Origin of the sequence: Microbacterium laevaniformans (assembly GCF_016907555.1) — a bacterium.
Taxonomy (GTDB): Bacteria; Actinomycetota; Actinomycetes; order Actinomycetales; family Microbacteriaceae; genus Microbacterium; species Microbacterium laevaniformans.
In genome coordinates this window covers 1,769,764-1,826,307 of sequence record NZ_JAFBCE010000001.1, presented here as the reverse complement: position 1 = coordinate 1,826,307, position 56,544 = coordinate 1,769,764, and the positions used below count along the sequence as shown (strand labels likewise).

Annotated in this window: 54 protein-coding genes and 1 tRNA gene (2 of these 55 cut by a window edge); 39 read left to right on the top strand and 16 right to left on the bottom strand. The window is 70.4% G+C overall.

Translation table 11 applies throughout. The annotated features are described in order from the left end of the window. On the top strand, window positions 1–587 hold the 3' portion of the coding sequence (locus JOE53_RS08630) for an aldo/keto reductase (protein WP_204947426.1). Its footprint begins 241 nt before the window's first position; only the last 587 of its 828 coding nucleotides appear in the window; the start codon falls outside the window, past its left edge; its stop codon occupies window positions 585–587. A gap of 54 nt (window positions 588–641) precedes the next feature. On the opposite strand, the gene JOE53_RS08625 is transcribed toward JOE53_RS08630, so the two are convergent. After that, window positions 642–2,240: a dolichyl-phosphate-mannose--protein mannosyltransferase gene (locus JOE53_RS08625; protein WP_204947425.1), complete on the bottom strand. Its 1,599-nt coding sequence runs from the start codon at window positions 2,238–2,240 to the stop codon at window positions 642–644. A gap of 23 nt (window positions 2,241–2,263) precedes the next feature. On the opposite strand from JOE53_RS08625, the gene rsmI reads away from it, so the two are divergent. After that, window positions 2,264–3,079, top strand: coding sequence for a 16S rRNA (cytidine(1402)-2'-O)-methyltransferase (gene rsmI / locus JOE53_RS08620; protein WP_204947424.1), 816 nt, complete (start codon window positions 2,264–2,266; stop codon window positions 3,077–3,079). Between the two features lie 7 nt (window positions 3,080–3,086). Here the strand turns inward: rsmI and JOE53_RS08615 are convergent, their stop codons facing one another. The 4 genes from JOE53_RS08615 to JOE53_RS08600 all read right to left on the bottom strand — a co-directional run bounded on the left by JOE53_RS08615 (window position 3,087) and on the right by JOE53_RS08600 (window position 9,042). Beyond that, window positions 3,087–5,039: a glycoside hydrolase family 13 protein gene (locus JOE53_RS08615; protein WP_204947423.1), complete on the bottom strand. Its 1,953-nt coding sequence runs from the start codon at window positions 5,037–5,039 to the stop codon at window positions 3,087–3,089. A gap of 113 nt (window positions 5,040–5,152) precedes the next feature. Next, window positions 5,153–6,085: a sugar ABC transporter permease gene (locus tag JOE53_RS08610; protein ID WP_036284674.1), complete on the bottom strand. Its 933-nt coding sequence runs from the start codon at window positions 6,083–6,085 to the stop codon at window positions 5,153–5,155. 1 nt (window position 6,086) lies between these two features. Further along, window positions 6,087–7,715 carry an ABC transporter permease subunit gene (locus tag JOE53_RS08605; RefSeq protein ID WP_204947422.1) on the bottom strand — a complete coding sequence of 543 codons (1,629 nt, stop codon included), beginning with the start codon at window positions 7,713–7,715 and terminating at the stop codon, window positions 6,087–6,089. A 73-nt stretch (window positions 7,716–7,788) separates the two neighbouring features. Further along, window positions 7,789–9,042 (bottom strand): sugar ABC transporter substrate-binding protein, encoded by a 1,254-nt coding sequence (locus JOE53_RS08600; protein WP_204947421.1) that lies wholly within the window; start codon window positions 9,040–9,042, stop codon window positions 7,789–7,791. A 232-nt stretch (window positions 9,043–9,274) separates the two neighbouring features. Here JOE53_RS08600 and JOE53_RS08595 point away from each other — a divergent pair, with 232 nt between their 5' ends. The 4 genes from JOE53_RS08595 (at window position 9,275) to JOE53_RS08580 (ending at window position 13,500) form a co-directional block, all read left to right on the top strand. Continuing rightward, window positions 9,275–10,288 (top strand): LacI family DNA-binding transcriptional regulator, encoded by a 1,014-nt coding sequence (locus tag JOE53_RS08595; protein ID WP_204947420.1) that lies wholly within the window; start codon window positions 9,275–9,277, stop codon window positions 10,286–10,288. Window positions 10,289–10,362: 74 nt separating this feature from the next. Beyond that, window positions 10,363–11,928, top strand: a complete 1,566-nt coding sequence (gene metG, locus JOE53_RS08590; protein WP_204947419.1) for a methionine--tRNA ligase — start codon at window positions 10,363–10,365, stop codon at window positions 11,926–11,928. 142 nt (window positions 11,929–12,070) lie between these two features. Beyond that, complete coding sequence (locus JOE53_RS08585; RefSeq protein ID WP_036284688.1) at window positions 12,071–12,964, top strand: TatD family hydrolase; 894 nt, start codon at window positions 12,071–12,073, stop codon at window positions 12,962–12,964. Window positions 12,965–12,966: 2 nt separating this feature from the next. After that, on the top strand, window positions 12,967–13,500 hold the full coding sequence (locus JOE53_RS08580) for an NUDIX hydrolase (protein WP_051498709.1): 534 nt from the start codon (window positions 12,967–12,969) through the stop codon (window positions 13,498–13,500). A gap of 87 nt (window positions 13,501–13,587) precedes the next feature. Here JOE53_RS08580 and JOE53_RS08575 read toward each other — a convergent pair whose 3' ends face one another. Genes JOE53_RS08575 through JOE53_RS08565 form a run of 3 tightly spaced genes read right to left on the bottom strand, consistent with a single transcriptional unit; the run spans window position 13,588 to window position 17,147 of the window. Then, complete coding sequence (locus tag JOE53_RS08575; RefSeq protein WP_061682955.1) at window positions 13,588–14,877, bottom strand: MFS transporter; 1,290 nt, start codon at window positions 14,875–14,877, stop codon at window positions 13,588–13,590. A gap of 51 nt (window positions 14,878–14,928) precedes the next feature. Then, entirely contained in the window at window positions 14,929–15,885 is a 957-nt protein-coding gene (locus tag JOE53_RS08570) for a LacI family DNA-binding transcriptional regulator (protein WP_061682954.1), read from the bottom strand. Then, window positions 15,882–17,147, bottom strand: coding sequence for a glutamyl-tRNA reductase (locus JOE53_RS08565; RefSeq protein WP_051498710.1), 1,266 nt, complete (start codon window positions 17,145–17,147; stop codon window positions 15,882–15,884). Before JOE53_RS08565 ends, JOE53_RS08570 begins: the two co-directional genes overlap by 4 nt. Before the next feature lie 12 nt (window positions 17,148–17,159). Here JOE53_RS08565 and hemE point away from each other — a divergent pair, with 12 nt between their 5' ends. The 11 genes from hemE (at window position 17,160) to JOE53_RS08510 (ending at window position 28,377) form a co-directional block, all read left to right on the top strand. Beyond that, window positions 17,160–18,371 carry a uroporphyrinogen decarboxylase gene (hemE, locus tag JOE53_RS08560; RefSeq protein WP_373876951.1) on the top strand — a complete coding sequence of 404 codons (1,212 nt, stop codon included), beginning with the start codon at window positions 17,160–17,162 and terminating at the stop codon, window positions 18,369–18,371. Next, a complete protein-coding gene (locus tag JOE53_RS08555) occupies window positions 18,368–19,771 on the top strand; it encodes an FAD-dependent oxidoreductase (RefSeq protein ID WP_204947418.1) in 1,404 nt (467 codons plus the stop codon). Before hemE ends, JOE53_RS08555 begins: the two co-directional genes overlap by 4 nt. A 9-nt stretch (window positions 19,772–19,780) precedes the next feature. Further along, a complete protein-coding gene (gene hemQ / locus JOE53_RS08550) occupies window positions 19,781–20,467 on the top strand; it encodes a hydrogen peroxide-dependent heme synthase (RefSeq protein ID WP_204947417.1) in 687 nt (228 codons plus the stop codon). Beyond that, a complete protein-coding gene (locus JOE53_RS08545) occupies window positions 20,467–21,699 on the top strand; it encodes a ferrochelatase (RefSeq protein WP_204947416.1) in 1,233 nt (410 codons plus the stop codon). Before hemQ ends, JOE53_RS08545 begins: the two co-directional genes overlap by 1 nt. Further along, complete coding sequence (hemC, locus tag JOE53_RS08540) at window positions 21,696–22,667, top strand: hydroxymethylbilane synthase (RefSeq protein WP_204947415.1); 972 nt, start codon at window positions 21,696–21,698, stop codon at window positions 22,665–22,667. Before JOE53_RS08545 ends, hemC begins: the two co-directional genes overlap by 4 nt. Further along, on the top strand, window positions 22,664–23,446 hold the full coding sequence (locus JOE53_RS08535) for a uroporphyrinogen-III synthase (protein ID WP_204947414.1): 783 nt from the start codon (window positions 22,664–22,666) through the stop codon (window positions 23,444–23,446). Before hemC ends, JOE53_RS08535 begins: the two co-directional genes overlap by 4 nt. After that, window positions 23,443–24,438, top strand: coding sequence for a porphobilinogen synthase (gene hemB / locus JOE53_RS08530; RefSeq protein ID WP_204947413.1), 996 nt, complete (start codon window positions 23,443–23,445; stop codon window positions 24,436–24,438). The genes JOE53_RS08535 and hemB overlap by 4 nt, the downstream gene beginning before the upstream one ends. After that, the gene (hemL, locus tag JOE53_RS08525; RefSeq protein ID WP_204947412.1) at window positions 24,435–25,745 is read left to right on the top strand and encodes a glutamate-1-semialdehyde 2,1-aminomutase; all 1,311 of its coding nucleotides are present in this window, start codon (window positions 24,435–24,437) and stop codon (window positions 25,743–25,745) included. The genes hemB and hemL overlap by 4 nt, the downstream gene beginning before the upstream one ends. Before the next feature lie 118 nt (window positions 25,746–25,863). Continuing rightward, window positions 25,864–26,442, top strand: a complete 579-nt coding sequence (locus JOE53_RS08520; RefSeq protein WP_005052414.1) for a DinB family protein — start codon at window positions 25,864–25,866, stop codon at window positions 26,440–26,442. Between the two features lie 54 nt (window positions 26,443–26,496). Beyond that, the gene (gene rsmA / locus JOE53_RS08515) at window positions 26,497–27,342 is read left to right on the top strand and encodes a 16S rRNA (adenine(1518)-N(6)/adenine(1519)-N(6))-dimethyltransferase RsmA (RefSeq protein WP_005052416.1); all 846 of its coding nucleotides are present in this window, start codon (window positions 26,497–26,499) and stop codon (window positions 27,340–27,342) included. Between the two features lie 111 nt (window positions 27,343–27,453). Next, complete coding sequence (locus JOE53_RS08510) at window positions 27,454–28,377, top strand: phosphodiesterase (protein WP_005052418.1); 924 nt, start codon at window positions 27,454–27,456, stop codon at window positions 28,375–28,377. Here the strand turns inward: JOE53_RS08510 and JOE53_RS08505 are convergent. Next, a complete protein-coding gene (locus JOE53_RS08505; protein ID WP_204947411.1) occupies window positions 28,313–29,911 on the bottom strand; it encodes a stealth conserved region 3 domain-containing protein in 1,599 nt (532 codons plus the stop codon). The genes JOE53_RS08510 and JOE53_RS08505 overlap by 65 nt on opposite strands. A gap of 111 nt (window positions 29,912–30,022) precedes the next feature. On the opposite strand from JOE53_RS08505, the gene JOE53_RS08500 reads away from it, so the two are divergent. The 3 genes from JOE53_RS08500 (at window position 30,023) to JOE53_RS08490 (ending at window position 33,400) form a co-directional block, all read left to right on the top strand. Next, window positions 30,023–31,087: an aldo/keto reductase gene (locus JOE53_RS08500; protein ID WP_005052424.1), complete on the top strand. Its 1,065-nt coding sequence runs from the start codon at window positions 30,023–30,025 to the stop codon at window positions 31,085–31,087. Further along, complete coding sequence (locus JOE53_RS08495) at window positions 31,084–32,025, top strand: 4-(cytidine 5'-diphospho)-2-C-methyl-D-erythritol kinase (protein ID WP_204947410.1); 942 nt, start codon at window positions 31,084–31,086, stop codon at window positions 32,023–32,025. The genes JOE53_RS08500 and JOE53_RS08495 overlap by 4 nt, the downstream gene beginning before the upstream one ends. A 64-nt stretch (window positions 32,026–32,089) precedes the next feature. After that, window positions 32,090–33,400, top strand: coding sequence for a GNAT family N-acetyltransferase (locus JOE53_RS08490; protein ID WP_204947409.1), 1,311 nt, complete (start codon window positions 32,090–32,092; stop codon window positions 33,398–33,400). Window positions 33,401–33,461: 61 nt separating this feature from the next. On the opposite strand, the gene JOE53_RS08485 is transcribed toward JOE53_RS08490, so the two are convergent. After that, window positions 33,462–33,620, bottom strand: a complete 159-nt coding sequence (locus JOE53_RS08485) for a hypothetical protein (RefSeq protein WP_204947408.1) — start codon at window positions 33,618–33,620, stop codon at window positions 33,462–33,464. A gap of 104 nt (window positions 33,621–33,724) precedes the next feature. Between JOE53_RS08485 and JOE53_RS08480 the strand changes: the two genes are divergently transcribed. Next, window positions 33,725–35,521 (top strand): ABC-F family ATP-binding cassette domain-containing protein, encoded by a 1,797-nt coding sequence (locus JOE53_RS08480; protein ID WP_204947407.1) that lies wholly within the window; start codon window positions 33,725–33,727, stop codon window positions 35,519–35,521. Between the two features lie 8 nt (window positions 35,522–35,529). On the opposite strand, the gene JOE53_RS08475 is transcribed toward JOE53_RS08480, so the two are convergent. Continuing rightward, complete coding sequence (locus tag JOE53_RS08475) at window positions 35,530–36,027, bottom strand: MarR family winged helix-turn-helix transcriptional regulator (protein ID WP_016464639.1); 498 nt, start codon at window positions 36,025–36,027, stop codon at window positions 35,530–35,532. Window positions 36,028–36,115: 88 nt separating this feature from the next. On the opposite strand from JOE53_RS08475, the gene JOE53_RS08470 reads away from it, so the two are divergent. The 10 genes from JOE53_RS08470 to JOE53_RS08425 all read left to right on the top strand — a co-directional run bounded on the left by JOE53_RS08470 (window position 36,116) and on the right by JOE53_RS08425 (window position 44,331). Next, the gene (locus tag JOE53_RS08470) at window positions 36,116–37,801 is read left to right on the top strand and encodes an FAD-dependent oxidoreductase (RefSeq protein WP_204947406.1); all 1,686 of its coding nucleotides are present in this window, start codon (window positions 36,116–36,118) and stop codon (window positions 37,799–37,801) included. A gap of 59 nt (window positions 37,802–37,860) precedes the next feature. Beyond that, window positions 37,861–38,022, top strand: coding sequence for a hypothetical protein (locus JOE53_RS08465; protein ID WP_005052456.1), 162 nt, complete (start codon window positions 37,861–37,863; stop codon window positions 38,020–38,022). Beyond that, entirely contained in the window at window positions 38,019–38,324 is a 306-nt protein-coding gene (locus tag JOE53_RS14985) for a metal-sensitive transcriptional regulator (RefSeq protein WP_016464641.1), read from the top strand. Before JOE53_RS08465 ends, JOE53_RS14985 begins: the two co-directional genes overlap by 4 nt. 73 nt (window positions 38,325–38,397) lie before the next feature. After that, a tRNA-Gln gene (locus JOE53_RS08455) sits at window positions 38,398–38,469 on the top strand. A 1-nt stretch (window position 38,470) separates the two neighbouring features. Next, window positions 38,471–39,943, top strand: a complete 1,473-nt coding sequence (gene glmU / locus JOE53_RS08450; RefSeq protein ID WP_204947405.1) for a bifunctional UDP-N-acetylglucosamine diphosphorylase/glucosamine-1-phosphate N-acetyltransferase GlmU — start codon at window positions 38,471–38,473, stop codon at window positions 39,941–39,943. Continuing rightward, window positions 39,918–40,952: a ribose-phosphate diphosphokinase gene (locus JOE53_RS08445; protein ID WP_204947404.1), complete on the top strand. Its 1,035-nt coding sequence runs from the start codon at window positions 39,918–39,920 to the stop codon at window positions 40,950–40,952. Before glmU ends, JOE53_RS08445 begins: the two co-directional genes overlap by 26 nt. 95 nt (window positions 40,953–41,047) lie before the next feature. Further along, a complete protein-coding gene (locus tag JOE53_RS15195; protein ID WP_204947403.1) occupies window positions 41,048–41,320 on the top strand; it encodes a cation-transporting P-type ATPase in 273 nt (90 codons plus the stop codon). A 70-nt stretch (window positions 41,321–41,390) separates the two neighbouring features. Continuing rightward, complete coding sequence (locus JOE53_RS08435) at window positions 41,391–41,891, top strand: FMN-binding protein (RefSeq protein ID WP_204947402.1); 501 nt, start codon at window positions 41,391–41,393, stop codon at window positions 41,889–41,891. After that, on the top strand, window positions 41,888–42,781 hold the full coding sequence (locus JOE53_RS08430) for an FAD:protein FMN transferase (protein ID WP_204947401.1): 894 nt from the start codon (window positions 41,888–41,890) through the stop codon (window positions 42,779–42,781). The genes JOE53_RS08435 and JOE53_RS08430 overlap by 4 nt, the downstream gene beginning before the upstream one ends. Next, window positions 42,778–44,331 carry an FAD-dependent oxidoreductase gene (locus JOE53_RS08425; RefSeq protein WP_204947400.1) on the top strand — a complete coding sequence of 518 codons (1,554 nt, stop codon included), beginning with the start codon at window positions 42,778–42,780 and terminating at the stop codon, window positions 44,329–44,331. The genes JOE53_RS08430 and JOE53_RS08425 overlap by 4 nt, the downstream gene beginning before the upstream one ends. A gap of 80 nt (window positions 44,332–44,411) precedes the next feature. Here JOE53_RS08425 and JOE53_RS08420 read toward each other — a convergent pair whose 3' ends face one another. Together JOE53_RS08420 and JOE53_RS08415 are read right to left on the bottom strand one after the other, a co-directional pair. Continuing rightward, a complete protein-coding gene (locus tag JOE53_RS08420; RefSeq protein WP_309297569.1) occupies window positions 44,412–45,956 on the bottom strand; it encodes a sensor histidine kinase in 1,545 nt (514 codons plus the stop codon). Beyond that, complete coding sequence (locus tag JOE53_RS08415) at window positions 45,953–46,687, bottom strand: response regulator transcription factor (protein ID WP_271171038.1); 735 nt, start codon at window positions 46,685–46,687, stop codon at window positions 45,953–45,955. Before JOE53_RS08415 ends, JOE53_RS08420 begins: the two co-directional genes overlap by 4 nt. A gap of 46 nt (window positions 46,688–46,733) precedes the next feature. Between JOE53_RS08415 and JOE53_RS14735 the strand changes: the two genes are divergently transcribed. The 4 genes from JOE53_RS14735 (at window position 46,734) to JOE53_RS08400 (ending at window position 49,834) form a co-directional block, all read left to right on the top strand. After that, complete coding sequence (locus JOE53_RS14735; protein WP_233449520.1) at window positions 46,734–46,958, top strand: hypothetical protein; 225 nt, start codon at window positions 46,734–46,736, stop codon at window positions 46,956–46,958. A gap of 93 nt (window positions 46,959–47,051) precedes the next feature. Then, window positions 47,052–47,930: an ABC transporter permease gene (locus JOE53_RS08410; RefSeq protein WP_271171039.1), complete on the top strand. Its 879-nt coding sequence runs from the start codon at window positions 47,052–47,054 to the stop codon at window positions 47,928–47,930. 119 nt (window positions 47,931–48,049) lie between these two features. Further along, window positions 48,050–48,775 carry an ABC transporter ATP-binding protein gene (locus JOE53_RS08405; protein WP_204947399.1) on the top strand — a complete coding sequence of 242 codons (726 nt, stop codon included), beginning with the start codon at window positions 48,050–48,052 and terminating at the stop codon, window positions 48,773–48,775. A gap of 45 nt (window positions 48,776–48,820) precedes the next feature. Further along, entirely contained in the window at window positions 48,821–49,834 is a 1,014-nt protein-coding gene (locus JOE53_RS08400; RefSeq protein WP_204947398.1) for a magnesium and cobalt transport protein CorA, read from the top strand. A gap of 64 nt (window positions 49,835–49,898) precedes the next feature. On the opposite strand, the gene gndA is transcribed toward JOE53_RS08400, so the two are convergent. The 3 genes from gndA to JOE53_RS08390 are packed head-to-tail and all read right to left on the bottom strand — an operon-like array spanning window position 49,899 to window position 52,349. Then, window positions 49,899–51,392, bottom strand: coding sequence for an NADP-dependent phosphogluconate dehydrogenase (gene gndA / locus JOE53_RS08395; protein WP_204947397.1), 1,494 nt, complete (start codon window positions 51,390–51,392; stop codon window positions 49,899–49,901). A gap of 10 nt (window positions 51,393–51,402) precedes the next feature. Continuing rightward, the gene (locus tag JOE53_RS14730; protein WP_233449931.1) at window positions 51,403–51,714 is read right to left on the bottom strand and encodes an NAD-binding protein; all 312 of its coding nucleotides are present in this window, start codon (window positions 51,712–51,714) and stop codon (window positions 51,403–51,405) included. Further along, window positions 51,615–52,349, bottom strand: coding sequence for an NAD(P)-dependent oxidoreductase (locus tag JOE53_RS08390; RefSeq protein WP_233449519.1), 735 nt, complete (start codon window positions 52,347–52,349; stop codon window positions 51,615–51,617). The genes JOE53_RS14730 and JOE53_RS08390 overlap by 100 nt, the downstream gene beginning before the upstream one ends. Window positions 52,350–52,450: 101 nt before the next feature. Here JOE53_RS08390 and JOE53_RS08385 point away from each other — a divergent pair, with 101 nt between their 5' ends. The 4 genes from JOE53_RS08385 to JOE53_RS08370 form a co-directional block, all read left to right on the top strand. Beyond that, window positions 52,451–53,512 (top strand): D-2-hydroxyacid dehydrogenase, encoded by a 1,062-nt coding sequence (locus JOE53_RS08385; protein WP_204947396.1) that lies wholly within the window; start codon window positions 52,451–52,453, stop codon window positions 53,510–53,512. Window positions 53,513–53,549: 37 nt separating this feature from the next. Further along, window positions 53,550–54,347 (top strand): IclR family transcriptional regulator, encoded by a 798-nt coding sequence (locus JOE53_RS08380; protein ID WP_204947395.1) that lies wholly within the window; start codon window positions 53,550–53,552, stop codon window positions 54,345–54,347. A gap of 121 nt (window positions 54,348–54,468) precedes the next feature. Beyond that, the gene (locus JOE53_RS08375) at window positions 54,469–55,887 is read left to right on the top strand and encodes an MFS transporter (protein ID WP_204947394.1); all 1,419 of its coding nucleotides are present in this window, start codon (window positions 54,469–54,471) and stop codon (window positions 55,885–55,887) included. A gap of 28 nt (window positions 55,888–55,915) precedes the next feature. Beyond that, window positions 55,916–56,544: the 5' portion of a fumarylacetoacetate hydrolase family protein gene (locus JOE53_RS08370; RefSeq protein WP_204947393.1), read on the top strand. The gene runs 106 nt beyond the window's last position; only the first 629 of its 735 coding nucleotides appear in the window; its start codon is at window positions 55,916–55,918; its stop codon lies off the right edge, out of view.

Below are 56,544 nucleotides of genomic sequence, written 5' to 3'. Positions count from 1 at the left end.
AGGCTGGCGATGAGCCGTTCGCCGCCATCGACGAGAGCCTGCAGAAGCTGGGCCTGGACGCCGTCGACCTGTACCTCGTGCACTGGCCCGCGCCGGCCAACGGCAACTACGTGAACGCGTGGGAGAAGATGGTGCAGATCCGCGAGGCCGGTAAGGCCCGCAGCATCGGCGTCTCCAACCACCTGCCGTCGCACCTGTCCGAGATCATCGCGGCCACGGGTGTCACGCCCGCGGTCGACCAGATCGAACTGCACCCGGCCTACCAGCAGCCGGACGTCGCCTCGTTCGCGAAGGAGCACGGCATCCTGATCGAGGCGTGGGGGCCGCTCGGACAGGGCAAGTACCCGCTCTTCGACGAGGCGCCCGTAGCCGCCGCGGCGGCGGCCCACGGCAAGACGCCCGCGCAGGTGGTGCTCCGCTGGCACATCCAGCAGGGCCACATCATCTTCCCGAAGTCGAACAACCCCGAGCGCATCCGCGAGAACCTCGACCTGTTCGACTTCGAGCTGAGCGACGACGAGCAGTCGGCGATCACCGCGCTCGAGCGCGGGGGTCGTGTCTCCGCGCACCCCGACGAGGTCAACTGACCCGACCGTCACCGGAGCGGTCCCGCACCGTTCCGGTGACGGTGCCGTCGTGTGTCAGACCCAGCCCTGCATCCAGTTGTGCAGACGGTAGAAGTCGTAGGGGACCTGCGTCGCCGACCACAGCGGACACCAGAAAGCCGACAAGACCACCGCCGCGACGAGGAACACGATCACGACCCGCTGTCCGGCCGTGCGGCGCTCGTGCGGGGCGTGGGCCGCGCCAGCGACCTCCCGCAGCGCGAAGGTGAGCGCCAGCAGCAGGAACGGCCAGATCACGATCGTGTAGAACTGGAACACCGTGCGCTCGGGATACATCAACCAGGGAAGCCACGTGGCCGCGATGCCGACCAGCACCACGGCGTAGCGCCAGTCGCGAGCGACGGCGAAGCGGTACACGAGGTACAGCGCGGCGATGACCGAGCCGTACCACAGCAGCGGATTCGGCATGCTGTACAGCACCTGCAGGCAGCCGTTGTCGTCGCTGCAGCCGTTCTTGCCGTCGAGGCTGGAGAACGCGTACATCGACGTCGGACGCCAGAGGAACGGCCACGCCCACGCCGCGCTGGAGTAGCTGTGCGGGGAGGTCATGCCCGCCATCGAGGCGTAGATGGTCTCGTGGTACTTCCACAGACTCTGCAGGGGAAGCGGCACCCAGGAGAAGAACCCCGTGGCGGGGCTGATCTCGGCGACCTTGCGGTCGTAGCCGCCGTCACTGAAGAGCCATCCACTCCAGGAGCCGAGGTACACGACGAAGGCGACCGGCACCAGCAGCACGAACGAGGCGAGCCCCTGCCGCACGGCATCCATCGGCCAGAAGGTGACGCCGAGTCGTCGACGTTCGAGTGCATCGGTGACGACGAGGTAGAGCCCGATGGCCGCGAGGACCCAGACCCCCGACCACTTCACCGCTGTCGCCGCGCCGGCGGCGGCCCCTGCGGCGATGATCCACGGACGGTTCCAGAGCACGGCGCCCCATGCGGGAGGCCCGTCATCCACCCCGCGTGCGACGATCGCGGCGGCGAGGCGGTCGAGGTGGCGTCGACGATCGAGAAGGGCGAACCAGAACGCCAGCACGATGAAGAACGCCAGGAACACGTCGAGCAGCGCGACCCGGCTCATGACGATGCCGAGGCCGTCGATCGCGAGGAGGAAGGAGGCGACGGTCGCGAACACCGTCGAGTTCGTCAGCGTCTTCGCGACGAGGAAGAGCAGCAGCACGAGGGCTGTGCCGAACAGTGCGGTCATGGCTCGCCAGCCGAAGGAGCTGTCGGGTCCGAACAGCCACATGCCGAAGCCGATGAGATACTTGCCGAGCGGGGGATGGACGACGAAACTCGGATCGCTCGTGAAGATGTTCGTCTCGCCCGCCGCGAATCGTGCATCGGCGCCGTCGGGCCAGGTCGCCGCATAGCCGAGATTCCACTGGCTCCACGCGTCCTTCACGTAGTAGGTCTCGTCGAAGACCAGCACGTGCGGATGCCCGAGGTTCCAGAAGCGAAGGATGCCGGCGAGCAGCGTCACCGCCAGCGGAGCGAGCCATCCGTACAACCGCTGGAGTCGTGGATCGTCCGCGACGCGCTCGCGCCAACGGTCGTACGCAGACCGGCGCACGGGTGGCAGCAGCGGTGGGATCGGCTCGGCGGTGGTCGACACGGCCACCAGCCTAAGCTGAAGCGGTGATCATCCTCGGTGCGACTCCCATCGGCAATCTGGGCGACGCGTCGGCGCGGCTCGTCGCCGCGCTCGAGCAGGCGAGCGTCATCGCCGCCGAGGACACCCGCACGACGCAACGGCTGCTGCAGGGGTTGGGCATCGCCAATCGTCCGCGGCTGGTCGCCCTTCACGACCACAACGAGAAGCAGCGTGCGGCCGAGCTCGTCGCCCGTGCGCGTGAGGAGGACCTGCTCGTTCTGAGCGATGCGGGGATGCCGACCGTGAGCGATCCGGGGTACGGCCTCGTCGCCGAGGCCGTCGCACAGGGCGTCGCGGTCACGGCACTGCCGGGACCGAGCGCCGTGGTCACGGCGCTCGCCGTGGCCGGGTTGCCCACCGATCGCTTCACCTTCGAGGGATTCCTGCCACGCAAAGCCGGAGAGCGTGCACGCGCTCTCGCTCTGCTGTCGAGCGAGCCGCGCACGATGGTCTTCTTCGAGGCGCCGTCGCGTCTGGCCGAGACGCTGCACGCCATGGCCGCCGCCTTCGGTGCCGATCGGCCCGCCGCCGTCTGCCGGGAACTCACCAAGCTGCACGAGGAGGTCGTCCGCGACGGTCTGGCAGCCCTCGCCGACTGGGCCCGCGAGGGGGTCCGCGGCGAGATCGTCGTCGTCGTCGGCGGAGCGCCGGCTCGCGACGTGTCGGCCGAGGACGCTGTCTCGCAGGTGCAGGCCCTCGTGGCCGACGGCGTCCGTTTGAAGGACGCCGCTGCCGAGGTCGCGGCAGCGACCGGCTTGTCCAGCCGCGACCTCTACCAGGCGGTGCTCGCCTCGCGGTGATGCCCGCTCAGACGGCGGGACCGCCCAACTGCGCGAAGGCCTCCGGCGTTGCGACGGACCGCTCCGCACGCGCGGGCGGAGCGGTGACGCCCGGCAGCGTCCAGACGGCGAAGCTCGCTCCTCTGCCGTGCAGGCGCACCGCGCCGTCATCCGCGACGAGTTCGACCGTCCCTGCCGCATAGCGCGCGGCCCTGGCCGTCGCCGCGCCGACCAGGGCCATGTCGAGACGGATCTCGACGTCGGTACGAGCGGCGAGGACCAGCACCGCCTCGTCCGCGTTCTCGCGGATGAACACGAGCGCATCGTCGTCCGCGTGCAACCAGCGCAGGCCGCCCGTCGAGAGCGCCGCGTGCGCGCGACGAAGGCCGATGAGCTCACGGTAGAGGCCGATGCGGGCGGCGATCTCGGGTTCGCCGATGCGCTCCCAGGGGAGTGGGGTGCGGCTCATCTCACCGTCCACGGCCTCGAGTCCGAACTCGTCGCCGGCGTAGACGACGGGGATGCCGGGCAGCGTCATCGACAGACCGACGGCGAGCGGGATCATCTCCGCCGCGGCGTAGGTGGCGAACCGGGCGGTGTCGTGGGTGTCGAGGGCCGACATCGTCCCGCGCTGCACACGCCACGGAATCTGGCTGGTGAAGAGCCGGAGCTGGCGCACGAACTGCTGCGCGGTGTACCGCGGCATCCCGGTGGGCAATCCGAAGAACCACATCTCATCGCTGACGCGGCCGTCGAAGCCGCGGTGAGGGATGCGTCGGGCCTCCGCGAGCCACGACCACACGCCGCGCGTGAACGCCGGGTAGGTCATGCCGCCGTGCCAGGCATCTCCCTGCAGGTCGCTGGCGGCATCGTTCGTCGACTCGGCGAGCAGGAGCGTGTCGGGCGAGACCTCGATCATCGTCCGGCGCACCGTTTGGCGCACGACGGCGTTGAGGTCTTCGGCGCCGAGTCGACCGGTCATGTTGGCGACGTCGATGCGCCACCCGTCGATCCCGTACGGCTGCGCGAGCCAGCGGGCGACGACGGAGTCGGGTCCCTCGATGAACCGGCGCCGCAGTTCGGCGCTGTTCCAGTCGAACTTCGGCAGCGTCGCCGCATCCAGCCACGTCTCGTAGGTGGTGTGGGCCGCATCGTGGAAGTAGTAGAAGTCGGCTTCCGCCGCGTCGGGCCGACCGTACGCGTTGCGGAACCACTCATGGGCGACGCCGGAATGGTTGGTGGTGAGATCGCCGATCACGCGGATGCCGCGCGCGTGCGCTGCCTCGATGAGACGTCGGTAGGCGTCGTCGCCGCCGAGGAGTTCGTCGACGTGATCGAAGCTGGCGGCGTCGTATCGGTGATTCGACTCCGCGGGGAAGATCGGCGTGTGGTACAGCGCGTTCACACCCAGATCGACGAGGTGGTCCAGCCGGTCCACGACGCCGTCGAGGTCTCCGCCGTAGAGCTGCCGGCTGCGACCCGGGTGGGAGGGATCCAGCGGGTCATCCCAGGCTGCGGGGATCGCCCACTGCGGAAGCGGGCGGTCGGCTGCGGCATCCGATCGCGCGAAACGATCGGGGAAGATCTGGTACAGCACGGTGTCGGCCATCCACGGCGGCGGCGGGTTGCCGGCGACGAGGGCGAAATCCTGCGCGTCGAGGACGTCGACGTCGCTGAGCCCGCCCTGGTTGAGGATCTGTACCGTTGCGTCGCTGCGGACGAGATGGAAGCGGTAGCCGTGGCGCGGGTTGGCGACGACGATCCGCGCCGACCACCATTGCCACCCGTCCCGTTCGCCGTCGCACTCGGCCTCCACCCACGCCGGCTCGTGGTCGGGGTTGCTGCGCACCACGACCCGGTCGACTCCGCCGTAGGCGCGGGGCACGCGGAGGCGGACGGTCACCTCGTCGCCGAGAGCCGGATCGGGGTGCGAGACGTACAACGGCGAGCCGTCGTGGTGCGGGCAGGTGGGATCGATCATGAGAACCTCCGTGGAACGCCGACAACACGTCGGCACTGGTGCGACGTGGTTGCACGGACATCCGTGGCAGAGCCCTCTGATTGTGTGGTGTGCGGCGCGGGTCGGGTCGTGCGCTACTTGACCGAGCCGGCCGTGAGGCCGCCGACGATGAAGCGCTGGAGGCCCAGGAACAGTGCCATCGGCAGGATCGCCGCGAGCACGGCGCCGGCAGCGAACACGCTCCAGTTGCGCGCCGTCTCCTGCGAGACGAACTGGTACAGCCCCACCGCCAGCGTCTGCTTGTCGGGATCGACGAGGACGACGGACGCGATGAGGAAGTCGTTCATGGTGCCGATGAACGACAACAGGCCGATCACAGCCAGCACGGGGGCGACCAGGCGCAGGATGATGGTGAAGAAGATGCGAGCGTGCCCGGCGCCGTCGATCTTCGCCGCCTCGTCGATCGAGGCCGGCACGGTGTTGAAGAAGCCGTACATGAGGAACGTGTTCACGCCCAGCGCGCCGCCGAGATAGACCATGATCAACCCGATCTGGGAGTTCAGACCCAGTGCCGGGAAGATGTCGCCGATCGCCGACATCAGCAGGAAGATGGCCACCACGGCGAGCAGCTGAGGGAACATCTGCACGAGCAGCAGCGTCAGCAGTCCGAAACGGCGGCCGGTGAAGCGCATGCGCGAGAAGGCGTAGGCGGCGAGCGCGCAGAGCACGACGGTGAAGAACGACGTCGTCAGCCCGATGAACACCGAATTGACGAACCAGTTGCCGTACGGGCGCAGCGGGTCTTGGAACAGGGCGATGTAACTACCGATGTCGACCGTGGCGAACAGGCTGTTGGCCGTCAGCAGCGTCCCGCCCGGGTTGAGCGAGGCCGAGAGCACGTAGACGAGCGGGAACGCCGAGAAGACGAGCATCGCGAGGCCGACGAGGTGGCGCCAGCCGGTCTCGCGGAACCACCGGCCGAACCGGCGACGCGTCTCGTGGGCGACGGTTGGGCTCGGCGGGGTCGCTGCCGTGCCGGTGACGGGGAGGGTCTCAGCAGTGGTCATGTCAGTTCAGCTCCTCGAGCACCTTGGTCTGGCGGAAGCTGAGGTAGGAGATGACCGCCACCAGCACGAAGATGATGATCGAGAACGCGCTGGCCAGGCCGTAGTCGCGTTCGGCTCCCACGAAGGCCACCTTGTAGACCATCGAGATCAGAATGTCGCTCGCGCCGACGTTGATCGACGCGTCGGCGAAGCGCGGGCCGCCGCCGGTGAGCATGTAGATCAGATTGAAGTTGTTGAAGTTGAACGCGAACGAGGAGATCAGCAGCGGCGCCACCGACACCAGCAGCAGCGGGAACTTGATGTGGCGGAAGATCTGCCATACACCGGCGCCGTCGACACGCCCCGCTTCCTGGATGTCGTCGGGGATCGCCTGGATGGCACCCGTCGTGACGAGGAACATGTAGGGGAAGCCGAGCCAGAGGTTCACGACGAGAATCGACACCTTCGCCAGCAGGGGATCCTGCAGCCAGGGGATCGACGCCCCTCCGAGGATGGACTGGTTGATGAAGCCGAAGTCCTGGTTGAACATTCCCTGCCAGACCAGCGCCGACAGGAACGCGGGGAAGGCGTACGGGAGGATCATGATGACCCGGTAGTACTTCTTGCTCTTCATCCGCGGATCGTTGAAGACGATCGCGAGGAACAGGCCGAGGGCGAAGGTGGTCGCCACCGACAGGATGGCGAACACGAACGTCCAGACGAGCACGGCGAGGAAGGGCCCACGGATCGACTCGGTGGAAAACGCCCGGACGAAGTTGTCGACGCCGACCCAGACCTGCCATCCCGTGGCGAGGGTCTGCCCGTCGGCGGAGGCGAACGAGCCGTTGCCGTTGTCCGTGTAGACGACGCCCGTCTGCGTGTTCGTCATGGTGCCTGCGGCGGCATCCCACACGAGCGTGGAGACGTACTGGTAGGCCGTCGAGCCGTCGCGGGTTTGGAGCGTGCCGTCGTTGGGATCGGTGGAGAAGGGCACCGCCATCGACGAGATCGTCGCCTGGTTGGCCACGAGCTGAGCGAAGTTCAACGTGGTGTACCCGGGAAGCGTCGCCGCGCGGCCGCCCGTGAACTCGGCATCCGACGCCGCCTCGAGCGGCTGGTCGGCGCTGCCGATCTCGGCGGTGCCGTCGGGAGTGGTCACGAGGAAGAAGAGGGCGCCGTCCTTCTCGAGGACCGACATGGGATAGGCGGCCGAGTCCTCGACGCGCTGCTGGTTCTGGATGAGCAGCGCGTTGACGGCGTCGTCCTTCGTCGACACGTGTCCCGAGCCGTAGTTCGTGAACGCGATGTAGATGCAGTACAGCACCACGAAGATCTGGAAGACGAAGAGGAAGACCAGGCCCGGCGTCAGGTACTTGGCAGGCAGAAGGCCCGGCTTCAGGTAGACGACGTTGATCGCGAGGATGCCGAGGGCAACGACCGCTGCGATGACGACGCTGTCCTTGGTCAGCAGGACGAGGATCGCATAGACGGCCATCGCGTCGATGATGCCCAGGCACACGATCTTGACCAGCCAGACCTTCCACCCGGCGCCTGCGGCTTCGGCCCAGGCCTCGGCGCGTCGGCGGCGCCGTGCCGCGGCGCGGTCTTCGGGCGCGCGCGTAGGCGGCGCGGCGATCGTGGGGCCAGTCATCTTCGACTCCTGTCGGAACGTGGGGGGATCGGGGTGCGGAGGGGTGAGCGTGAGCCCACCCCTCCGCACGGGGTCAACCGAGCTTGGCGGCGATCGAGTCGGCCATCTGGGTCCACTGCGCGGCAGGGTCGCCGCCGCCCTTGATCAGGGCGGCCTCCGTCTTGCCCCAGTCGTCCCACACCGAGCCCATCTGCGGGATGGACGGCATCGGCACCGCGTTCGCGCCGACCTCGGCGAAGCCGGCGACGATCGGGTCGGACTTGGCAGCGTCGAACGCGGCGGTCAGTGCCGGGGGACGCCCGCCGGCCTTGAAGAGAGCCGTCTGCACGTCGGCGGTGGCGATGTAGTTCACGAGGAACTCGTTCGCGATCAGCGCGTTGGCGCTCTTGGCGCTCACGAAGAACGTCTGCACGCCGGCGAAGGGCTGTGCGTCACCGCCGCCCGCCGTCGGAATCGCGTCGACCGCGACGTCGATGCCGGCCTTCTGGGCGTCGGCGACGTTCCACGGGCCGGTGAGGAAGTACGGCGACTTGCCGGCGTTGAAGGCTTCCTTGGCCAGGTCGCCGGAGAGGTTGAGGTTCAGCACCTTGGTGCCGGTGTCTCCCTGCGCGGTGAGCCACGCGGCGAACTTCTGTCCGCCCTCGTCGCCGATCGACAGCTTGCTCGCGTCGTACGAGCCATCGGCATTGCGCCCGAAGACCGAGGTACCGAAGGAGGTCTGGAACGGGTACAGGTGGTACGGGTCGGACGCCTGCGGGTCCAGGCCCACGACGAACGGGTACTCCGTGCCGGCGGCGCGGCCCTTCGCGATCATGTCGTCGTAGGTGGCCGGGGTGGAGTCGGCCAGCGCGGTGTTGCGCAGCACGGCGATGTTCTCGATGGCGTACGGAAGGCCGTAGGTCTTGCCGTCGTAGGTGACCGCCTCGATGGCGACCTTCTCGAAGTCGGCCGCCTTGTCGCCCAGTTCGACCGGCGCCACGATTCCGTCCTTGACGAACGCGCCGATCCAGTCGTGCCCGCCGATCGTGATGTCGGGTCCCTTGCCCGTAGGCACCTGTGCGGTGAACTCGTCGCGGATCTTGCCGTAGTCCTTGACGACGAGGTTGACCTTGACGCCCTTCTCCTGCTCGAACTTCTTCGCCACATCCTCGAGCGCTCGAGCACGGTCGGCGTCGACCCACACGGTCAGCTCGCCGCTGGTGGCGGCCTGTGCGTCGCCGCTGGTCGTCGGTTGTGCGGTCGTGCTGCCGGAGCAGCCGGCGAGCGCCAGGATGCCGGACGCCACGAGCAGTCCGAGGGCGACGGCGCCCTTCTTCTTCACCTTCATCGGTGTGCCTCTCTCTGAGATCACAGGGGGAGATGGGCCGTAGCTCGGCTGCTCCGCCGCCCTGTCGTGATGTCGCACCGGGTGCGAACCCCTCCATTGTGCGGTCGAAAAGTGCGCGATCACGGGTTCGTTATGTAACTGTGACCGGTTACAGTCCCCGGACTGTGATCGATTACAGTGAAGGGTGCGGTTGTGGCCGTGTTCGTTGTAGACACCGGTAGAGTCGGCTCTCGTGACACCCAGCGATGTGCCGAAGAAGCCGACCATCCGCGACGTCGCCGCCGCGGCCGGCGTCTCGTACGGAACGGTCTCGCGCGTGCTCAACGGAGGGCACTGGGTGTCGCCCGAAGCCCGCGCCGCCGTCGATGCCGCGATCGTCTCGACGGGCTACACGACCAATCAGGCTGCGCGCAGCCTCGCGACCGGAAAGACCGGCTCGCTCGCCTTCCTTCTCACCGAGTCCCAGCACGTCCTGCTGTCGGATCCGAACATGGCGCTCCTGCTGCGAGGGGCGACCGATGCGGTCTCCGAGCGTGGGATGACCCTCGTGCTCCTGATCGCCGACACCGAGCGCGAACAGGCCAACGCGGCCCGATATGTGCGCGCCGGCCACGTCGACGGCGTCCTGCTCGTCTCCTCTCACGAATCCGATGATCTGCTCGGCTCGTTGGTGAACGCGGGCGTGCCGACCGTGTGCTCCGGCATCCCGCTGTGGCAAGGGCGCACCGTTGCGCACGTCGCCATCGACGAGGTGGGCTCGGCACGCACGATGACGCGGCACCTCATGGATGGCGGGCACCGCCGCATCGCGCTGATCACCGGACCGCTCGACACCCCCAGCGGCCGTTTCCGCCTCGACGGCTTTCGCGACGAACTCGGCGACCGCTTCGACGAGGACCTCGTCGAAGCGGTGCCGTTCACCCGTGAGGCGGGCGCGGAGGCGATGGCTCGACTTCTCGCGCGCGCGCCCGACGTCGATGCGGTGTTCGCGGCAAGCGACCTGCTCGCCGTCGGTGCCGCTCAGACGCTCGCTGCGCAGGGGCGACGCATTCCTCAGGACGTCGCGCTCGCCGGTTTCGACGACTCGGGGCTCGCCGAGGCGCACACGCCGCCGCTGACCACCATCCGCCAGCCCTGGGCCCAGATCAGCGCCACGATGGTCGAGATGGTGCTGGAGGCGATCGCCGGCGGCCATCCGGATGCCGTCGTGCTGCCCACCACGCTCGTCGTTCGCGAAAGCGCCTGAGAACCTCGCCGACGCACCGACGGCTCGTCGTCACACGCGGGAGCCGGCGGCCCGGCCCGAACTAGACTCGTCGGGTGACATCTGGTCAGTCCTTCTACATCACGACGCCGATCTACTACCCGAGCGATCTGCCGCACATCGGGCACGGGTACACGACGGTCGCCGTCGACACGCTCGCGCGCTGGCACCGCCAGGCGGGCGATGACACGTGGATGCTCACGGGTACCGACGAGCACGGACAGAAGATGCTCCGCGCTGCGGCCGCGAACGGTGTGACCCCGCAGGAGTGGGTCGACAAGCTCGTCACCGAGTCGTGGTTCCCGCTGCTGACGACCCTCGACGTCGCCAACGACGACTTCATCCGCACGACGCAGCCGCGCCACGAGGAGCGCGTGCAGCAATTCGTGAAGGCGCTCTACGACCGCGGCTACATCTACGCCGGCGAGTACGAGGCTCTGTACTGCGTGGGCTGTGAGGAGTTCAAACCCGAAGCCGAGATCGTCGACGGCACCGGTGCGTTCGAGGGGCTCAAGGTCTGCGCGATCCACTCGAAGCCGCTGGAGCTGCTGCAGGAGAAGAACTACTTCTTCAAGCTCAGCGAGTTCCAGGACCGCCTGCTCGAGCTCTACAAGACCGAGCCCGACTTCGTGCGCCCGGAGTCGGCGCGCAACGAGGTCGTCTCGTTCGTGCGTTCGGGGCTGAAGGATCTGTCGATCTCGCGCTCGGCGTTCGACTGGGGCATCACCGTGCCGTGGGACCCGTCACACGTGATCTACGTATGGGTGGATGCACTGCTGAACTATGCGACCGCGGTGGGCTACGGCACCGATCCCGTGCAGTTCGAGCGACGGTGGCCGGCCTTCCACGTCGTGGGCAAGGACATCCTCCGCTTCCACGCGGTGATCTGGCCCGCGATGCTGATGGCTGCCGGTCTCGACGTGCCCCGCGGTGTCTTCGCGCACGGCTGGCTGTTGGTCGGCGGTGAGAAGATGTCGAAGTCGAAGCTCACCGGCATCGCCCCGACCGAGATCACCGCTGTGTTCGGTTCGGACGCCTACCGCTTCTACTTCCTGTCGGCGATCGCGTTCGGCCAGGACGGTTCGTTCTCGTGGGAGGACCTCTCGGCGCGCTACCAGGCGGAGCTCGCAAACGGATTCGGCAACCTCGCGTCGCGGACGACGGCGATGATCGAGAAGTACTTCGAGGGCATCGTGCCGCCGCCCGCCGCGTACACGGAGGGCGATCTCGGCATCCAGAGGATCGTGGCGGATGCCGCGACGGCGGCCGATGCGGCGATGGAGCGCTTCCGTCCGGACGAGGCCATCGCGGCGATCTGGACGATCGTGGATGCGCTGAACGGCTACATCACCGAGAACGCCCCGTGGGCGCTGGCGAAGGACGACGCTCAGCGTGCCCGTCTTGCGACGGTGCTCTACACGGCGGCGGAGGGTCTGCGTGCGCTCGCGGTGCTGCTGTCGCCGTTCATGCCGGAGGCGACCGAGAAGCTCTGGATCGCGCTCGGGCACCCGGGTCGCCTGCAGGATCAGCCGCTCCGCGAAGCCGGGAGCTGGGGAGTCCTTGTGCCCGGCACCAGCGTCAACGGCCTCGAGCCGCTGTTCCCGCGGATCGAGCAGCCCTGACCCGTCCCACCCGTCCCCTCCATCGTGTCCCACTTGCGGGGCGGCATGTCCCCAAAGGTGCTGTGCGCAAGTGCTCTATTCGACAGAGAGTGGGACACGGAGGCGCGGGGGGAACAGCGCGCCGGATCGAAGAGGAGAGGGGATGCCGGTGAGCGACGCCGTTGATCCGTCGACGTACGTCCGCGTGCGCGAGAAGAGCTCACGCGACGTGTCATATCCGCCGGCGCCCGAGCCGCTGCCGGTCGCCGTCTACGACAATCACACGCATCTCGAGATCGAGGACGGCGAGGGTCTCCCGCTCGACGAGCAGATGCGTCGGGCCGCAGAGGTGAACGTCATCGGTGCCGTCCAGGCGGGCGGCGACATCGCGTCGAGCCGGTGGTCGGCGTGGGCCGCGGCATCCCACCCGCGCGTCCTCGCGGCGGTGGCGATACATCCCAACGAAGCACCCGCGTATGCCGAGCAGGGCATGCTCGGCGAGGCCATCGCCGTGATCGACGAACTCGCCGCGCAGCCGCGCGTGCGGGCGATCGGTGAGACGGGGTTGGACTTCTTCCGCACCGACGAGACGGGCCGTCCAGCGCAGTTCGAGAGCTTCGAGGCGCACATCGCGTTGGCGAAGAAGCACGGCATCGCGATGCAGATCCACGACCGCGACGCCCACGACCCCGTTCTGGAAACCCTCGATCGGGTCGGGGCTCCCGAGCGCACGGTGTTCCACTGCTTCTCCGGCGACGCCGACATGGCGCGCATCGCCGCCGACCGCGGCTATTGGCTGAGCTTCGCGGGCAACATCACGTTCAAGAACGCGCAGAACCTGCGCGACGCGCTGGCGGTGACGCCGCGCGAGCGGATCCTCGTCGAGACCGACGCACCGTTCCTCACCCCGACGCCGCTTCGCGGTCGGCCGAATGCGCCGTACCTGGTTCCGGTGACGGTGCGCTTCATGGCCGAGGAGCTGCGGATGCCGCTCGACGAGCTGTGCGCGCAGGTGGCATCCAACACCCTCGCCGTCTACGGCGCCTTCGAGGACTGACCGTGTCGGGCGAAGAGCTCTGGGATCTCACCGACGAGAGCGGCGCGCCGCTCGGGATCACTCATCGTCGTGCCGACCCGGTGCCCGCGGGAGCCTTCCACGTCGTGGCATCCGTGTGCGTCGAGCTCAGCGACGGGTCGGTGCTCATGACGCGCCGTGCGGAGACGAAGGACTGGCCGCTCGCGTGGGAGCTTCCGGCCGGCAGCGCCCTCGCAGGTGAGACGAGCGTCGAAGCCGCGTCGCGTGAGCTCGCCGAGGAGACCGGTCTGCGGGTCGCGCCCGAGGATCTCGTTCTCGTCGGGAGGGTCGTCGAGGAATCCGCCCTCTTCGATCTCTACGCCGCCCGGATCGCTGACGACGACGATCTCGACCTCGATCCGCTCGAGGTGTGCGAGAGCGAATGGGTGAGTGTCGAGGAGCTCTTCCGCCGTGCGGCGCGCCGCGAGATGGCAGGCCCCTGGGCGGACCGCCTCGACGAGCTCGGTCGCGACCTCGTGCAGCGCATCGAGGAGCGGCGGATCCACCGCACCCGCTGAGGCGTCGGATGCTGACGCGTCGGATGCTGACGCGTCGGATGCTGACGAGATGACGGATCTCGAGGATTCCTGGGCCGGAACTCGTCCTCAGGAAGGTGCGTTCTCCTCAGGAAGCTGCGCGTCGTCGAGCACGGGCCGTGCCGCGGCGATCGATGAGATCGAGCGCCAGACGAGGAGGAGCGTCAACGCCGATCCGCCGAACGCGAACCACCAGGGCGCCGTGAGGCCCCAGGTCTGAGCGATCACGCCGCCGAGGGCCTGACCGATGACGAGCCCCGCGAAGACGCCGACCATGTTCACCGACGCGATGCGGCCCTGCAGCGTCAACGGTACGAGGCGCTGGCGGACGGTGGTCGAGATCGTCGCCCAGACGAACGCGTACACGCCGAAGCCGAACATGATCACGAACGCGATCGCGGGCACCGTCGTCAGCGCGAAGGCGAGGTGCATGATCACTTCGAGCGTCAGACACACCCGCATGAGCGTCGCGAACGAGACGCGCCTCTCGAGCGCGCCGAAGATCCGGACACCGACGAGCCCACCCAGAGCCGATGCCGTCGTCAGCGCTCCGTAGCCGACCGGACCCATGCCGAGATGGTCGGTGGCGTACAGCACGAGAATGCCCCAGGGTGCCGCCCACGTGATGTTGAAGACCAGGATGATCATGACCAGCGTGCGCACGGGCGGGTTCGCCCGCAGCCACCGCAGACCCTCGCGGATCGGCTGCGCCGGCCGCTCGGCATCCGCCACGTCGCGATCCGGGACCGGCGTGCGGGCGATGCGTGCGATGAGCACGATGGCCAGTGTCACGCAGATGATCTGGGTGACGAACGGCCAGAACGATCCCACCGCGAACAGGAACGCGCCCAGCGGTGGACCGGCGAGTTGGTTCGCCACCAGATAGCCGGCCTGAAGTCTGGCGTTGCCGAGACCGAGATCCGCGGGACGCACGAGCATGGGCAGCAGCGTGCTGCCGGCCGTGTCGGCGAACACCTCCGCCGTTCCGTACAGGAACGCGGCCACCAGCACGATCCACACGCTCACGGCGCCGGTCACGAGGAACACGACCAGGCCGGCGACGACGAGGGCGCGCAGGGCGTTCGCGACGATGACGAGCCGGCGGCGGTCGTGATGGTCGGCTACAGACCCCGCGAACAGGCCGAAGAGCAGCCATGGCAGGTACTGCATCATGGCACCGCCGGCTACGAGGATCGGCGAACTCGTGAGCGAGGCGATGAGCAACGGGGATGCCGACAGGGCGATCCCGTCGCCGAGGTTGCTCGTCCAGGACGAGCTCAGCAACCAGCGGAAGTCACGCCCGAGGCGGCGGGGAGCGATGATCTCGCCGACGGAACGGGGACGGTCGGCGACGGGCACCACGCCATCGTAGGCGGCGCGGGGCGAGCAGGGGGGGCGGGGCGGGTGGGCTCAGCGGGTGGTCGAGCCGCGTACCAGCTCGTAGGGCAGCTCGATCGCGCGCGGGGGATCGCCGGCGTCGAGCGCGGCGAACATCCCCTCGGGCGCCTTCTCCGGATGCAGGCACAGGTGGGTGATTCCCAGGCGGGCGTTCATCTCGCAGTCGATCGTGCACAGCACCAGCAGTTGCAGATCGCGCGGCATGACGGTGTCGATCTGCTCGAGATGCAGATAGATCTCGGGCCCTTCCTCGCAGTAGGCGAAGACGGCGTCGACGTCGGTGTCCAGCAGTTCGTGCAGGGCGGGCACGAGCCGTCGGCGCCCGGCATCCAGCCGCGCCACGAGCGGCGTGCGGCCGTTCACGGCGCTCCAGGCGAGGTAGGCGCTCTCGCCGAGCTGGTCGCGCGGCACCTCGCTCTCGTCGACGAGGAAGCCGATGCGCTGCGCTCCGGCCTCCGCGAGGTGCGCGAGTCCGGCCCGGACCGCCGCGGCGTAACCGGTGCGGATCGTCAGCACGCCGCCGGGGACGGTGAGGTCGTTCGCCGCGACGGGGATGCCGGCGGCCACCGCGTCGCGCAGGATCGTGCGATCGTCGGCCGGATCCGGAAAGTAGAGCGCGTCGATCTGGGCGCCCGCCAGCAGGTCGGGACGGCTGTCGGGCAGCACGGTCACGGTGAATCCGCGCTCGGCTCCGGCCTGCACCAGCGCGTCGAGCTGGCGTGCCCGCTGCAGCGCCCGCCGACCGTCCTGCAGCGAGTTGGCCGCCATCACGAAGCCGATCGACATCGTGCGGCCGCTGCGCAGTGCGCTCGCATGCTTGTTCGGGGCGTAGCCGAGCTCAGCAGCGACCGCCTTGATGCGCTCGCGCGTCTCCGCGCTGAGGTTGCCGCGACCGTTCAGGGCTTGGCTGATCGCCGCCGTCGACACTCCCGCCCGCGCGGCGACGTCGCGGAGCGTGACGCGCGTCATCCGCGGTCGCCGTCCTCGTCGCCGTCGGCGGGCGGAAAGACGATGTCCACCGCACTCGTCCACTGCGAACCCGAACCTGCGGCGGCGAGGGTGTGGCCCTGCGAGATCAGACCGTGCAGCAGCGCACCGGAGAAGTGGCGGAGAGCGGCTTCGGTCTCGGCTCCCGCGCCGCGGGAACGTGCGCGTTCGATCTCGCGGTCGAGCACGGCGTGCACATGCGCGCGCATCTGGACGACCGCGGGGGCCACCTCGTGCACGCGGCGCGCCATCGCATGACGCTGCGCGGCGGTCTGCACGATGAGGCGGGCCTCGCCGATGGTCGCGAACTCGTCGATCGGCGCGTGGACGCGGATGGTGTCGAGGTCGAGCAGTTCGATGTCGGGGAGCGAGCGCAGCCCCGGATCCACGTTGCGCGGCATCCCGAGGTCGATGATCAGCTGCGGCGTCGACACCGCAGCACGGGCCGCACCGTGGCTCTCGAGATCGAGGGCGAAGGTGTCGGTGGTCGTCGTGCAGGTGACGATGACGTCCGCGCGGGCGGCCTCGGCGGCGAACGCGTCGGCCGAAACGGTCGTCAGGTGCTCGCGCTTCGCGAAGCGGTCGCGCCCCGATCGCGAGTGCACGCGGATGTCGACGGCGCCGACGTCGCGCAGCGCCGCCAGGGATGCCGCGGCGTAGCGCCCGGTGCCGACGAGGAGGACCCGCGCCTCCTCCCACGACCCGAGGCGCGAGCCGGCGAGCTCGACCGCAAGGCGGACCAGGGAGCGCCCCGACTCGCCGAGCTTTGTCGAGTTCTTGACCGCGCGGGACGTCTCCGTGGCGCGCTGGAACAGGTGCTCGAGGGGAGCGGTGGTCACGCCTTCCCGGCGTGCGGCATCGAGCGCGCGCCGCACCTGCCCGGCGATCTCGTCCTCGCCGACGGCGACGGAATCGAGCCCCGACGCGACCGAGAACAGATGGCGCGCCACGTGGTTGCCGTGCGCGAACTCGACGGTCTCGCGGACGTCGCGGAAGGGCAGCGCCGACAGCTCTGCGAGGCGCTCCATCGCGGCATCCATCGCCGGCAGGGGCGAGGCGTCGTCGGGATTGTCGGCCAGATCGAAATAGGCCTCGAAGCGATTGCAGGTGGCCAGGACCACGGCTCCGCGAATGCTCTCGTGCGCCGCCGTCAGGTCGGTTGCGACGGTGTCCCCGACCACCGATAGCCGCTCCAGCGCTTCGAGAGGCGTGGTGCGCTGATGGGCGGAGAGGCAGACGAGCACGCGGGTCCAGTCGTGAGTCGAACGGAAGGGAACGAGGTTAGTATAACGATTAACGCCCACTCGAGTCCGTCCCACGGGAGCATCATCATCGCCTCTGCCACCGCCGCCGCTCATCCCCTGACCGCGCACGGCACCTCCGCCTCACGGCTGGTCCGCGCCCTCCGCGGCGATCGTCCGGAGATCACCCCCGTCTGGTTCATGCGGCAGGCCGGGCGCTCGCTTCCCGAGTACCGGGCGCTGCGTGCCACCGGGACGATGCTCGACTCCTGTCTGAGCCCGGAGCTGGCCAGCGAGATCACGATGCAGCCGGTGCGCCGGCACGGAGTGGATGCCGCGGTGTTCTTCAGCGACATCATCGTTCCGCTCCACCTCGTCGGGGTGGAGGTCGAGATCGCCGCCGGCCGCGGCCCGGTCTTCCGCAACCCCGTGCGCACCGCCGGCGAGATCGCCGCGCTCGTGCGGATCGATCCGGCACTCGTGGAGGAGCGCGGCGAGGCGGTCGTCGAGGCCGTCCAGCGCACGGTCGCCATGCTGGCGGAGGAGGGCGAGCAGCGCGGCGAGCCGCTGCCGCTCATCGGTTTCGCCGGCGCCCCGTTCACCCTCGCCGCCTATCTCGTGGAAGGCGGCCCGTCGAAAGACCACCTCGGCGCCCGCAGCCTCATCCACTCCGACCCCGCGGCCTGGGCCGACCTCACGGCCTGGCTCGCGGAGGTGACCGGGCGCTTCCTCGCCCTGCAGGTGCGTGCCGGCGCGAGCGCCGCGCAGCTGTTCGACTCGTGGGCCGGAGCGCTCGCTCCCGCCGACTACCGGCGCGCCGTGCTGCCGGCATCCGCGGCCGCCCTGGAGCCCGTTCGCGCGCTGCGCGGCGAAGGTCTCGATGTGCCCCTGATCCACTTCGGTGTCGGCACCGGCGAGATCCTCGCCGACATGGCGTCGATCGGCGTCGATGCGATCGGCGTCGACTATCGCGTCGACCTCGATGACGCCGTGACCCGCATCGGCCGCGATCTCACGGTGCAGGGCAACCTCGATCCCGCGCTGCTGTTCGCCCCCGAGGATGTGCGTCGGCGGGCGGCCCACGCCGCCCTCGCCTCGGGGCTGGCGGCGCGAGCACATGTCTTCAACCTTGGCCACGGTGTGCCGATGAACACCGACCCCACCGTGCTCACCGATCTGGTGCGCACCGTTCACGACTGGCGCGCACCCGCGGAGTCCGCGCGGTGACCACCTCTCGCACGGGCGCGCCGGCAGCCGCGACCGGCGCCGATGTCGTCGTCGTCGGCGCCGGTATGGGCGGGCTCGTCGTGGCACACGAGCTGGCGCGTGCCGGACGTGACGTGGTCGTGGTCGACGCGGCGGAAGAGGTCGGCGGGCTGCTGCGCCGCGGCACGCTCGCGGGGGTGGACATCGATCTCGGGGCGGAGTCGTTCGCGACGCGTACCGATGCGGTGGCCGCTCTCGTCGCGGATGCCGGGCTCCCGCTCGAGCTGGTCGCGCCGCGCCCCCAGGGCGCCTGGCTCGCCGTCGCCACGGACGACGGCGTGTGCCGCGCTCGCCTGCCGCGGCGGACCGTTCTCGGCATCCCCGCCGATCCCGGTGCCGACGACGTCGTCGCGATCATCGGCGCCGACGGCGCCGCCCGCGCGCGCGATGAGCGACGGGTGCCCATCATCGCCGACGCGGAGCCGTCGCTCTACGACCTGGTCGCCGAACGTCTCGGTGTCCGCGTCGCCGATCGGCTCGTCGACACGCTCTGCCGGAGCGTCTACTCGCGACCCGCCGCCGAGGCCCGCTTGTCGCAGCTGCACCCCGGTCTGTGGCGCGAGTTCGTTTCCCGCGGCTCGCTTCTCGAGGCCGCGGACGCGATCGCGACCGGGCAGCGCGCCGGCGCCGCCGTCGGCGGCATCGCAGGGGGCATGTGGCGCCTTCCGACGGCGCTCGCTGAGGCCGCGGAGGCCCACGGTGCGAAGATCCGCACCGGGGTCGCGGTGCGTGCTGTGCGCTCGGATGTCGAGACGGTCACCGTCGAGACGACGAGCGGATCCCTGTCGGCGCGTCAGGTCGTGATCGCGACGGGCCCCGCGGAGGCGGCGCGCCTTCTGGCGGGTGCGGGCGTTTCGACGCGCGCCCCGGCGGCGGTCCGCCTCGTCGCGGCGGCCATCGCCCACCCCGCCCTCGCCGCCGAACCCGTCGGCTCGGGCGTGATCGTCGACGCCGCGCTGCCGACGGCGGCCAAGGCCCTCACGCACATCACCGCCAAGTGGGACTGGGCGCGCGCCGCGACGCCTGACGGCATCCACCTCGTGCGGCTCTCCGCTCGCGACGCCGCCGCCGGTACGCTGGCCACGGCCGACGAGGTCGCCCGCGAGGTCTCGATCCTCACCGGCGTCGACGTGGCCGCGGCCGATGTCGTCGACCTGGTCGTGCAGGAGTGGACGGATGCCGTCGTCGGCGCCGCCGCGCCCGACGACCTGCCCGCGGGCATCCACCTGGCCGGGGCCGCCGCCGCCGGTACCGGCCTCGCCTCCGTCATCCCGCACGCCCGCGACCTCGCCGCCCGTCTCGACCGCGCGCTCGCGGCATCCCTCCCGTCGTCCTCCCTCCACACCCACCCGGTTTCCTAGGAGCACCGCATGACCGAACAGATCCCGCTCGGATACACCCTCTTCGCCGTCCTGGCCGGCCCCCGTCCGCGGGTGGCGCCCGACGCCGCGGCGATCGCCGAGCTGTCCGCCGCCGTCGACGCGGTCACGGCCGGCGGCGTCAGCGTGCGCGGCCTGTACGACGTCACCGGCATGCGCGGCGAAGCCGATCTCATGATCTGGCTGCACACGACGCCGGGTGAGTTCGACGACCCCGCCGTGCTCCAGAAGGCGCTGCGGGCACTGCGCCGCACCGGCGTGCTGCAGGCGTACACGGCCGTCTGGACCGCGATGGGGGTGCACCGCGAGGCCGAGTTCAACAAGCGTCACGTCCCCGGGTACCTTCGCGGCGAGAGCGCCCGCGGCTGGCTGTGCCTGTACCCGTTCGTGCGCAGCTACGAGTGGTACCTGCTGCCCGAGCAGGAGCGCGCCGGCATGCTCGCCGAGCACGGCCGCAAGGGTGCGCGCTTCACGGACGTCGTCGCCAACACCGTCTCGACCTTCGGCCTCAGCGACTACGAATGGCTCCTGCCGCTGGAGAGCGACGATCCCATCCACCTCGTCGACATGATGCGCGATCTGCGCGCCACGGACGCCCGGCGCCACGTGCGCGAAGAGGTGCCCTTCTACACGGGCCGCCGGCTCGAGCTCGACGAGCTGGCGGAGGTGCTGAGCTGATGGCCGAGAACATCGCTCGCCGGGCCGCCGAGTTCCGTCCCAAGCCTCCGCGCGCGAGCGCCGCTCCCGTGTGCGGCGACGGATGCCGCGTGCCGGCCGCCACGGCGGCGACGTGCGCCGGCGATCCGCACGTCACCGTCCCCGTCGCCTACGACGGCGTGCTGCTGCTCGGCTTCGGCGGCCCCGAGGGTCAGGACGACGTGATCCCGTTCCTGCGCAACGTCACGGCGGGCCGCGGCATCCCGGACGAGCGCCTCGAAGAGGTCGCCCATCACTACCGTCACTTCGGCGGGGTGTCGCCGATCAACCAGCACAACCGTGAGCTGAAGGCGGCGCTGGATGCCGAGCTCGCGGCGCGCGGCCTGGAGCTGCCGGTGTACTGGGGAAACCGCAACTGGACGCCCTACATCGCCGACGCCCTGCAGGACGCCCATGACGCCGGCCACCGCCGCCTGCTCGCGATCGCGACCAGCGCGTACAGCTCGTACTCGTCGTGCCGCCAGTACCGCGAAGATCTCGCCGACGCCGTCGAGGCCACCGGCCTGAGCGGTGCCGTCGAGATCGACAAGGTGCGCCAGTTCTTCGACCACCCGGGCTTCGTGACCCCCTTCGCGGAGGGCGTCGCCGAGGGACTCGAGGCCCTCCATGCCCAGGGCTTCGCCGACGACGAGATCGAGATCCTCTTCTCTACCCACTCGATCCCCAACAGTGACGCCGACCGTTCCGGCCCGCCCGAGCGCGGATTCGGCGCCGGCGGCGCCTACGTCGCGCAGCACACGGCCGTCGCCGAGACGATCATGTCGCGGCTGGGCTCGTCGTGTGCCTGGCAGCTCGTCTTCCAGAGCCGTTCGGGCCCGCCGCAGGTGCCGTGGCTCGAGCCCGACATCAACGACGCGATGGCCGAGCTGCCCGCTCGCGGTCGCAAGGCCGTGCTCATCGTGCCGCTCGGCTTCGTCAGCGACCACATGGAGGTGCTCTGGGACCTCGACACCGAGGCGATGGAGACGGCCGACGAGCTGGGGCTCACGGCGATCCGCACGCCCACTCCGGGGACGCATCCGGCGTACGTCTCGGGCCTGGTCGACCTCATGGTCGAGCGGCTGAACGGCGCCGCCGCGGCCGACCGACCGCACGAGACGGACCTCGGACCCTGGTACGACGTGTGCCGTCCCGGATGCTGCGAGAACAAGCGACTCGGCTTCCAGCCGGCACTCGCGGGGATCGCGCCGTGACGGTGACCGACGCCGCCGCACCCGCGCCGCTGCGACTCGGAACCCGAGCGAGTCTGCTGGCCACCACGCAGTCCGGCCACGTCGCCGACGCCCTGCGGGCGGCGACCGGCCGCGAGGTGGAGCTGGTGCCGATCACGACGGCGGGCGACGTGCTCACCGGACCCCTCGCGCAGCTGGGTGGTACCGGCGTGTTCGTCGCGGCGCTGCGTGAGGCGTTGCTGCGCGACGAGTGCGACCTCGTGGTGCACTCGATGAAGGACCTTCCCACGGCCGACGTCGCGGGCCTCGCGATCGGTGCGGTTCCGCCGCGGGCCCCTGTGGCGGATGTGCTGTGCGCGCGCGGAGGCCTCACGCTCGAGGCGCTGCCGCACGGAGCCGTGGTCGGCAGCGGATCACCCCGGCGGGTCGCCCAGCTGCTGCGGCGCCGCCCCGATCTGCGGGCGCGCGGCATCCGCGGCAACGTCGATACCCGACTGCGCAAGGTCGACGAGGGGGAGTATGACGCCATCGTGCTGGCCGAGGCGGGGCTGACCCGGATCGGACGCAGCGACCGGATCACCGACCGCTTCGACGCCGACGGCTGGCCCACCTCCGCCGGCCAGGGCGCGCTCGCGGTCGAGGTGCGCACGGATTCCCCGGTCGCCGCGCAGATCGCCGCGATCACCGACGCGGATGCCGAGATCACCGCGCTCTGGGAGCGCGCCGTGCTGCGGCTGCTGGAGGCCGGGTGCGCCGCGCCGGTCGGCATCTCGGCCCGGCGTGCGCCGGACGCCGTCACGCTGATCGCGGAGGTCTACGCCCTCGACGGCGCCCGCATAGTCCGGGTCGCGCACTCCGCCGACCCCGCCGAACTGGCGACGGCGGCCGGGCGCGCAGCGCAGGCCGGTATCGTCGTCACCGCGCTGATGGATGCCGGGGCCGCCGAGCTCGCCGAGCTCGGTCCGCGACCCGCGGGAGACCCGCGGTGACCGCACTCGCCGGCGCGCGGGTGCTCGTGCCGCGCGGCGGCGCGTGGGGCGAGCACGTCGCGGGTGAGCTGACGCGTCGCGGTGCCGAACCGGTGATCGCGCCCCTGATCCGCACCGCCCCGCCCCGCGACACGGCCGCGCGCGACGCCGCCTTCGGCCGGCTCGCCGACGGTGACTACGAGTGGCTGTTCGTCACCAGCGCCGCCAGCGTCGAGCAGCTCGCGCTGTTCCTGTCGGCGAGCGGACGCGCGTTGCCGATGTCGTTGCGGGTCGCGGCGGTCGGTCAGGCCACGGCGCGCGCCGTCACCGAGCTGGGGGCGAACGTCGACTTCATCCCGCTGGGGCGCTCGTCGGCCCACGCGATGATCGCGCAGTGGTGCGCAGCGCACAGCGCGAGCTCGACCGGGCGCTGCCTCGTGGTGCGCTCCGATCTCGCCGGAGCTGTCGTCAGCGATGAGCTGGAGCTGCGCGGCTTCGCCGTCGACGTCTGCATCGGCTACCGCACGGTCGGCATTGATCTCGCCGCCGACGTGGCTGCAGATCTCGCCGCCGGCCGCTTCGCGATCGTGCTGCTGACCTCGCTGAGCGTCGGACGCGAGCTGCGCCGACAGGTCGGAGCGCTGCCGGCATCCACCCTCGTCGCCTCGATCGGTCCGGGCACCACCCGCGACGCGGAGCGCCTCGGCTTCGTCGTCGGCCACACCGCGCGTACACAGAGCATCGACGCCCTCATCGCCGAGCTCGACACCCTTCCCCGACTCCAGGAGGTCACCCGATGACAGCGTTCCCCGTCCGCCGCCTGCGCCGCCTGCGCCAGAGCCCGGCCCTGCGACGCCTCCTCGCCGAGACCGACCTGAGCCCGCGCCGGCTCGTCCTGCCGGTGTTCGTGAAGGAGGACATCGCCGAGGCGCAGCCGATTGCGAGCATGCCCGGGGTTCACCAATACCCCCTCGCCCAGCTCGCGGCCGTCGTCGACGAGGCGGCCGAGGCCGGCATCGGCGGCATCATGCTCTTCGGCGTTCCCGCCGTGCGCGATGCCGTCGGCAGCGGCGCGACCGACCCCGACGGCATCCTCAACCGGGCGATCGCCGTCGCGGCGCGCGCGGCGGCCGGGCGCCTCACGGTGCAGGCCGACCTCTGCCTCGACGAGTTCACCGACCACGGCCACTGCGGCGTGCTCGCCGCCGACGGATCGGTCGACAACGACGCGACCCTCGAGGTGTACGCGCGGATGGCGCTCGCCCAGGCCGAGGCCGGCGCCGACATCCTCGGCCTGTCGGGCATGATGGACGGCCAGGTCGCCGCGTGCCGTGCGGCGCTGGATGCCGCGGGCCGCAGCGACGTCGTGATCCTCGCGTACTCCGCCAAGTACGCCTCCGCGTTCTACGGTCCGTTCCGCGACGCCGTCGAGTCGACCCTCACCGGCGACCGTCGCACCTACCAGCTCGACGCCGCCAACGGCCGCGAGGGCGTGCAGGAGGCCCTCGCCGACATCGACGAGGGCGCCGACATCGTCATGGTCAAGCCCGCGGGCCCGTATCTCGATGTGCTCGCCGAGGTCGCCGCCGTGTCGTCCGTGCCGGTCTGGGCCTACCAGGTGTCGGGGGAGTACGCGATGATCGAGCACGCCGCCGCCGCCGGTGTCATCGACCGTGAGCGTGCGATCGGGGAGAGCATCCTCGGCATCCGCCGCGCCGGCGCCGAGGCGATTCTGACGTATTGGGCGATCGAGGTCGCCGGCTGGCTCCGAGAGGGACGCGCACTCGCATGACCGACACCAACGACGCCCTGTTCACCCGTGCCCGCGCGGTCATCCCCGGTGGCGTGGATTCGCCCGTGCGCGCGTACGGCTCCGTCGGCGGCACGCCGCGCTTCCTCGTCGAGGCCGCGGGCGCGTACGTGACGGATGCCGAGGGGCGCCGCTACGTCGACCTCGTCGCCAGCTGGGGCCCGGCGCTGCTCGGCCACGCCCATCCGGAGGTCGTCGCCGCCGTCCAGGCCGCCGCCGCGCGCGGACTGTCGTTCGGAGCGCCGACCCCGGCCGAGGCGGAGCTCGTCGAGGAGATCGTGCGACGGGTGCCGGCCGTGCAGAAGGCGCGGCTGGTGTCCACGGGCACCGAGGCGACCATGAGCGCCATCCGCCTGGCGCGCGGCGCCACCGGACGGGACCTTCTCATCAAGTTCGCGGGCCACTATCACGGTCACTCCGACGGTCTGCTGGCCGCCGCCGGGTCGGGGCTGGCGACCTTCGCACTGCCGGGCTCTGCCGGCGTGCCGGAGGCCGTCGCGGCGCAGACGTTGGTCGTCCCGTACAACGACCGTGCCGCGCTGGAGGAGGTCTTCGCCGCGCACTCCGGTCGGATCGCCGCCGTGATCACCGAGGCTGCGGCGGCGAACATGGGCGTTGTCGCCCCGGCATCCGGGTTCTCCACGTTCGTCGCCGAGCTCTGCCGCCGCGAGGGCGCCCTGCTGATCAGCGACGAGGTGCTCACCGGGTTCCGCGCCGCCCCGGGCGGCTACGCCCAGGTGCTCGCGGACGCGGGGGAGACCGTCGTCCCCGACCTCGTCACCTTCGGAAAGGTCATCGGCGGTGGACTGCCGGTCGCCGCGGTCGGCGGCCGCGCCGACGTCATGGACATGCTCGCCCCGCTGGGGCCGGTGTACCAGGCCGGCACGCTGAGCGGAAACCCCGTCGCGGTCGCCGCGGGCCTGGCGACGCTTCGTCTGGCCGATGCCTCCGCGTACGCCCGGCTGGCAGCGGCGGCCGACGCGGTCGCCGACGCGGCGACGGCGGCGCTGACGGCGGCCGGGGTGCCCCACGTGCTGCAGCGGGCGGGAAGCCTGTTCAGCGTCTTCTTCGGCGCCGAAGTCGTCGGCGGGGTGCCGGACTACGCGACGGCGCAGCAGCAGGACACCGTCGCCTACGGCCGGTTCTTCCACGCGATGCTGGACGCCGGCGTCTCGCTGCCGCCGTCGGCGTTCGAGGCGTGGTTCCTCACCGCCGCGCACGACGATGCCGCGGTGGCGCAGATCGTCGACGCCCTGCCCGCGGCCGCCCGCGCCGCGGCTTCCGCCTGATTGCGCGCTTCGGTTGGCGCGTGCGCCGAGAACGCCGGGCGCGTTCCCGGTGCGCGCGCCAGGTGGATGCCGGCGTCGTGCGCGCAGCGATGTCGGTGGCCCGGGCTAGCGTCGGCGCATGAACACCGACGAGCTGTTTCTGCGTTCCGACGCGGCCCTGCGCGACGTCATCGACCGGATCGATCCGGCCGATCTCACCCGGTCAGCACCTGCCGAGTGGACCTCCATGGCGAACCCCACGGTCCGCGACATCCTGCAGGCGCACACGTACGACGAGGCGTGGGTTCCCGACGTCCTGCGCGGACGCGCGGCGGTCGACGGCGACGACCTGCGCGGCGTCGATCTGCTGGGCGATGATCCGATCGGCGCCTACGACGCGCGCAACGATGCCGCGACCGCCGCCGTCCGCGCCGGCGGCTACGCCGACACGTTCCGGTTCAGCTACGGCGACTACCCGGCCGCCGAAGGGCTCGCGCACCTGGCCACGTACCGGGCATTCCAGGCGTGGCAGATCGCGAAGCATCTCGGCATCCCGTTCCATCTGTCACCCGAGCTGATCGCCGGTCTCGAGGAACACGTCGTGGCGTTCGCGGACGAGTGGCGCCAGTGGGGCGTGTTCCCTCCCGCCATCGCACCGCCCGCGGATGCCGACGACGAGACGCGTCTGCTGTGTGCCGTCGGCTACTGGGTCCCCTAGGCGACGAGCGCACTGCCGATCGTGGTGCAGGCTCCGCCGGATAGGCTGGAGCGCATGCCCGTGACCCTGCTCGGAGCCGCCGAGATCCGCGCGCTCGCCGCCGACCTCGACGTGACACCGACGAAGAAGCTCGGTCAGAACTTCGTCGTCGATGCCAACACCGTGCGAAAGATCGTGCACGTCGCGGAGGTGACGGCCGCCGACCGGGTCGTCGAGGTGGGTCCCGGGCTGGGGTCGCTCACGCTCGCGATCCTCGAGACCGGCGCTGCGGTCACCGCCGTCGAGATCGATCATCGCCTCGCCGAGCGTCTGCCGGCCACGGCCGCGTCGCACGGCGTCGCCGACGTTGCGCTGACGGTCGTGGATGCCGACGCCCTTCGCGTCACCGCGCTTCCGGGCGATCCGAACGTGCTCGTCGCCAACCTGCCGTACAACGTCAGCGTGCCGGTGCTGCTCCACTTCATGGAGACCTTTCCGGGCCTTGAGCGCGGTGTCGTGATGGTGCAGGCGGAGGTGGGGGAGCGGCTCGCCGCTCCGCCGGGATCCAAGGTCTACGGGGCGCCCAGCGTCAAGGCCGCTTGGTACGGCCCGTGGCGGCTGGCCGGCACCGTCTCTCGGCAGGTCTTCTGGCCGGTGCCCAACGTCGACAGCGTGCTCGTCGGGTTCCGTCGTGACCCCGAGCCGCGCGGCGACGAGGCTCTGCGTCGCGCGACGTTCCAGGTGGTGGATGCCGCGTTCCAGCAGCGCCGCAAGATGCTGCGGCAGGCGCTGGCGCCGATACTCGGTGGCTCATCGAGCGCGGCCTCGGCGGTGTTGGAGTCGGCGGGTGTCGACCCGACGGCGCGCGGTGAGCAGCTCACGATCGCGGACTTCGTCGCCATCGCCCGCGCTCCCCGGTAGGCATCGGAAGGCACGCCGGCGTCGTCGCCGCGGGCCCGCCGTCGATCGATCGGCGACACGACGCGCAATGTTCACCACGCCGTCACGAAACATGCTTGTAACATTGCGCCCATGCGTATGGCCGAGCATCCTGCTCCCGAACGGGTCCTGCTCCATCTCAGCGACACCCATCTGCGCGCCGCCGGCTCGCGCATCTGGGACCGCGTCTCGGGGGAGGAACACCTCGCTCGTGCGTTGGCCGGAATCGAAGCGTCGGGCGTGCGTCCCGACGCGATCGTGGTGACGGGTGACCTCGTCGACCTCGGCGAACGTGCCGCCTATGCGATGCTGCGCGCGATGGTGGAACCCGTGGCCGCACGCCTCGAGGCGCCGGTGGTGTGGGTGATGGGAAACCACGACGATCGCGCCGCGTTCCGCAGCGAGCTGTGGGGCGACGAGGATGCGGACCTTCGCCCCGTCGATCGCGTCGACGAGTTCGACGGCCTGCGCATCGTCACGCTGGACACCTCCGTGCCGGGGCATCATTACGGCGAGATCAGCGACGCGCAGCTGGCCTGGCTCGCCGCGGTGCTCGCCACTCCCGCGCCGCTGGGCACGATCCTCGCCATGCATCACCCGCCCGTGCCGAGCGTGCTCGCGCTCGCGGCGAGCGTGGAGCTGCGCGACCAAGCCCGGCTCGCCCGTGTGGTGCGCGGCACCGACGTCCGCGCGATCATCGCCGGGCATCTCCACTACTCGACGTTCGCGACGTTTGCCGGCATCCCCGTCTCGGTCGCCTCTTCGACCTGCTACGCACAGGATCTCACCGTGCCGGTCGGCGGCACCCGTCCGCAGGACGGCGCGCAGTCCTACAACCTCGTCCACGTGTACGACGACACCGTCGTCCACTCCGTGGTCCCGGTCGACGTATCGCGCGTCATGGAGTACACCGACCCCGAGGCGGCTCAGCGACTCCTCGCGGACGCGGGGATCACCGGCGTCGGCGTGCAGCGGCCGTCGGCGCCGCCGACACGCCCGGTGTCCGTGCTGCACTGACCGGCGTCTCCCACGGGGCACGCACCGGGAACATCCGCTCGAGCGTCTCGCGGAGCATCCGCACGCGCAGCTCCTCCGGCACCTCCGTCTCGCCGCCGTCGTTCAGGCAGAACATGTCGGCGTCGCGGCGCTGCTCCAAACGGCGCATCTTCTTGAGTGACGAGGCCATCGTGGTCTGCACGTACTGCACGCGCGGCTCGTTCGTCGCGATCGCGCGTCCGGTCATCAGCGCGTAGTAGTGATAGAGGCTGTTGGTCACCGAGACGTCGGTCGCGCTGCGGAAGCGGGATGCCGCCGTGCGCGCGATGTCGTCGGCGAACTCGCGCTCCACCTCCGCGGCCACGCTTCGCCGCATCGGGGCCGCGCAGTGCTCGAGGTCGCGCAGGATCACCCGCCCGAAGCGCTCCCGCAGGAGCTCTCGATTGACGCGCAGCGCGTTGTCGTGGCCGGATCGTTCCGTGCGCGTGGGACCGGCCCCGATGCGGACGTCGCACTCGACGAACTTGGTGAGACCGCCCGCGGTGAAGAACATCTCGGCCGTCACGGGGCGGCCGAAGAACATGTCGTCGTTCGAGTAGAGGAACTGCTCGGCCAGCCCGTCGATGCGGTGCAGTTGCGCCTCGACGGCGTGGGAGTTGTGCGTGGGGAGCACGGACGGGTCGGCGAAGAACTCCTCGCTGCGCACGACCGTCACCCGCGGGTGCTCCGCCAGCCAGGCGGGATGCGGCGAGTCGGTGGCGATGAAGATGCGTCGCACCCAGGGTGCGTACATGTGGACGCTGCGCAGCGCATACCGCAGCTCGTCGACGTGACGGTAGCGGGCGGGCCCGTCGTCGCCCTTGCCGACGACGTACTCCTCCTGCTGCGCGGCGCGCTGTCGCTGGAACTCGCTGGCCGATCCGTCGACCCAGGAGAAGACCATGTCGATGTCGACGCTGACCTGGTGGGGGCGTGCGTCGAACATGCCCACCACGGTGCGCCACGACCTGCCATAGCGCCAGACCGTCGTGGGAACGAGGTCGGATGCCGGGAAGACCCGCCGCGTGAGCGCGTTGGGTCGTGGTGTGTGGACAAGCTCGCCGGCTGTCCGCCACGTCTCCAGACGCACCCCCTGCGCGCTGCCGTAGCGCAGTGATCCGCTCTGCGTGATCCGCGGGCGAAACAGCCGCAGAGCCCACACGGCGTCGGCGTCGGGGAGGGGCAGATCGACGGCGAGGCGGGCGGGACCGCCCGGCGTCTTCGCGTACAGCGGCTCCTGCGCTCCGGTGGCGGCGAGGGCGCGCAGGGCCGCGCGTCCCTCCGCGGCATCGACCACGATCACCACGGCGCCGTGGTCGTCTTGGGCGAGCAGCGGATCGATGCCGGCGGCGACCAGGGCGTCGGCGACCAGTCCGATGTCCGCGATGCGCGCCATCTCGGGCGTGAGGTCGTCGTGGACGACGTGGAGGATGCCGTCCACCCAGCGCAGGTCGTCGCGGGCCAGCAGGCTCGACCAGGGATGCGGGTGCGGCGAGAGTGCCTCCAGTGCTGCCATTACGCGGACCGCCCTTCATCGTCGGAGAGCCTCAGCGTACGTTGCCGGCGTTTCCCGCGCGTTTCGGGAGCGACAGGCCCGGTGAGCGGTCGCGGTCGATAGCCTGGACGGGTGACCGACACCTCCGAGCGTTTCCCCGCCTCGCGCGGCGGCGACCTGCACCGTCCGTACGCCGCGGCATCCGACCGCTACTCCGCCTCCGCGTTTCGTCAGGTGGGCTCGAGCGGGCTGTATCTGCCGGCGATCTCGCTAGGGCTGTGGTGGAACTTCGGCGACAACGTCCCCTTCGACAACCAGCGCGCGCTGCTGCGCCACGCCTTCGACCGCGGCATCACCCATTTCGATCTCGCGAACAACTACGGTCCGCCCTACGGCAGCGCCGAGACGAACTTCGGGCGCATGATGCGAGAGGACTTCCGGCCCTACCGGGACGAGCTGATCATCTCGTCCAAGGCCGGGTACGACATGTGGGACGGGCCCTACGGCCAATGGGGATCGCGCAAGTACCTGCTCGCCAGCGCCGAGCAGTCGCTGACGCGCATGTCGCTCGACTACGTCGACATCTTCTACTCGCACCGCTTCGATCCGGTGACGCCGATCGAGGAGACGGTCGCGGCGCTGGACACCCTCGTGCGTCAGGGCAAGGCGCTCTACGTCGGCATCTCGTCGTACGAGCCCGAGCAGACGGCGAAGGCGGCCGCGGTGGCGCGTGAGCTCGGCACACCGCTGATCATCCATCAGCCGTCCTACTCGATCCTCGGGCGATGGATCGAAGACGGCCTGACCGGCGTGCTCCGGGAGGAGGGGATGGGGGCGATCGCCTTCGTGCCGCTCGCGCAGGGCCTGCTCACCGATCGCTATCTCGGCGACGGCACCTCGGCCCGGTCGCAGGAGCGCTCGTCGCTGCCCGGGCGCCGTCTGACCGATACGGCGCTGGAGGGCCTGCGCGCGCTGAACGTGATCGCCCGTGAGCGCGGACAGAGCCTCGCGCAGCTCGCGCTGCAGTGGGTGCTGCGCGACGGCGTGGTGGCCTCGGCGCTCATCGGCGCTTCGCGCCCGCAGCAGCTCGATGAGAACCTCGCGGCCGTGGACGGTCCCGCCTTCGACGCGGAAGAGCTCGAGCGCATCGACGTCATCTCCGCCGGTATCGGCGAGGTGTGGGCGGACGCTTCGTGACGACCGCTGCGGCGGCCGGTCGCCGGGTGCACGTGCGTGCGCCCGGCAAGATCAACATCGCCTTCGACGTCGGTGACGTCCAGCCCGACGGCTACCACGACGTGGCCTCGGTGTATCAGGCGGTGTCCGCGTACGAAGACGTGTGGGCGCGGGTCGCGGACGACTTCACGCTCACGGTGACCGGCGATCTGGACGTGTCGGGTGTACCCCTCGACGAGTCCAACCTCGCCGTGCGCGCCGCGCGGCGCGTCGCGGAGCGGCTGGGGTGGCGCGGCGGCATCCACCTCGACATTCACAAGGGCGTACCCGTCGCCGGTGGCATGGGCGGAGGCTCGGCGGATGCCGCGGCGGCTCTCGTGGCCGTCAACGAGCTGCTCGGCGGAGCTCTCACGACCCTCGAACTGCAAGAACTCGCGGCGCCCCTGGGCGCGGACGTGCCGTTCGCGGTGCTCGGGGGGACGGCCATCGGCACGGGGCGCGGCGACGAGCTCGCTCCGGCGCTGGCACGGGGCCGCTTCGACTGGGTGCTCGTGACGAGTGAGGACGGACTGGCGACCCCCGCGGTGTACCGGGAACTGGACCGGTTGAGAGAGCTGCCCGACATCGCGCCGGCCCACGGTGTCCCCGCCGCCGACCCCGTCGTGATGCAGGCGCTGCGTGCGGGCGATCCCGCCGCACTCGCCGCGGCCGTCCGCAACGACCTGCAGGACGCCGCCCTCTCGCTGCGGCCGTCGCTGGCCGAGACGCTGCGCGCAGGTCACCGCGCGGGTGCGCTGGCAGGGCTCGTCTCGGGGTCCGGGCCGACCGTCGCCTTCCTCGCCGCCGATGAGCGCGGGGCGTCGGCGCTGGCGTCCGAACTCGCCGCTTCGGCGGCACCGGGTTCGCGGGTGCTGCACGTGCACGGACCCGTCCCCGGTGCGCGCGTCATCACCTCCTAACTTCTGCACCTCTGCCGCACCGGGCAGACATCGACCGAAGACCGTCCTCACGAACGGAGACCGCATGTCCGATCGCCACCCTCACCACGATGCGTCGCTGGACCGCACCATGACGGACGACCTCGCCGGCCGCGGGCTCATCGTGCGGCGCGTCGACGATGCGCTGCGCACCGAGACCGACGCCTGGTTGGAGGCCGTCTCCCGCGGCTTCCTGGGCGGTGAGCGCACCGACGTGCAGCGCGACGCGTTCTTCGCGCACACGGCGTACCGGCGCAAGATCGGCGTGTTCGATGGGACCGCTCCCCAGCCGGACGTGCCGGTGGCGACCTTCGCCTCGTGGGCGGCGGAGCTGACCCTTCCCGGCGGGACCGTTCCGGCCTGCGCGATCAGCTCGGTGACCGTCGCCCCCACCCATCGCCGCCGCGGCATCCTGCGCTCCGTGATGACGGGGGAGCTGCGCACCGCCGTGGAGCGCGGGCTTCCCGTCGCGATCCTCACCGTGAGCGAGTCGACGATCTACGGCCGCTTCGGCTTCGCGCCCGCTGCGCTCGCCGCGCAGTGGACGATCGACGCCCGTCGGGCGCGGTGGGTGGGCCCCGATGCGCCGGGACGCATCGACTTCGTCACGCGCGCGCAGGGGCGCGAGATCGCCGCGGCGCTGCACGAGCGCGTGCGCGCGCAGACGCCGGGCGAGATCGACATGCCCGGCGGGCACTGGGACCGCTTCTTCGGCACCCGACCCGACGTCGAGAAGGCCGAGGAGCTGCGGGCAGTCCAGTACCGCTCCGCAACGGGAGACGTCGACGGCGTCGCCCTGTACAAGGTCACGGAGAACGAGCACGACTTCGTGGCGTCCACCGTCGATGTCCTGCTGCTGGTCGCGGCGACCGACGAGGCGTACGCGGGGCTGTGGCGCTTCCTGCTGACGATGGACCTCATCGCCACGGTGCGCGCCGGCGAACTGTCGCTCGACGAGCCGCTGTGGTGGATGATCGCCGACCAGCGGGCCGCGACCGTTACCGTGCGCGACCACCACTACACGCGGATCCTCGATGTACCGGCCGCCCTGTCGGCGCGCACCTACGACGTCGCCGATGCCGTGACGCTGCGGGTCGCCGACCCGCTCGGCATCGCCGCCGGCACGTTCGTGCTGACGGTGGATGCCGAGGGCCTCGCCGGGGTCGACATCGTCGATGAGCCGCCGGTGGGAGTGCCCACGGCGACGCTCGGGGTGGTCGAGCTGTCGGCCATCCTGCTGGGCGGAGTCTCGCCGGTCACGCTGGCGCGGGCCGGCAGGCTCGTCGCCGACGATCCGTCGCGCCTGGCGCGGCTGTTCGCCTCGACGGTGCCGCCGCGTCTGAGCTTCTGGTACTGAGCCCTGGATCCACGCGGGGCCCGGACCGGTGTCGGATCCGGGCCCCGACTGGTGAGAGGTCTCAGCTGCCGCAGACCTCCTGCAGAGTCTTGGCCTCGGCGGTCAGCTTCGTCGAGGATTCCTGGCCCTTCGTGGAGATCTCCTCGGCCTTGGCCTGAGCCTCCTGCAGCTTCTGCATGGCGGCCTCGTCGCTCGGATCGATGTTCTTCAGGTTGGGCATCTCGAAGTCGGCGAAGATCGCGGCGACGTGTTCATGTCATCTCTCCGGCCATGCTGGGAACGGGGCCATCGGCCGTCCGCCCGCTCGCGTAGCCTGGAACCGATATGGCGCATCTGCTCGGGGCTGAAGGCCTCCACCTGGAATTCCCCACGAAGGTCGTGTTCGACCGCGTCTCGCTCGGCGTCGACGAGGGCGACCGCATCGGCATCGTCGGTCGTAACGGCGACGGCAAGTCATCCCTCATGGCCATGCTGGCCGGCCGCCTCACGCCGGATGCCGGGCGCGTGACGGTGCGCGGCGGCGTGCGCGTGGGCGTGCTCGACCAGGGCGACACGCTCGATGACACGTTGACCATCGCGCAGAGCGTCGTCGGCGACCGCGCCGAGCACGACTGGGCGGGTGACGCGGGTGTGCGCGACGTGATCGCGGGTCTCGTGGGGGATCTGGACTGGGACGGCCCGGTCGCCGGACTCTCCGGAGGGCAGCGGCGACGGGTCGCGCTCGCGCAGCTGCTCGTCGGAGACTGGGACGTGCTGGCGCTCGACGAGCCCACGAACCACCTCGATGTCGAAGCGGTGGCCTGGCTCGCCGCGCACCTCACGCGGCGCTGGTCGGCATCCCAGGGTGCGCTCCTGGTCGTCACCCACGATCGATGGTTCCTGGATGAGGTCTGCACCAAGACGTGGGAGGTGCACGACCGCATCGTCGAGCCGTTCGAGGGCGGCTACGCGGCCTACGTGCTGCAGCGCGTCGAGCGCGACCGCCAGTCGGCCGTGATCGAGCAGCGTCGACAGAACCTCGCACGCAAAGAGCTCGCGTGGCTGCGCCGCGGCGCGCCGGCGCGCACCAGCAAGCCGCGGTTCCGCATCGAGGCGGCCAATGAACTCATCGCTGACGTCCCCGAGATCCGCGACAAGGTGCAGTTGCAGTCGCTCGCCGTGTCCCGGTTGGGCAAGGACGTCGTCGACCTGCTCGACGCCGGCGTGACTTACGGCGATCGACTGGTGCTGCAGGACGTCGAGTGGCGCATCGCGCCGGGGGAGCGCACCGGCATCCTCGGCGTCAACGGCGCCGGCAAGTCCACGCTCCTCGGTCTCATCGCCGGCACGGTCGAGCCCACCCACGGTCGGGTCAAGCGCGGAAAGACCGTGAAGGTCGCGACGCTCACGCAGCGGATGGACGAGCTCGACCAATACCTGGACGATCCGGTGCGCGTGGTCATCTCGGGGCTGCGCACGAGCTACACCATCGGAACGGGCTCCAAGGCATCCGAGCTCACGCCGGGCCAGCTGCTGGAGCGCATGGGCTTCAGCTCGGCGCAGCTGTCGACGCCCGTGAAGGATCTGTCCGGTGGCCAGCAGCGTCGCCTGCAGCTGCTGCTGATCCTGCTCGATCAGCCCAACGTGCTGATCCTCGACGAGCCGACCAACGACCTCGACACCGACATGCTCGCTGCCATCGAGGACCTCCTCGACTCGTGGGCCGGAACGCTGCTGGTCGTCTCCCACGATCGCTACTTCCTCGAGCGCGTCACGGACCAGCAGTACGCGGTCATGGGCGGACGGCTACGGCACTTGCCGGGAGGCATCGACGAATACCTGAGGCTCCGCGCCGTTCAGCGCGACCAGCCGGCTGCGCCCGTCGTGGCCGGCTCGGAGGGCGACACTGCTCCGGCGCTGGCCGGCGCCGACCTCCGCGCCGCGCAGAAGGAGCTCGCCGCGGCGGAGCGGCGCATCCAGAAGCTCACCGCGCAGGCGGATGCCGCGCGCACCGCCCTCGCCGACCACGACCAGTCCGACTACGCGGGGCTGGGCGAGAAGATGCGCGCGATCGGCGAGATCGAGGCCGAGATCGCTGCGCTGGAGGAGCGCTGGTTCGAGCTCTCCGAGCTCATCGGCTGAGCCGGCTGTCAGGAGTCGAAGCCCAGCGACAGCTTTCGCAGCAGGCCCGCGAGTCGCTCGCGATCGGAGCGTGACAGCACGCTGAGCAGCAGGGCTTCGGCGTCGACGAGGCGTGTGATCGCGGCATCCACGCGGGTCTTGCCCTCGTCGGTGATCGTCACCAGAACGCTGCGTCCGTCACCGGGATCGGCCTCGCGGCGCACCAGGCGGCGTCCGACGAGGCGATCGATGCGGTTCGTCATCGTGCCGCTGGAGACCAGCGTCTGCTGCAGCAGCTGCTTGGGACTGAGCTGGTAGGGCTCGCCGGCCCGTCGCAGTGCCGACAGCACGTCCCACTCCCAGGGTTCGAGGTCGCTGCGACGAAACGCCTCGCGTCGCGCCCGGTCGAGATGACGCGACAGGCGATCCACCCGCGAGAGCACCTCCAGCGGCGAGAAGTCGAGATCCGGTCGCTGGGCGCCCCACGCGCCGACGATGCGGTCGACTTCGTCGTGCTCGGTGGACATGCCTCCATTATCGTCGCGGCGGCGCTCGGAGTTGCGTCAAAATACCCCCAGGGGTATCGTGTGAATACGCGTTCGAGAAGGAGAACAGATGCGCATCGTGATCGTCGGGGGAGTGGCCGGAGGCATGAGCTGTGCCGCGCGTGCGCGCAGGCTCGATGAGGCGGCCGAGATCATCGTCCTCGAGCGGGGCGCGCACGTCTCGTTCGCGAACTGCGGCCTGCCCTACTACGTCGGCGGAGAGATCGCCGATGAGTCCGCTCTGCTCGTGCAGACCCCGGCCTCGCTGAAAGCGTCTCTCGCGCTCGACGTGCGCCCCGGTCACGAGGTGACGGCGGTGGATGCCGCGGCCAAGACCGTGACCGTGATGAGCGCAGACGGTGTCGACACCCTGCACTACGACGCCCTCGTGCTGGCTCCGGGCGCCGCCGCGGCGACGCCGCCCATCACCGGACTGGACTCGCCGCGGGTGCGGACGCTGCGCAGCGTCGAGGACGCGGTCGCGTTGCGTGATCGCGTCCAGGCCGGTGCGCGCCGTGCCGTCGTGCTCGGGGCGGGCTTCATCGGCATCGAGGCCGCCGAAGCGCTCGCCCAGCGTGGGCTGCACACCACCGTCGTCGAGTTCGCGCCGCACGTGCTGCCCCCGCTCGAGGACGAGCTGGCCGCCCTCGTGACCGCGGAACTGCGGACGCTCGGCATCGAGGTGCGCGCCGGCACCGCGGCCACCGCGGTCGAATCCGGTGAGGACGGCGACGTCGTCGTCCTCGACGACGGCACCCGCCTGGACGCCGATATCGTCGTGCTCTCGGTGGGTGTTCGTCCCGACACGGCGGTCTTCGAGACCGCGGGCGTCGCATGCGTGCGTGGGGCGATGATCATCGACGAGCACGGACGTACCTCGCTGCCCGACGTCTACGCGGTCGGTGATGCGACGGCATCCGTCGACGCCGTCACCGGGGCCGTGCGTCCCGTCGCGCTCGCCGGACCCGCCAACCGCGCCGGACGGCTCGTCGCCGACGCGATTCTCCGTCCGGAGCACGCTCGTCCGCTTCCGCGCCCCGTCGGGACGGCGATCGTCCGTGTCGGTGCGCAGACGGTGGCGATGACCGGCGCGAACCGCGCCGCGCTCGCCGCCGCCGGGATCGACGCGGACACGCTGCACCTTCATCCGGGCCAGCACGCCGGCTACTTTCCCGGCGCCTCGCAGATCCATCTGGTCGTCCACATCCGTCGGAGTGACGGCCTGCTGCTGGGAGCGCAGGCCGTCGGCGCCGACGGGGTCGACAAGAGGATCGACGTGCTCGCGACGGCCATCCGTGCGGGCTGGGCGGTGGATGAGCTGATCGACCTCGACCTGGCCTACGCACCGCCGTACGGCTCCGCGAAGGATCCCGTCAACATGGTCGGGATGGTCGGCGAGAACGTCCGGAGCGGGGCCCTCCGCCTCTGGTACGCGCAGGACGTCGACGCGGTCGCCGAGACCGCGCTGATCCTCGACGTGCGCACCCCCGCGGAACTGTCCACCGGGCATCTGCCCGGGGCGCTCGCCATCCCGCACACCGCGTTGCGCGGCCGGCTCGACGAGGTGCGTGCCGCCGCCGCCGGGCGACCCGTGCGCGTCATGTGCCAGTCGGGCGTACGCTCCGCGATCGCGCACCGCGTCCTCGCGCAGGCCGGGTTCGACTCGGCGTCCCTGTCCGGCGGCATGCTGACGCTGCGCGCCGTTCTCGGTGAGCACGCGGATGCCGTGCTCGTCTCCGACCGCACACGCGTCTGAGGCGCGCGGACTCTTCCCCTCTCTGGCACGACCGACGAACAACGAACAGGAGAACTCCCATGTGCTCAGCAGTGACCTGCCGAACCTGCGGCAAGACGACGTGGGCCGGCTGCGGCCAGCACGTCGACCAGGTGATGAAGAACGTGCCGGCATCCCAGCGCTGCCCCGGCCACGAGCAGGCAGCCGGCGGCGGCTTCCTCGCCCGCGTGTTCGGGCGGTGACGACGAACGTGTCCGCATCCGACGCGGCGACGGCGCACGACGGCGCCGCGCAGCGCAAGATCGCCAACCGTCTGCGCCGTGCGCGGGGCCAGCTCGATGCGGTCATCGCCGCCGTTGAGGAGGGAAAGCCCTGTCGCGACGTCGTGACGCAGTTGGCTGCCGTCTCCAGCGCGCTGGACCGCGCCGGCTTCGCCATCGTGTCCACGGCGCTGCGGGAGTGTCTGTCCGATCCGGAGGGTGCAGCCGCGGAAGACGGCGTCACCGCCGACGAGCTGGAGAAGCTCTTCCTCATGCTCGCCTGAGCACGGCGATGCGGTCATCCGGGGTCGGGACTGGCAGACTGGAGCGGCACACCCGCCGTCTCGTGGGGTGCGGTCCGCCGTGGTGTAACGGCAGCACGACAGCCTTTGGAGCTGTGAGGTTCAGGTTCGAATCCTGGCGGCGGAGCATGACAGAGAACAGGTTGGATGCGTCCCTCGCCGTCGTGATCCTCGCCGCGGGGCAGGGTACGCGCATGCGCTCGTCGCTGCCGAAGGTGCTGCACCGCATCGGGGGCCGCCCCCTCGTCGGGCACGTTCTCGACACGGCCCGCGACCTGTCGCCCGCCCACGTTCTCGTCGTCGTCCGGCACGAAAGGGATCTCGTCGCCGATGCGGTGACCGGTATCTCGCCCGAGGTCGTCGTGGTCGACCAGGACGAGATCCCGGGCACGGGTCGCGCCGTCGAAGTCGCCCTGGACGCCGTCCCCGATTTCGCCGGCGACGTGCTGGTGCTTTCCGGTGACGTCCCCCTGCTCGATGCCGAGACGCTGAGCGCCCTCATCCGAGACCACCGCTCGTCCCGGGCTGCGATCACACTGCTGTCGGCCGTGCTCGACGACGCGACCGGCTACGGCCGTGTCGTGCGCGCCACCAACGGCGGCGTGGAGCGCATCGTCGAGCAGAAGGACGCCACGGCCGCGGAAGCGGCGATCACCGAGATCAACGCGGGCGTCTACGTCTTCCAGGCGGAAATGTTGCGTTCGCAGCTGGCGCGTGTGGGCACCCAGAACGCGCAGGGCGAGAAGTATCTGACCGACGTCGTGGGCCTGGCCCGCACCGCGGGGCTCGCCGTCACGGCATCCGTCGTCTCCGACGTCTCGCTGACGCTCGGCGTCAACGATCGCGCGCAGCTCGCCGAGGCCGGGCGCCTGCTCAACGCGCGCACCGTGCGCCGGTGGCAACTCGACGGCGTCACGATTCAGGATCCGGCGACGACCTGGATCGATGTCACCGCGACCCTCGCGCCCGACGTGACGGTGTTGCCCAACACCCACATCCTGCGCGCCACTGCCGTGGCTGCCGGCGCCACGATCGGACCCGACACGACGCTGGAGGACTGCGAGGTGGGCGAGAACGCCGTCGTCCGCCGCACTGATGCGACGCTCGCCGTCATCGGGGCGGGCGCCTCGGTCGGACCGTTCGCCTATCTGCGGCCGGGTACCGTGCTGGCCGATGGAGGCAAGATCGGAACGTTCGTGGAGACGAAGAACTCCACCATCGGCGCAGGCAGCAAGGTTCCCCACCTGTCCTACATCGGCGACACGACGATCGGACGCGGCGTCAACCTCGGCGCCGGCGCGATCACCGCGAACTACGACGACATCGCCAAGCATCGCACCGAGATCGGCGACGAGGTGCACTCCGGCTCGCACAACGTCTTCGTCGCGCCCGTTAGGATCGGAGATGGCGCCAAGACCGGTGCCGGTGCGGTGATCCGGAAGGACGTCCCGCCCGGAGCTCTCGCCTTGAGCGTTGCCCCCCAGCGCAACGTCGAGGGGTGGGTCGAGAACCACCGACCGGGAACGGCCGCGGCCGCGGCTGCCGCACGTTCCCGCACTGCACAGGAAGCGGACCATGGCGCGCAAGAAGCACACGGTTGACCTGGACGTCGAGCGCGGGATCGCCCCCGGACTCGTCGCCAAGACCAAGAAGCGTTTGGTCGTCGCCAGCGGCAGCTCGCATCCGACCCTGTCGCATGACGTCGCCCAGGCGCTCGGCACCGAGCTGGTACCGACCGAGCATCGTACGTTCGCCTCCGGCGAGATCCTGACCCGCTTCGAGGTGTCGATCCGCGGCTGCGATGCCTTCATCATCCAGTCCTTCGGCCCCCCGGTGAACGAGTGGCTCATGGAGCTGCTGATCATGCTGGATGCCGCCAAGCGCGCCTCCGCGAAGCGGATCACCGTCGTCGCGCCGTATTACCCCTACTCGCGTCAGGACAAGAAGGGTCGCGGTCGCGAGCCGATCAGCGCGCGTCTCGTCGCCGATCTGCTGAAGACGGCGGGTGCCGACCGCGTGATGAGCGTGGACCTGCACGCCGCTCAGATCCAGGGGTTCTTCGATGGACCGGTCGATCACCTGTTCGCCAAGCCCGTGCTGCTCGAGTACTTCCAGAACAGCCTTTCGACCGACGACCGTGCCAACCTCACCGTCGTCTCGCCCGACACCGGGCGCGTGCGCGTGGCCGACCAGTGGTCCGACTCGCTCGGAGCGCCTCTCGCGATCATCCACAAACGCCGCGACCCGAACGTCGCCAACCAGGTGACCGTCAACGAGATCGTGGGACACGTCGAGGGTCGCGTCTGCCTGCTCGTCGACGACATGATCGACACCGGCGGCACCATCGTCAAGGCGGCGCAGGCGCTGAAGGCCAACGGGGCCGAACGGGTCATCGTGGCGGCCACGCACGCGGTGTTCAGCGCTCCGGCGACCGAGCGCCTGCAGGATGCCGCGATCGACGAAGTCGTCGTGACCGACACGATTCCCCTTGCGGACGAGAAGCGCTTCCCGGGGCTGACGATTCTGCCCATCGCTCCGCTGCTCGCGCGCGCGATCAAAGAGGTCTTCGAGGACGGCTCGGTCACGAGCATGTTCGACGGCGCCGCCTGAGCCCGCCGCCCCCGGTCGCGGCGGCGTGAGCGTCGCCGGACGTCATCCTGGCGATCGCACCCGCGGCGGCGAAGTGCGCCTCCTCGGATCGCGGTATGAGCGCCCACGCTGCTGCCGACGTCGACCTCACCGTTGCCGCCCCGCACGCCGCTGACGTCGCGGAGGTTCGCCGCCTGCTTCGCGTCGGAGAGGACGGCCTGACGGCGGACGACGCGCGAGCCCGACATGCTGTCATCGGGCCCAACCTTCTGCCTGAGCCGAAGCGCCGTGTTCCTCGCGGTAGAGGTGTTCAAGGCGCTGCGCAGGCGCCCGGTTCTCAATGCGAATGCATAGGAAAACGCAGGGGTCTCGTCCGAGCGCGCCGCTAGCGTGGAAAGCGCCACCGCGATGTGCCCCCGCGCATCTGAAGCGGCAGGGCACGACAGAAGGAGGACCATCATGATCCGCACCACCGCTGTACCCCGTTCCGTCCGCGCCGGCGCCGCCGCCGCCTCGGTGTTCGGAATGATCGCTCTCGCGGGCTGCTCCGCGACGACCACGAGCACCGCCTCGCCCACCACCGCCCCCGCGGAGGGAGCGACCCCGTCCGCCGCCGCCTCGGCATCGGCCACCAGCAGCGCCGGGTCCGCCGCCTCCACCGCCGCGTACAAGGACGGCACCTACTCCGCCCAAGGCTCCTACTCGACTCCCGAATCGGTCGAGACGATCTCGGTGACCGTGACGCTCGCCGACGACGTCATCACCGACGTGCAGGTCAGCGGAAATCCGACCAATAGCGAGTCGAAGCAGTATCAGAGCCAGTTCATCGGCGGAATCAGCTCCGAGGTCGTCGGCAAGAAGATCGAGGACATCTCGGTGTCGCGCGTCGCCGGTTCGTCGCTGACCAGCGGTGGATTCAACAAGGCGATCGAAGAGATCAAGACCGAAGCGAAGGCGTGACCGCGCCCGACTCGTCCACGCCCCCCGCTTTCCGCTGGGAGTTCGAGGCGATCGGCACGCGCTGGCGCATCGACACGGCCGTGGAGTTGTCCGCCACGGTGCGCTCCGAGGTCGGTGTTCTGATCGACGCGTTCGACCGCGCGTGGTCGCGATTTCGGCCCGATGCCGAGATCGCCGCGCTCGCGACGGCGGCAGGACCCATCCCGGCGCCCGTCGATGCGGCGCCGATGCTGGATCTGTTCCTCGCGCTGAGCGAGGCCACGGCCGAAGCCGTCAACCCGCTCATCGGCGACGCGCTCGCGCGCCGTGGCTACGACGCCCAGTACGGGCTCGTGGACCACGGCGCGCAAGCCGCTCCGGCGGGATGGTCGCAGCTGCTGACATGGGGCGGCGATCGGCTCACCCTGCGCACGCCGGCGACGATCGATGTCGGAGCGCTCGGCAAAGGGCGCCTCGCCGACCGCGTGCTGCGTCGCGTCGCGGCGCACGTAGAGGGTGCGGTGACGGTCGACGCCGGCGGCGACATCGCTCTGCGCGGCAGCGAGACGATCGCACTCGAGCACCCCTTCGACCCGACGCGCGCGATCGGGGTGTGGCGGGTGACGGATGCCGCGCTCTGCGCGTCCGCGATCCAGCGCCGCGCCTGGCCGGCCGCGGACGGCGGGGGACTGCATCACGTGCTGGACGCGCGCACCGGAGAGCCGGTGCGCACGATCGCCGCGACGTGGGCGGTCGCTGCCGACGCCATGACCGCCGATGCCGCCGCCACCGCGCTCTTCTTCGACGGCGGACCCGCGTTCGCCGACGCTCACGCCGCGGCGTGGGTGCGTATGACCACCGACGGCCGCGTGGAGTGGTCGCCCGACAGTAAGGCAGAGTTGTTCCTGTGACGAGCTCACTCACCGCGGCATGGAGTCGCACCCTGGCGGTGCTCGGTCGCGTATCGATGTACCGCCTGGTCGTTCTCGCGCTCGCCGTCCTGGCCGCGATCGCTCTCGTGCTGTCCTTCGCGGGAGCGGTCGGGCCCTCGCCGTGGGAGCTGCTGGTTACCCTCCTCGTGCTCGCGTTGGCCTGTGCCGCGACCGATGCGATCGCACACCGCGTGCTCGGCAAGGACTGGCGGTGGGAGTCGTCGCTCGTCACCGTGCTGATCCTGCTGTTCGTCCTGCGCCCTACGGTGGAGCCGGCGGCGCTCGTGGGCATCGCCGTCGCGGGACTGGTGGCCTCGGCATCCAAGTACCTGCTGGTCTGGCAGGGACGCCACATCTTCAATCCCGCTGCGGTCGGCGCGACGGTGCTCACGATGTTGAGCCTGTCGCTGCCGGACCTGGGCTCGTCCGCATGGTGGGTGGGTTCCCCCTTCCTCGCCGGACCCGTCATCCTGCTCGGCCTCGTCGTGCTCGTTCGCACCGAGAAGGTGCGCATCAGCGCGCTCTTCCTCGTCGTCGCGGTGGCGGTCGCCTTCGTGCGCACCACGCTGCAGTACCAGCAGGCGGGGCTCGCACTCGATGCGGGGACGGTGTTCTGGAACATCCTCTGGTCGTCGCCGTTCCTGTTCCTCGGCGCTTTCATGCTCTCCGAGCCGCTGACGCTGCCCCCGCGCCGGTGGCAGCAGTTCGTGGTCGCGGCGGTGGTCGGCGTCCTCGCCGGCTGGCCCGTCGACGTCGGCGACGTCAGTCTCGGTCAGGAGCGCGCGCTGCTGGTCGGCAACCTCATCGCCTTCGTCTTCGCCCTACGTACGGCGGTGCGCCTCACCTTCCAGGAACGTGTCGTCCTCACGCCCACCGTGCGCGAGCTGTCGTTCCGGGCGGAACGGCGCTTCCGTTTCGTCGCGGGGCAGTATCTCGAGCTCGAGGTGCCGCACCCTCGCCCCGATGCGCGCGGCACGCGGCGGGAGTTCAGCATCGTCTCGGCGCCGGAGGAGCTGCCGGAGGTGCGCATCGCGCTGCGCGAAGGATCGCAGTCCAGCTACAAGAAGGCGCTCGCGCTCGTCGAGCCGGGCCAGCAGCTCGCGGTGACCGGCGTGTGGGGCGACTTCGTCCTGCCGGCGCGCGCGTCGGCGCCGGTGCTCATGGTCGCCGCCGGCATCGGCGTCACGCCCTTCGTCTCGCAGCTGCGCCACCTGCGCCTGTCGGGGGAGCAGCGTGACGTGGTGTTCGTCTACGTCGCCGCGGATGCCGAAGAGCTCGCGTTTCGCGACGAGCTCGAACACGCCCGCATTCCGGTGATCGTCTTCACTCGCACCGAACCCGACACGCTTCCCGGGCACTGGACGTGGGCGCAGGGCGTCCGTCTGGATGCCGCGGGACTGCTGCAGATGGTGCCCGATCTCGCCTCGCGGCATGCCTACGTGTCGGGTCCGCCGCGTCTCATCGCGGATCTCGCCCCCGCCCTCGAGAAGGCTCGGACACTCACGACGGACGCCTTCTCGGGTTACTGATCGGCACCGCACGCCTGGTGCGGGGGCCGCGTGCGCCCGGTCGTCGGGGCGGTCTCGGCCCCGGTCGCGCGCAGCCCGGGTCAGGCCGGCGCGTCGGCCGCGTGCGGGGCCGCCGGGCGCGCCGGCAGTCGTACCTCGAACTCGGTGTGTCCCGGTTCGCTGTTGACGGAGATTGTGCCGTGGTGCGCGGTGACGATCGCCTTCGCGATCGACAGGCCCAGGCCGGTACCTCCGGTCTGGCGTGCGCGGGAGGCGTCGCCGCGCGCAAACCTCTCGAACAGCTCGCCGGCGACCACCGGATCAATGCCGGGACCGTTGTCGGTGACGCGCACGACGGCGTCGCCCTCCTCGACGGCGACGCTCGCGGTGACCGTCGTTCCTGCCGGCGTGTGCACGCGGGCGTTGGTGAGCAGGTTCGCCACGACCTGATGCAGACGCATCGCATCTCCGGCGACGACGACCGGTTCTTCGGCGGCATCCAGCTGCCATTCGTGTCCTGAGCCGGCGACCTGTGCGTCGGCGACACTGTCGACGACCACTCGCGTGAGGTCGACGGCGCCGTACACGAGTTCCTTGCCCTCGTCGAGTCGAGCCAGCAGCAGCAGGTCTTCGACGAGCGCCGTCATCCGCAGGGAGGCGGACTGGATGCGCTCCAGGCTCTGCTCCGACTGCTCGGCGCTGATCGCGACCTGGGCCGGTGTGGCCGCGTCGCCGGCGGCGTTCACGGTCCGCAGCGACCGCAGGGAAAGCTCGGAGTAGCCGCGGATCGCCGCCAGGGGAGTGCGCAGCTCGTGGCTGGCGTCGGCCACGAACGAGCGCATGCGTTCCTCGTTGCGTTGCCGGGCGGCCAGTGACACGTCGATGTGGTCGAGCAGAGTGTTCAGTGCGGCACCGACACGCCCGATCTCATCGCTCGCATCGGCTTCGGATGCCGGGACGCGCTCGGAGATGGTGACGTCGCCCGAGTCCAGCGGCTGCGCAGCGACGCGTGTCGCCGTGGCGGCGACGGCCCGAAGCGGCCGAAGGGAATAGCGGATCACCACGGCGATGACGGCCGCCAGCAGCAGCAGCCCTCCGGTGGTGACGAGGGCGACGGTCGTCAGGATCTGCGCAATGGTCGTGTTCACGGTCGACACCGGCAGCCCGACCGCGATCGCGTAGGGACCGGCGCCGGTGGTGAACAGCCGGTAGGTGCCGATGTCGTCCACCGTCCCCGTCGCGGAGGGACCGGAGCCGAATGCGTTGGCGATCTCGAGTACCTGTGCGTCCGTCAGCGACTTCACGCTGTTGCCGTCGAGGTACGCCCCGTCGAAGCCGCTCGCCGACCTCACGATCAGCAGCACTCCGGGAGTTCGCACGCGCGCCTCCTGCAGCACGGTGTACGCGGACTGCACGGTGCCAAAGTCCACCTTCTGCGAGAGCAGTTGCGCGCTGACACTGGCTGCCGCATCGCGCACCTGTGTGTCGAGCTGGCCGGACAGGATGTTGCCGAGAAGCGCGCTGGTGGCGACGCCGATCATCGCCAGAATCAGCGTGACCATGCCGACGACGGCCGCGATCAGTCGCGTCTGCAGGCTCCATTGCGGTCGCCGTCGGACCTTCTTCGGCGCAGGCGCTGCGCTCACTGCGGAGCTTTGATCATGTAGCCCACGCCGCGCACCGTGTGGATGAGCGGGTCACGGCCCGCGTCGATCTTCTTCCGCAGGTAGGAGATATACAGCTCCACGACCGACGAGCGTCCGCCGAAGTCGTAGTTCCAGACGCGGTCCAGGATCTGGGCCTTCGACACGACGCGACGCTGGTTGCGCATGAGGAAGCGCAACAGCTCGAACTCCGTCGGCGTCAGCTCGATCTCGGTGTCGCCGCGCATGACCTCATGGGAGTCCTCGTTCAGCGTCAGCTCACCGACGCGCAGGACGGGGTCGGCGCCGCCCGCTGTCGCGGTGCCGGCGCGGCGCATCAGACCGCGCAGACGCGCGACGACCTCTTCCAGGCTGAACGGTTTGGTGACGTAGTCGTCGCCGCCGGCGGTGAGGCCCGCGACGCGGTCTGCGACGGCATCCTTCGCCGTGAGGAAAAGCACCGGCACATCGTTGCCGGCGTGACGCAGTCGCTGCAGCACCGACATGCCGTCGAGGTCGGGCATCATGATGTCGAGCACCATGGCGTCGGGATCGAACTCGCGCGCCTGCGCGAGCGCGTCGAATCCCGACCCCGCCGTGCGGACCTCCCAGCCCTCCATGCGCAGCGCCATCGAGAGCAGGTCCGTGAGCATCTGCTCGTCGTCGACGACGAGGACGCGAAGGGCCGACCCGTCTGGGCGGTGCAGGACAGGGGAGGCGGCGAGAGCGGTCATGGCTCCATTGTGCTGTCGGTGCTGTGAAGAACCTATGCGCCGCGCTATGAGCCCGCTGTGGATTGCGGCAGGCTCTGCCGAGTGGCTCATAGCCACGTCCTCAGTCGCCCTTCGATCGCGGTATTGGACGTATCTGCGCCGTGAGCTGTCCGACCGCAAGAAGCAGACCACGATCGTGGCGATCGGCCTGGCCGTCGCGGTCGCGCTGGTCATCATGGTCAACGCGCTGTCCGCGGGCGTGCGCGACGCAGCGCCAGTCCGGCACCGCTGAGGGCGGCGCGCAGACCGCGCCGCAAGCGGGCGAGGGCAGTCGCGGTCAGGGCGGCGAGGGCGGTGGCGGGGGATTCCAGGGGACTCCTTCGGCGTGGATTCCTTCAGCGTGCTCGGCGTCGACCCCGGCGCCACCGCCGCGGGGACGTTGACGGCTGCCACCGTCAGCGGCGGACGCGCGCTCACCTCTTCTGACGCGGGTACGGATGTCGCCGTGGTCGACGCGACCTACGCGGCCAGTGCCTCTCTCGCCGTGGGCGGCACCATCGATGTGGCGGGGACGCCGTTCCAGATCGTCGGGATCGTCGCGTCCGCGTCCTCGTCCGCCGACACCGCCGCCAACGTCTACATTCCGCTCGATGTCGCACAGAAGCTCTCCGGCGCGGGCGACGTCGTCTCCACGGTGTACGTGCAGGCCGGCTCGAGCGATCGCATCGCCGCGATCCAGTCCGCGCTCACGGCCGCCCTCCCCACGGCGACCGTCAGCTCGCAGTCGGACCTTGCCTCGACCGTCTCGGGTTCGCTCGCCAGCGCGAGCTCGCTGATCACGAACCTGGGCACGTGGCTGTCGATCATCGTCCTCGTGGTGGCCGTCGCTCTCGCGGTTCTGTTCACGATCTCGGGTATCTCCCGACGCACCCGTGAGCTGGGCACGCTGAAGGCCATCGGGTGGTCCAACGCGCGTGTGGTCGGCCAGGTGGCGGGGGAGTCCGTGGTCCAGGCCCTCATCGGCGGTGTCATCGGCGTGGCGCTCGGCCTCATCGGCGCGCTGATCATCAACATCATCGCCCCCACGGTGTCGGCCTCGGCGGGCGCGACCGCCGGCCGAGGTCCGGGCGGGGGGGGGGTCGCGGCGGGGGAAGCGGGTTCGGCGGTCAGCTGGCGCAGACGACAACCGAGATCGCCCTGCACGCGCCGCTGTCGCTCTGGATCGTCGGGCTCGCTCTCGTGCTCGCCGTCCTCGGCGGTCTGATCGCCGGCGTGTTCGGTGGCTGGCGTGCCGCCCGTCTCAGTCCCGCGGAAGCATTACGGGCGGTCTCGTGAGCGCCCCGGCCCCCCACCGACATCCACCATCTCGAAGGAATGACCGACATGACCGTGATCGATGACACCATCGCTACCCCTGCGCCGACCGCGGCGGGAGCGGCCTATCGCTTGACGTCCGTGACGAAGACCTACCGTCAGAAGGGCAGGGAGGTGAAGGCCTTGACGGGGGTCGACCTGCAGATCGAGGCAGGAGAGTTCGCGACGATCCAGGGTCCCACGGGTGGGGGCAAGTCGACCCTGCTTCAGATGCTCGGTGCGCTCGACGTCCCGACCAGCGGAACGGTGCTACTCGGCGACACCGACCTCGCGGCGGCATCCGCGACGGACCTGCAGAAGGTGCGCGCGCACGAGATCGGCTTCGTGTTCCAGGCCTTCAAGCTCATTCCCACGCTCACCGCGGCGGAGAACGTCGCCATGGGGTTGGAACCGCTGCGTCTGGACAGTGCCGACCGTCACACCCGTGTCGAGGAGGCCCTCGCGCACGTCGGCCTCTCCGATCGCGGCAGCCACCGTCCGGGGGAGCTCTCCGGCGGGCAGCAGCAGCGGGTGGCGATCGCGCGGGCCATCGCCCAGCGCCCGCGCGTGCTGCTGGCGGATGAGCCGACGGGGAATCTGGATGAGTCGATGCGCGACGAGATCCTCGTGGTGCTCGAACGTCTCTCCGCCGAGGGGCTGACCCTCGTCGTCGTCACCCACGACTCGGCCGTCGCGCGCCGCGCCCGTCGCCGGCTGCGGCTCGATAAGGGCACCGTCACCGACATCACGGCATGAGAGCGATGAGGAGCGGGGCCGCCCGGCGGGCCTAGGGTTGCTGTCATGGCTCAACCCCAGTGCGTCGTCTACGACGGCGGCATCGCTCACCCCACCGACGCCGCTCCGGCCGATGCGCTCGCCGAGGCGCGACGCCGGGGCGGGATGCTCTGGGTCGGCCTGAGTGCCCCGAGTGCTGACGAGGTGAGTGCGCTCGCCGACGTGCTGCAGCTGGAACGGCTCGGCGTCGCGACGGCGCTGCGCACTCATCAGCGGTCGAAGCTCGAGCGCTTCGGCGATCACCTGTTCGTCGTCGTCCAGCCCTCCCAGTACGACGAGCCGACCGAGACGGTGCAGTGCCGCGAAGTCGACCTCTTCGTCGGCCCCGACTTCTTCGTCGTCATCTCCGGCGGCGGCGCGGTCGACATCGATCGGCTCCGGGCGCTGCTCGACGAGCATCCCGACATCGCGGCTCGAGGGCCCCTGGGCGTGCTCTGGGGAACGTTCGAGTACGTCACGCGCGGGTACCGGTCCGTCATGGACGAGATCGAGCACGACATCGACGAGATCGAGGAGCAGCTCTTCGCCGAAGACGAGGGCGTCTCCCGTCGCATCTTCGCGCCGCAGCGCGAAGTCATCGATCTGCGCCATGCGACGGCTCCGCTGCCGGCGATGATGGACCGCCTGGAGCACTACGTGAGTACACGGATGCCGAGTGGCGAGGCCCCCGGATACCGGGAGATCGCCGATCGTGCCCGCTACATCGATGCGCGAGTGGCGGCGTTTCGCGAAACCCTCGACAATGCGCTGACGATCGACGCGACGATCGTCGACCAGCGACGCAACGACCAGATGAGCGAGATGACGCGCACGAGCATCGAGCAGAACGATCAGGTCAAGAAGATCTCGTCCTGGGCCGCCATCGGCTTCGCGCCGACGCTCGTTGCCGGCATCTACGGCATGAACTTCCACGACATGCCCGAACTGTCATGGCCGTGGGGGTACCCCTTCGCCATCGCGCTCATGGCGGCTGTCAGCACGGGGCTGTATCTGGTCTTCAAGAAGAAGGACTGGATCTAGGCCTTTCGACTCGCGGCTGAGCAGAGCGCGCCGAAACGCCCCTGCTCAGCCGCGCCGCCGGCGGTCAGTGGGTGTCTTCGGCCTCGACCTCGGTGCGGTCGCCCGACCACAGCGTGTGGAAGGTGCCGTCCTTGTCGATGCGCTTGTAGGTGTGCGCACCGAAGAAGTCGCGCTGGCCCTGGATCAGGGCGGCGGGCAGGCGCCGCGCGCGCAGTCCGTCGTAGTACGCCAGCGACGACGAGAAGGCGGGAGCGGGGATGCCGGCGGCGGCAGCCAGCGCGACGATGTTGCGCCACGCGTCCTGTGCGCGCGTCAGCGCGTCGACGAAGTACGGCGCCGTCAGCAGAACGGCAAGGTCCGGCTCGGCTTCGTAAGCGTCGGCGATCCGGTTGAGGAACTGGGCGCGGATGATGCAGCCGGCGCGCCAGATCTTGCTGACCGCGCCGAGGTCGATCGACCAGTCGTAGTGCGCGGCGCCGGCGCGGATCTCGTCGAATCCCTGCGAGTACGCGACGATCTTCGACGCGTAGAGGGCCAGCCGCACCTGCTCGATGAAGGCGTCCGCGTCGGCGCCGGTGAGGTGCTCGCCGGTCGAGTCGTCGGGACCCGGCAGTGCGCCGGAGATGGAACGCTGTTCGGGGTGGCTCGACAGCGATCGGGCGAAAACGGCCTCGGCGATGCCCGAGACGGGAACTCCCAGGTCGATCGCGGTCTGCACGGTCCACCCTCCGGTGCCCTTCGCGCCGGCCTGGTCGAGGATGACATCGACCAGCGGCGTGCCGGTCTCGGCGTCGACCTGGCGCAGCACCTCGGCGGTGATCTCGATCAGATAGCTCTCCAGCTCGCCCGTGTTCCACTCGGCGAAGACATCGGCGATCTCGGCGGGCGACGCGCCCGTGGCGCGACGGATGAGGTCGTAAGCCTCCGCGATCAGCTGCATGTCGGCGTACTCGATGCCGTTGTGCACCATCTTCACGAAGTGGCCGGCACCGTCGTGTCCGATGTGGGTGACGCAGGGCTCGCCTTCGGCGACCGCCGCGATCGAGCGCAGGATGGGACCGAGCGTGACCCAGGCCTCGTCGGGGCCGCCGGGCATGAGCGACGGGCCGAGGAGCGCGCCCTCCTCACCGCCGGAGACACCCATGCCCACGAAATTGAAGCCGCGCTCTCGCACGGCCTTCTCGCGACGGATGGTGTCGGTGAACAGCGCGTTTCCGCCGTCGATGATGATGTCGCCGGGCTCGAAGACCTTCATGAGCTCATCGATGACGGCGTCGGTGGGGCCGCCGGCCTTGACCATGATGAGTGCCGTGCGCGGCTTCTGCAGGCTGGCGGCGAACTCCTCGTAGGAGAAGGCGGGGACGAAGCCGGCCTCGGGGTGCTCCGCGACGAGCTCGTCGGTCTTCGAGCGCGAACGGTTGTACACCGCGACGGTGTTGCCCTCGCGCGACGCCAGATTGCGGGCCAGGTTCGAGCCCATCACCGCGAGTCCGACGACTCCGATGTTGGCCGTGGGCGACACGGGCGTTGTGGTCTCGGCAGCGGTCTGTTCGGGCACGTCGAACTCCTCAGGGTCGGTCGGGGATTCCGTTCTCAGCGTAGTCCGCCCCGGGTGTGGCGGGCGTCGGATGACGCCGCGCCGTCAGTCGCCGTGTGACCGAGATGTCACGGTCGCCGAGACCCGCAGTGAGGATCTCGTCGAAGACCGCGCGCAACGCGGGCAGCAGGGCGGTCGTGGTGTGTGTGGATGCCGCGACGTCGGCGGCGAAGCCCAGATCCTTCACCATGTAGGCGGCGGCTCCCGACGGGCTGTCGTCACCGGCGACGAGGCGGTCCTTCCGGCTGGACAGCAGGTTCGAGCCCGCATAGCCGCCCGCCAGCAGCGACCACAGCGCGTCGAGGTCGAGCCCGAGCGTGCGGCCAGTTCGGTGGCCTCCCCGAGGGCGACGATGGTCGCGGCCACGACGAGCTGATTGCAGGCCTTCGCCACCTCTCCGGCACCGAGCGGGCCGAGGTGGACGGCAGTGCCGCAGGGGGAGAGGATTTGCGCGGCCAGCGCGGCGTCGGCATCCGCTCCGCCAAGCATGATCGACAGCGTGCCCGCGCTCGCCCCGTCGACGCCCCCCGAAACCGGGCAGTCCACGACCCGCACGCGACCGCTGCTCTGCCGGCCGAGTCGTTCGGCCATCGCGCGCACGCCCGTGGGTGACGAGGTCGACCCGATCAGCAGGAGCAGGTCCTCGGCGCCGGCGAGCAGGCCGTCATCGCCGTCGAGGATCCTCTCGAGGTCGGGGAGGTCGGGGAGCATGACGAGCACGGCGTCGCTGTGCGCAGCCAGTTCGCCGGGGGTGTCCACGGGACTCGCGCCGAGCTCGACGAGATCGGGCCGCGGCATCCGCGACCAGATCGCGAGACGCCCGCGGGCGCGGATGAGATGGTGAGCCATCGGCGTGCCCATGGCGCCGGTGCCGATCATTCCGAGGCGGACGTCCTCGGCCGCAAGAGGCGATGTCATGACGACACTGTAAACAAAGTCCAACAGGATGGACAGTGTTCAGTAAAATGAACCTGCGATAGAGTGGCCGCCGACCACGTCCACCCGATGAAGGGAAACGAATGTCGGATCACGCCGTCCGCACACTGCGCGCCGTCGCCGCCGTACCGCTGCGGGAGGAGCTCTGTCGGCTGATCGAGCAGCTCGAACCGCGCGTCGAGATGGTCCGCGAGCCCGACCTCGTTCCCCCGATGCGTGGCCCGGCCGACTGGTCGGGCGACCCCGCGTTCCGGCGCACGCCCGCCGAGCAGCGCCGCTTCGACGACCTCGTCGACTCGGCAGACGCCCTCTTCGGCATTCCGGATGTCGACCCGGCGGCGCTCGCACGCACGGTCGCGGCCAATCCGCGGCTGCGGTGGGTCATGACCACGGCAGCCGGAGGCGGCGCGCAGGTGCGGGAAGCGGCGCTTGCGCCCGAGGCGCTGCGGCGCATCGTCTTCTCGACCACCGCCGGCGTCCACGGGGGAGCGCTCGCCGAGTTCGCGGTGTTCGGCGTGCTCGCCGGTGCAAAGGACCTGCCGCGTCTGCGCGCCGACCAGGACTCGCGCACGTGGCCCCTGCGATGGCAGATGCGCCAGCTCGACGAGATGACCGTGCTGATCGTCGGGCTCGGCGGCATCGGGTCGGCCTGTGCGCGGCGCTTCGCCGCTCTCGGCGCGACGGTGTGGGGCACGACGCGTTCGGGGGAACCGGTCGAGGCCGTGGACCGCCTCGTGCCTCTCGAGGAGCTCGCGTCGGCGATCTCTCAGGTGGATGCCGTCGTGGTGACGCTGCCGGGCACGACGCAGACCCACCATCTCATCGACGCCGCCCTCCTGTCGAGGGCGCGTCCGGGCCTGATCCTCGCCAGCGTCGGACGCGGCAGCGTCATCGACGAGGCGGCACTGCTGCGGGCTCTCGACGACGGCACCGTCTCCTTCGCCGCGCTGGATGTCTTCGAGGTGGAGCCGCTCGCGCAGGACTCGCCGCTGTGGTCGCATCCCCGCGTCCTGGTGAGTCCGCACACGGCGGCCCTGGACAGTCGGGAGGAAGAGCGGATCGCGCGGCGGTTCGCCGCCGACGCGACGCGACTGCTCGATGGCGCCGCGTTGCACGCTGTTGTCGATACGGTCGAGTTCTACTGACATCGGCGCACGGCGGCGTGCGTCGTGAAGGAGGATCATGACCGACGACCTCGACGACCGTGCTACACGCGACCCCGCTCCCGCCGTCACTCGCGGCATCCGGCTGCTCGAACTCCTCGCGGAGGCGAGGCGGCCGCTCACGCTGACCGAGATCGCGGCGGCGCTGGGTCTGGCCAAGTCCTCGACCGCGAACCTGTGCCTGGCGCTGGAGGCGGCTCGCATGATCGAGCGGGGTGCGCAGGGGTATCGCCTCGGCCTGCGGACGGCAGAGCTCGGGGGAGCCTTCGCCGCGCAGTTCAACCAGGTGCGCGAGTTCTACGGCGTGTGCGATGCGTCGCCGATCCTCGCGGGCGAGCTCGTGCAGGTCGCGATCCTCGACGGGGCCGATGCGCTCTACATCGCCCGGCACGAGGGGTCGCGTGCGGTGCGCATCGGCACGCCGCTCGGCTCCCGCCTTCCGGCGGCGTTGAGTGCGACGGGGCGGGCGATGCTGTCCACGCTCTCGGATGCCGAGGTGACCGAACTCGTGGGCGCCGACGCCGTCTTTCCGTCGGTCGCCGATGCGGCGGCGCGCGATCTCGCGGGGCTGCTGCAGCGTCTCGCCGACGTGCGCGAGCGCGGCTGGGCTCTGGATGCCGAGGAGTCGCTGCCCGGAATCGTCGGGGTGGCCGTGCCGTTGGAGGGCTGGGCGCCCGGCGATCCGCAGCTGGCCCTGGGCGTGGGGCTGCCCGCGGCCGAAGCCGACCAGCGGCGGATCGCGGCCGTGGCGGCGGCACTCAACGAGGCCGCGCGACAGCTCACGAATCCCTTCAGCGCGGCCGCCCGCCGCGACTGAGCGCCGCAACCGCGTGCGTCGGACCCTCACCCCACCGGCGCGTGAATCCAACATATTGAACATCGTCCACTGGGTTGATACTGTGATCGCACACGCGGCCGTGCCGTGCCGATCAAAGGAGATGGCAGTGACAGACCTTCGACCCCCGGTGGACACCACCTCGGACGACCCCGAATACGCGGCGAACCTGCGTCGGGCAACCCTCGCCTCCAGCATCGGCAGTGCTTTGGAGTACTTCGATTTCGCGCTGTACGGACTGTCCACGGCGCTCATCTTCAACGTGCTGTTCTTCTCCCAGGACGATCCGGCCATGGCGACGGTCGCCGCCTTCGCCACGTTCGGCGTCGGATTCGTGGCCCGTCCCTTCGGCGGCCTGTTCTTCGGGGTGCTCGGTGACCGTCTCGGGCGCAAGTGGGTGCTCGTCATCACCATCCTGCTCATGGGCGGCGCCTCCACCGCGATCGGACTGCTGCCCACGTACGCGCAGATCGGACTGTGGGCACCGGCGCTGCTGGTGCTCATGCGCCTGCTGCAGGGCTTCGGCGCCGGAGCCGAGCAGGCCGGTGCCACCGTGTTGATGGCGGAGTACGCCCCCGTGCGGCGGCGCGGCTTCTTCTCCGCGCTGCCCTTCATCGGCATCCAGGCGGGCACGCTCCTGGCCGCGGTGGTCTTCAGCCTGATCACGCTCCTGCCGGAGGATCAGCTGCTCTCGTGGGGCTGGCGCGTGCCGTTCCTGTGCTCGTTCGCCCTCATCCTGGTCGCGCTGTTCATCCGCATGCGCCTGCGCGAGACGCCGACGTTCGTGGAACTCGAGAAGCACGAGCAGATCAGTGATCGACCGGTCCGCGAGATTTTCGGTCATGGACTGCCGGGTGTCATCGTCGGCATCGGTCTGCGCATGGCCGAGAACGGCGGCTCTTACATGCTGAACACGCTCGCGCTGACCTTCTTCGTCGCCGTTGCCGGATCCGGCGCCGACAAGAGCCTGCTCACGTGGGGCGTCACCCTCGGCTCGCTGCTGGGAATCTTCACGGTGCCCCTGTCGGGTGCTCTGTCGGATCGCTGGGGGCGTCGCACGGTCTACCGGATGGGCGCGCTGTTCCTGCTGGTGTACTCGTTCCCCGCGTGGTGGCTGCTGACGCTCGGCAACCACGCGATCGCGATCGCGGTCATCGCGATCGGCATCGGATTCGGAGTCAACGTCATGCTCGGTCCGCAGTGCGCCCTGCTGCCGGAGATGTTCGGCAACCGGCACCGCTACCTCGGGGTCGCCATGGCCCGCGAGCTGTCGGCGGTGCTCGCCGGCGGGCTTGCCGGTGTGCTGGGCGCGTATCTGATCGCGGTGAGCGGCGGCAACTGGGTGCTGCTGGGTATCTACATGGCGACCCTCGCCCTGATCACGACGGCCTCGACGTTCCTCGTGCCCGAGACCCTCCGGCGCGACCTCACACGCACCGACGACGCGGTGAAGGTGTCGCGCGACGAGGCCGGCGAGGGCGTGTCGTCGACCACGGTGACCATCCGGACGGTGCGCTGGTGATGCGCGCCGACGAAGGCGGAGCGCTGTCGTGCTGATCGGGCGGGCGCTCGTCGACGGGATGGCTGTGGACGTGCGGTGGAGCCCCGACGGGCCGGTGCCGGTCTCGTTGCCCGATGACGGCGACGACATCGCGTGTGGTGGGCACGACATCGCCGGCCCGCGTCCCGACGCCGAGCTGATCGCCCCGGTGGCGCCTGTCGTGCTCATCGGCATCGCACAGAACGGGCCGCGTCATCCGACTCCCGTTCAAGCCTGGTTGAAGAGCCCGCGCACGATCGTCCCGTCGGGGCGCTGCGTGCGGTTGCGCCGCGATGCCGGCCGGAGCGTGGCCGAGGGGGAGATCGCCGTCGTGATCGGTCGCGACTGCACGGCTCTGACGGCGGCGACGGCCGACCGGTTCGTGCGCGGCGTGACCGCGGTCAACGATCTCTCCAGTCCCGATCGAGCGGCGATCGACGTCCGCAACTTCGAATCGAAGTCGGGGGTCGGCTACACGCCGCTCGGGCCGTGGATCGATACGCGGGCCGACATCGACCACGTCGCCCTGCGCCTCGAGATCGACGGTGCGGTCGTGGCGCAGACGGATGCCGGGGCCCTTCCCGTCTCCATTCGCGAGTGTCTGGCCTACGTCGCGTCGTGGACGACGCTCGGCCCGGG

What these genes read in the sequence shown, in the direction of transcription:
- JOE53_RS08615 (WP_204947423.1), bottom strand. Translation starts at nt 5,039, where the DNA reads ATGATCGATCCCACCTGCCCGCACCACGACGGCTCGCCGTTGTACGTC.
- JOE53_RS08610 (WP_036284674.1), bottom strand. Translation starts at nt 6,085, where the DNA reads ATGACCACTGCTGAGACCCTCCCCGTCACCGGCACGGCAGCGACCCCG.
- JOE53_RS08605 (WP_204947422.1), bottom strand. Translation starts at nt 7,715, where the DNA reads ATGACTGGCCCCACGATCGCCGCGCCGCCTACGCGCGCGCCCGAAGAC.
- JOE53_RS08600 (WP_204947421.1), bottom strand. Translation starts at nt 9,042, where the DNA reads ATGAAGGTGAAGAAGAAGGGCGCCGTCGCCCTCGGACTGCTCGTGGCG.
- JOE53_RS08585 (WP_036284688.1), top strand. Translation starts at nt 12,071, where the DNA reads ATGCCGGTGAGCGACGCCGTTGATCCGTCGACGTACGTCCGCGTGCGC.
- JOE53_RS08570 (WP_061682954.1), bottom strand. Translation starts at nt 15,885, where the DNA reads ATGACGCGCGTCACGCTCCGCGACGTCGCCGCGCGGGCGGGAGTGTCG.
- hemQ (WP_204947417.1), top strand. Translation starts at nt 19,781, where the DNA reads ATGACCGAACAGATCCCGCTCGGATACACCCTCTTCGCCGTCCTGGCC.
- JOE53_RS08545 (WP_204947416.1), top strand. Translation starts at nt 20,467, where the DNA reads ATGGCCGAGAACATCGCTCGCCGGGCCGCCGAGTTCCGTCCCAAGCCT.
- hemB (WP_204947413.1), top strand. Translation starts at nt 23,443, where the DNA reads ATGACAGCGTTCCCCGTCCGCCGCCTGCGCCGCCTGCGCCAGAGCCCG.
- hemL (WP_204947412.1), top strand. Translation starts at nt 24,435, where the DNA reads ATGACCGACACCAACGACGCCCTGTTCACCCGTGCCCGCGCGGTCATC.
- JOE53_RS08520 (WP_005052414.1), top strand. Translation starts at nt 25,864, where the DNA reads ATGAACACCGACGAGCTGTTTCTGCGTTCCGACGCGGCCCTGCGCGAC.
- rsmA (WP_005052416.1), top strand. Translation starts at nt 26,497, where the DNA reads ATGCCCGTGACCCTGCTCGGAGCCGCCGAGATCCGCGCGCTCGCCGCC.
- JOE53_RS08510 (WP_005052418.1), top strand. Translation starts at nt 27,454, where the DNA reads ATGCGTATGGCCGAGCATCCTGCTCCCGAACGGGTCCTGCTCCATCTC.
- JOE53_RS08505 (WP_204947411.1), bottom strand. Translation starts at nt 29,911, where the DNA reads ATGGCAGCACTGGAGGCACTCTCGCCGCACCCGCATCCCTGGTCGAGC.
- JOE53_RS08490 (WP_204947409.1), top strand. Translation starts at nt 32,090, where the DNA reads ATGTCCGATCGCCACCCTCACCACGATGCGTCGCTGGACCGCACCATG.
- JOE53_RS08485 (WP_204947408.1), bottom strand. Translation starts at nt 33,620, where the DNA reads ATGCCCAACCTGAAGAACATCGATCCGAGCGACGAGGCCGCCATGCAG.
- JOE53_RS08480 (WP_204947407.1), top strand. Translation starts at nt 33,725, where the DNA reads ATGGCGCATCTGCTCGGGGCTGAAGGCCTCCACCTGGAATTCCCCACG.
- JOE53_RS08475 (WP_016464639.1), bottom strand. Translation starts at nt 36,027, where the DNA reads ATGTCCACCGAGCACGACGAAGTCGACCGCATCGTCGGCGCGTGGGGC.
- JOE53_RS08470 (WP_204947406.1), top strand. Translation starts at nt 36,116, where the DNA reads ATGCGCATCGTGATCGTCGGGGGAGTGGCCGGAGGCATGAGCTGTGCC.
- JOE53_RS08465 (WP_005052456.1), top strand. Translation starts at nt 37,861, where the DNA reads ATGTGCTCAGCAGTGACCTGCCGAACCTGCGGCAAGACGACGTGGGCC.
- glmU (WP_204947405.1), top strand. Translation starts at nt 38,471, where the DNA reads ATGACAGAGAACAGGTTGGATGCGTCCCTCGCCGTCGTGATCCTCGCC.
- JOE53_RS08445 (WP_204947404.1), top strand. Translation starts at nt 39,918, where the DNA reads ATGGCGCGCAAGAAGCACACGGTTGACCTGGACGTCGAGCGCGGGATC.
- JOE53_RS15195 (WP_204947403.1), top strand. Translation starts at nt 41,048, where the DNA reads ATGAGCGCCCACGCTGCTGCCGACGTCGACCTCACCGTTGCCGCCCCG.
- JOE53_RS08435 (WP_204947402.1), top strand. Translation starts at nt 41,391, where the DNA reads ATGATCCGCACCACCGCTGTACCCCGTTCCGTCCGCGCCGGCGCCGCC.
- JOE53_RS08415 (WP_271171038.1), bottom strand. Translation starts at nt 46,687, where the DNA reads ATGACCGCTCTCGCCGCCTCCCCTGTCCTGCACCGCCCAGACGGGTCG.
- JOE53_RS14735 (WP_233449520.1), top strand. Translation starts at nt 46,734, where the DNA reads ATGAGCCCGCTGTGGATTGCGGCAGGCTCTGCCGAGTGGCTCATAGCC.
- JOE53_RS08405 (WP_204947399.1), top strand. Translation starts at nt 48,050, where the DNA reads ATGACCGTGATCGATGACACCATCGCTACCCCTGCGCCGACCGCGGCG.
- JOE53_RS08400 (WP_204947398.1), top strand. Translation starts at nt 48,821, where the DNA reads ATGGCTCAACCCCAGTGCGTCGTCTACGACGGCGGCATCGCTCACCCC.
- JOE53_RS08390 (WP_233449519.1), bottom strand. Translation starts at nt 52,349, where the DNA reads ATGACATCGCCTCTTGCGGCCGAGGACGTCCGCCTCGGAATGATCGGC.
- JOE53_RS08385 (WP_204947396.1), top strand. Translation starts at nt 52,451, where the DNA reads ATGTCGGATCACGCCGTCCGCACACTGCGCGCCGTCGCCGCCGTACCG.
- JOE53_RS08380 (WP_204947395.1), top strand. Translation starts at nt 53,550, where the DNA reads ATGACCGACGACCTCGACGACCGTGCTACACGCGACCCCGCTCCCGCC.
- JOE53_RS08375 (WP_204947394.1), top strand. Translation starts at nt 54,469, where the DNA reads ATGGCAGTGACAGACCTTCGACCCCCGGTGGACACCACCTCGGACGAC.